Below are 57671 nucleotides of genomic sequence, written 5' to 3'. Positions count from 1 at the left end.
GCACAGTTGCAAATATAATTTCATTCCGCTGGCTTAAAGTCCAATCTGAGATAAAATTTCCAAATTGAATAAAGACTAGGCCAGCATCATTCAATTTTGATTCCTGATCTAATATATTTGGGCTTTCAAAGAATAATCTATGGTTTACGATATTGCGATTGTCGGAGGTGGAATTGTCGGATTGGCTACAGGGCTTAAACTTATCAAATCAAAGCCTGAGCTGAAAATCGTTATTCTCGAAAAAGAAGAGCAGCTAGCAAAGCATCAAACCGGAAATAATTCCGGAGTAATTCACTCTGGACTCTACTATAAACCAGGATCTTTAAAAGCCATCAACTGTATCAACGGATACCATGAATTGGTGAGCTTTTGCCAGGAGGAAAAAATCCCTTATGAAATAACCGGAAAAGTGGTTGTCGCTACCCGGGAGGAGCAAAAGCCTTTATTGGAAAATCTTTGGAAAAGAGGGTTGGAAAATGGCTTGACCGGCACACGCAAAATCAGCTTGGATGAATTGAAAGAATACGAACCACATTGTGCCGGAGTGGCGGCTATTCATGTCCCGCAAACCGGAATAGTAGATTATTACCAAGTTGCCCTAGCTTATGGAAGAAAATTCATGCAGCTCGGCGGAAGTATTTTATTGAAACATAAAGTATTGAAAATAAGCACTTCAAATAACATCAATACAATTGAAACTTCAATAAAATCCATAGAATCTAAGTTGGTCATCAACTGTGCAGGCTTATATTCAGATAAGATTGCCAGAATGAATAGCGATGAGGCAGATGATGTAAAAATCATTCCTTTCAGAGGCGAATATTACAAGCTTAAAAAAGAAAAGGAATATCTGGTCAAGAACTTAATTTATCCCGTTCCAGATCCTAACTTCCCATTTTTAGGGGTGCATTTTACAAGAATGATGAAAGGCGGCGTGGAAGCAGGACCCAATGCAATTTTGGCTTTTAAAAGAGAGGGCTATAAAAAGTCTCAGATTAATTTTTCAGAATTAGCGGAAACTTTAGCTTGGCCTGGATTCCAAAAAGTTGCTGCAAAATATTGGAAAACCGGTTTTGGAGAATTATATCGCTCATTTTCCAAAGCTGCCTTCACGAAAGCACTACAGGAATTGATACCGGAAATTCAGGAATCAGATTTGGTAGATGGTGGAGCAGGTGTGAGAGCTCAAGCTTGTGATCGAAGCGGTGGATTGTTGGATGATTTTGCTATCAGAGAGAGTGCTACAGTCATCAATGTATTAAATGCTCCATCTCCAGCTGCCACCAGTTCCCTATCCATTGGAGGTACTGTAGCCTCTATGGCTCTCAAGCGCTTTGAATAATTAAACCTGAGTATTGACAGTATCGGGGAAATATCTATTGGCTAACTTTATCATTTCATCGCCTTTGACCAGGTCATGAACACTCAGTTCAGAAGTATGATAGTGCCCTGAAGCTCCCAATAATTCCATTACAGCGTGAACTGTGTTTTTATGGAAATTGTATACGCGCTCAGCTTTATCTGGAACCACCAAACCTTTTACCAAACCTCTTCTTTGAGTTGCCACTCCAGTTGGGCAATCGTTGGTATTACACCTTAAAGCTTGAATACAACCCAAGCTAAACATAAAGCCTCTGGCTGAATTACATATATCGGCTCCCAAGGCTATATTTTTTAAAATCGAAAAAGCACTCAATGCTTTTCCTGATGCAATTATGGTAATCTTATCCCTGAGATTGAATTTTTCCAATGCAGCTCTCACAAAGATCAAGGCTGGCTCCAGCGGTAAGCCAACACTATCTGAAAATTCTAAAGGAGCCGCACCAGTTCCTCCTTCTGCTCCATCTATTGTGATGAAATCAGGTAAACATTCCTGACTGATCATCTCCTTGCAGATTTCTATAAATTCTTCTGTGCGACCAATGCAAAGTTTAATTCCGACCGGTTTACCGCCTGACAACTCTCTCAATTGCTGTACAAAAGCTATCATTCCTTTAGGATCGGAAAATGCCTTGTGTGATGGAGGGGATAATACAGTAGTTCCGGGTTCTAGTCCCCTGATTTTAGCAATTTCAGGAGTGTTTTTAATGCCCGGTAAAACTCCCCCATGCCCGGGTTTTGCGCCTTGGGATATTTTCAACTCTATTAATTTCACTTCAGGTAATTGAGCTTTTTCTTTAAAGCTTTCAGGGTCAAAATTTCCATCCTTATCCCTGCATCCGAAATAACCAGTTCCAATTTGCCAGCATAAATCTCCTCCTGACAAATGATAACTGGAAATCCCTCCTTCTCCCGTATTATGATAGAAATTACCTTTTTGAGCTCCTAGATTTAATGCTTTGATAGCGTTGGAACTAAGAGAGCCAAAACTCATTGCTGAAATATTAAAAATTGAGGCTGAATATGGTTGAGCGCAAGAATGAGTACCGATCGTGACGCGAAGATCTTCCTCTTTGGGACTTACCGCGTATATACTGTGTCTTAAAGCTATATAGTCTTCTCCATCAATATCTTTTTGAGTTCCAAATGGATGTGTGTCATTGACTCCTTTGGCTCTTCTATAAGCCAAAGCTCTTAAATTTCTAGAAAATGGTCTTCCATCGGTATTGCTTTCAATGAAATATTGTTGGATTTCAGGGCTGATTGATTCTAAAATGTATCTAAAATGCCCGACAACGGGAAAATTTCTGAGGATCGCATGTTTCTTTTGAATAGAATCATAAATACCCAATGCAGTCAAAGAGCCCAAAACAATCAGGAAAAAATATCCAAAGCTAAATTCCCGAAGTTCACTGAACCACATGAGAAATAAAGTGAGGAGGAAAATGAGGAGAATAGATAGAAAGAAAAGCTTCCGCATTCCAAAGGTGGGTTTGATGGAATACTAATATAGTAAAGCTAAATCAGTTTCCTTTAAGCGAGCAAAAATTCTAAAAATCGATATTCTGCCCAAGTAAATTCGTCACCTTTTAGGGTAAATCCTGTGTGCCCACCCCTCTTAGGCATTTCTAAAATAATCTCTTTCTTCTTTCTCGCTAAATCTACCGGATAGCAAGCCTGACCCAGCAAAGGATCATTGAGAGCATTGATAATCAATGTAGGAATCTGAATATCCTGCATCCAATTATCAGCACTAACTGATTGATAAAAGTCTTCTGCATTTTTGAACCCATGCAATTTGGCCGTAAAATGGGTGTCAAAGGTGTCAAAGTCTTTGACTTTACCCAGTAGCTCCAAGTCGATCAATTCCGGATACTGGGTTGCCTTAAGCATCATCTTTTTTTTGAGTTTACCCAAAAACCGATTTTTGTAAAAACTATTAGAAGGGTATTTTAAAGTGGCTGCACTTGATGGCAAATTGCATGGCGTGGAATATACCGCAGCTTTGACAATTTCTAATGGGATATTCTTACCTTTTTCACCTAGGTATTTTAAAGTTTGGGCCCCTCCCATGCTGATTCCACAGAGATATATTTCTTTATAATTCTCTGTCCTTCTAATATGTTCGATTACCGTATCCAAATCATAGCTCGCTCCATGATGATAAAGGATAGGTTGCAGATTCATTTCTCCACCACAGCTTCTATTGTTCCAAGCAAGAACATCCACATGATGTTGATTAAATAATTTCGCCAAACCCATGGCATAATGCCTATAAGAATCTCCTTCCAAGCCATGAGAAATAATCAAAAGCTTATCACTTCCAACCTTCGACCAATCAAGATTTAAAAAATCATCATCAGGAGTATGAATCTTTTCTCTTTCATAGGTTAGCCCTTTGATTTTTCGAAATAAACTCGGGACTATAGTTTCAAAATGACCATTGATTAAATAACTGGGACCCTGGTACGAAGAGGAATCAATAATTGGCATATCCTAAAAATGGAAAATGGGATTGAATTTTAAGTACAGCAGAGTGTTGAAACCCTCTCTGAACAGATATCAATTTCAAAAAAAATACTTTTTGATCAATTATTTAAGAGTTTGGCTGTTTCTTCGATAGCTGTATCCAGTTTTTCCTGAAGTAAATGAAAATGTCCTCCGAATGCCTGATTAAAGCCCTCGGATTCTAAAATATCTTTTCCTTCTTGCAGGATAATTGATAAATCTTCAAACTCAAACATACCCAAGGTAGGTTTGACCTTATGTCTGATTTGTTGGATTTTAACTTCGTCTTTTTCATGAAAACCTTCAGCATATTTGGTTTTCAATTCAAGTAATCCTGCATGGATAGCAGTAGTTAATTCCATTCTAAATTCCTCATCACCTTCGGCCATTTCTAGGATCCGTTGGTTCAGTTCAGGATAAGCTAAACTCATATCGCGCTATTGATAATAGTTTTTCCCGCCAGAAAACCCGTCGACCAAGCAGCCTGAAAGTTAAAGCCTCCAGTAATGCCGTCCACGTTAAGTACTTCTCCAGCAAAGTATAAATTTGGGTGAAACTTACTTGCCATTGTTTCAGGATCCACCTCATTCAATTGAACACCTCCTGCAGTTACGAATTCTTCCTTGAAAGTGGTTTTACCTTTGACAGACAAAATATAGCAAAAAAGATGCTGAACCAATTTATTAATTTGCTTTTTGCCCAAGTTTCCGTAGATCTGTTCCTCTTCAACAAGGGATTTTTCAAGAATATGCTCCCATAATCTGCCTGGAATGTCAAAAAGTGGGTAATTTTTAACTTTTCTGGATGAATGGGCTTGAATATAATTTCTTATCTGATTTTGATAATCCTCTTCACCAAAATCCTGATTCCAGTTAATTATCGCTTTTGCCTGATATTCTTTTTCATGAAGCCAAGCTGCTCCAAAAGCTGAAAGCTTTAAAACTGCCGGACCACTCACTCCCCAATGAGTGATCAAAACTGGGCCTTGATAAGAAAGTTTGGTACCCTCCAATCTCACATAGGCATGCGGTACTGATAAACCCATTAATTCACGGATGGATTCTTGTGGAGTATTAAAAGTGAAAAGGGAAGGTATAGGTGATGCAATAGTGTGCTTAAGACCCTTTAAAAATTGATAGCCTTCAGTTTTAGGATGACCTCCACTACAAATTACCACTTTATCAAATTTCCAGGAACCAGAATCAAAATGAAGAGTCCAGGTATTCCCATTGGCCTCCATACGCTTTAGATTCATTCCAGTTTCGATTCGAATATTTTTCGCTTTGGCTTCTTTCAGTAAAGCATCAATAATAGATGAAGATTGATCACTAACAGGAAAAACCCTACCATCTGATTCAATTTTTAACTGAACACCTCGGGACTCAAACCACTGAAAAGTATCTTCCTGCTTGAAATGCCTAAAAACCTTTTTTAAGAACTTTTCTCCTCTTGGGTAATTCTTTACCAACTTGGCTATTTCCATAGGACGGTGAGTGACATTGCATCTTCCTCCACCGGATATTTTTACTTTGGAAAGTAGCTTTGGAGTTTTCTCAAAAATGAATACTTCATTGTGAGGTGAAGCAGCATGAATCGCAGCAAAGAACCCGGCTGCCCCTCCCCCAATAATTGCAGTTTTCACTTTAATTTATTGATTTGTAGAAAGTTAAATACTTTATCTTTTACGGGTAAATGAACCTAAAATACCACGGGTTAATTCTCGGAAAATAGTTCTTCCCAATTGCCTAACCATGGTATTTTTACTCAACTCCTCAATTAGAGATTCGTCTTCTTTGGTACGACTTGCTGTTTTGGATCTTGAAGATGGACCGGGCAAAACAGCTTTTTCCTGTTCTTTTTCAATTTGGTTCATCTTCTTTTCCAGCAACTCAAATGCACTTTCTCTATCTATATCTTCATTGTATTTTGAGGTCAAAGAAGATTTATTAACCAAATCATCTATTTCTGAATTGGTTAAAATGTCCATTCTTGAAATTGGCGCTCTGACAAGGGTATGAGCCAAAGGTGTAGGAATACCTTTTTCATTCAACGCAGTAATTAAAGCCTCACCTATACCCATGGAGGTCAATACCTTGGAAGTATCATAAAACGGAGAGTCCGGGTAATTTTCAGCAGTTTTAGTGATGGCTTTCCTGTCCTTTGCTGTAAAGGCTCTTAAAGCATGCTGGACCTTTAAACCTAATTGTCCTAGGACAGAATCTGGAACGTCTGTGGGAGTTTGAGTACAAAAATACACCCCAACACCTTTTGAACGAATCAACTTGATAATCGCTTCAATCTTTTCTAAAAGATCTTTGGAAGCAGTAGAAAAAACTAAGTGTGCTTCGTCTATAAACAAACAAAGCTTAGGTTGATCAGCATCTCCTTGCTCTGGAAAGGTTTCATAAATCTCAGAAAGAATGCTGAGCATGAAGGTAGAAAAGAGTTTGGGCGTAGATTGAATGTCAGTCAATCGAATCACAGAAATGACTCCCTTCCCATTTTTGGTTCTTACGAAGTCCTCCACGTCAAAGGATTTCTCACCGAAAAACCTTTCAGCACCTTGTTGCTCAAGTTCTATGATCTTTCGCATGATGGTATTCACCGATGCTGAGGATACACTTCCGAATTCCTTTGTAATAGCCGCTTTTCCTTCGTTGACGATAAACTGAAGCACCCTTTTCAGGTCTTTCAAATCTACCAACGGAAGATGATGTGTATCACAATATCTAAATACCAAAGAGATGACTCCTCCTTGCGTATCATTCAAATCCAATATTTGAGAAATCAGGATGGGACCAAACTCAGAAACTGTAGCCTTTAATTTGACACCTTTCTCCTTAGAGATAGACATTAATTCTACGGGTAAGCCCATCGGTTCATAGTCTACCCCTATTTTTTGAGATCTTTTTAAAATGAAGTCTGAAGCTTCTCCAGGTTGAGCCAAGCCAGATAGATCTCCCTTCAAATCCATCAAAACCGATGGAACACCTTTTAATGAGAGCTGTTCTGCAATTACCTGAAGAGTTTTGGTTTTACCTGTTCCTGTGGCACCTGCTATCAAGCCGTGTCTGTTCATGGTTTTAAGAGGTACCTTGATTTGGGCTCCTGAAACTGCCTCTCCATTTAGGATACCAGTTCCCATGATGATATAGTCTTTTTTATAAACCTGACCTTCAGCCAGATGGGAGATAAACTTTTCTTCTTGACTCATCTTCTTTACTGATTTGAATGACAAACTACAAAAAAAACCTTGATGCAAGTCGCAAAAAGGTTTTTTTGAAATTAGATAAAAGGGAAACTTAATGAGTTACAACAGGATCCAATGCTTTTGCCTGGGCTACAAAATCCTCTACTCTGGATAATGCAGGAATAGCTCTTGTGAGTTTCTTTTCAGCATTGGTTTTTACCAAAGCAGCATGAAGATTTTCTGCATTACGATTTCTTAATTCTTTTACAGTATCAACTCCGGCCGCTTTGAGTAATTCTGCGAATTGACTGGCAATGCCATTGATTCTGAAAAGATCTGCCATATTGACCCAATCCAAAATTTTTCCTTCATCTATACCCGAAGCATCTGCAATTTTCTTTCTTCCAGATTTAGAAGCTCCATGTTGTAGCAAGCCTTCTACTGTTTTTACTCCAGCTTTTGCCAGTTTTTCCTTGAATACAGGTCCGATACCTTCAATAGCATCAATTGATTTTGCCATGTTATTAGTGTTTAGGTTAAAATGTTTCTTGACTCTAGTTCTTTAATCGGGTGATTAATCAAAACTATTATCCTAAAATAAAGACAATTTTTATCTTCCAAAATCCATTTTAAAGAATGTTTTAAAAAAACTCCATTTACAAACATTAACTTTCGTCTTCGAAAGCAAGTTTGTAACCTTGAAATTAAAATTGATTCAACCCGTGTTTTCAAAATTTTCTCCACTATTCATACTTATTTTCTTCCTCTTTACTTTCACCAGTATAGGGCAAGGGGTTCCAAATCTTGGTCAGACTGACCGTTGGATGAAAGGTGCCCTAGCTGCCATGGAAAGACAGGATTATACCACTGCCAATTCCATATTCAGAAACCTGATCGACTCAGGTCTACCCCTCCCGGAAGAAATGCCCTATTATTTTGCAGAGACACTTTATCAGTTAGGTCAATATGATAATAGCTCCAACTTTTTGAATAAATATTTAGAAATAAATGGTTTCAGGGGAGCTAATTATCAAGGAGCACAAGAATTACAGAAAAAACTGGAAGGACCGCTCAAAGAAATCATTCAATGTCAGCTCTGTGATAGAAAGGGATATAGACTTGAACCCTGTTCAAACTGTGGAGGAAAGCAGAAATTAGAACAAAGTTGTACCTATTGTCGAGGCAAAGGTGTTGTAGGATGCAGTAAGTGTGCAGCTACTGGAATGATTACAAAAAGGAATATTTTCAATATAGTTGAATACTTCGAATGCGACCGATGCGGAGGTGACGGAAGGTTGACTTGTCCCAACTGCCAAGGAAGCCTCAAAGAAATCAGTGAATGTAAATTATGTGGAGGCACAGGAAGTTTATCTTCTGAACTCATTTGCGATCATCAAAAAATCGAGCATAAACATTAAAAAAACAGAGGCTGTCTCATAAATCGGTTTAATGTCAGCCAGAGCGGAGTCGAAGGCTATTTCTATTGTTTTTAAGCACATTTCGACTTCGCTCAATGTGACATGATCACCTTTGAGACAGCCTCTTCTTTATTTACAGTACTTTTCTAAAGCTTCTTTAGCTCCTGGATATTCCAAGCCATTTGCTAGCTGAAAATCTTCACATCCTCCTCTTTTTTTATTGGTAGCTACTTTAAGCATTCCTCTATTAAAATAAGCCTGTGCAAAATCTTTGTCAAGCTTAATCGCATTATTATAGGCCTTCATCGCGTCTAGGGTATTTCCCAACTGATGAAGAGCTCTTCCTTTCATAAAAGAAGCTGTTGCCGGAGCCCCTGAGATCTCTTCTGCCCTATTTGCAAAAAGCAAGGACTTAGAATACTCCTTGTTGAGATAATGGATATTGGCAATGCTTAAAAGAATCTGAAAGTTGTTAGGATCGATTTGCATCGCTTTTTCAAAATCATTCAAGGCAGAATCATATTGGCCCTGCTCTTCAAATGCCCTTCCCCTATTATAAAGAGAAGTAACATCATTGGGATTGAATTTCAGGGTTTCTGAATATTCCCCCACGGCTTCTTCGTATTTGCCTTTGTTGAAATAAGCATCCCCTTTGTTTTGCTTTGAATTAGAACAAGCCAGAAATGTTGCACTTAAAAGTACAACACACCCGGCTCGGAGTAACATTTTCATAATAGTTGGTTTAGACTGCTACGTTATTTTCTCTCAATGCGTCATTCAGTGAGGTTTTCAAATCCGTAGAAGCTTTTCTTTGACCGATGACCAATGCACAAGGAACTTGGAAAGTACCAGCACTGAATTCTTTGCTGATTGATCCTGGAATAACCACTGAACGAGGAGGAACATAACCTTTATATTCTTTAGGCTCAGAACCCGTTACATCAATGATTTTTGAGCTAGCTGTCAAAGTCACACCTGCACCAATTACTGCCTCTTTTCCAATTCTGACTCCTTCTACTATGATAGCTCTAGAGCCAACAAAAGCTCCATCTTCTACAATTACCGGAGCTGCCTGAACAGGTTCTAGCACACCTCCGATACCTACACCGCCACTTAAATGAACATTTTTGCCGATTTGAGCACAAGAACCGACAGTTGCCCAGGTATCAACCATCGTGCCACTGTCCACAAAGGCACCGATATTAACATAACTTGGCATCATGACAACTCCGCTTGCTAGATGTGCACCATATCGAGCTACAGCATGAGGAACTACACGAACACCTTGCTTGGCATAATTGGTCTTAAGCGCCATTTTATCATGAAATTCAAAAGGCCCAACTTCAATAGTTTGCATTTTCTGAATTGGAAAATACAGGATTACTGCCTTCTTCACCCAGTCATTTACCTTCCATGAACCATCTTCCTGTGGTTCAGCTACACGAATTTGACCAGCGTCCAAGTCGGCAATGATAGTTTTGATGGCGATTTCAGTATCTTTTTCCTTAAGATATTCTCTTTTTTCCCAAGCTCTTTCGATGATTTCTCTGAGTTCCATTAAATTGTTTAGTTTCGTTTATGCATGTTGAATCGGCCTATAAGACTCCTGTACTGATAGCTTCAAGCTTAAAACCTATACAGGATACAAGAGCTTTTGCGAAGCTTGGCCTTTCGCTGCGTGAAACAAATAAATACAGGCTAAACTTCATAGGCTTTTCCTCTAAAAGACCTTTAAAATCCAGTGATGTTAGATATTTTTATTCTATCAGCGATATAAAATCTTTTTGGCAGAGAGCCTTTTTGCCGATCCGATTTCTATACCTAACCATCAAAACAAGGCCAAAAGTTCTCATTTGTTGTACTTGGGAATATTTATTGCCCGCTACACTCCTCAAGTTTTTCCTGAGATATAGCTTGATTTATGATGTTCAGGAAAATTATCTAGCCAATCAAAATCTTCCTAATTCAAGAAGTTCTTTGGCTAAAAGCCTCTCTAAAACAGTCATTTTTTTATCCGAAAGATTGGCCTCCATCGATCATTATCTCTTGGCTGAATCTTGCTATGCTATAGAAATGCCGGAAAAGAAACCAGCGCTAATACTCCCTAATTTATTTCAGGGAAAGATCAGAAAAACAAAGCCATTTAAGGTCGATGAAAAACCAGAGATCCATCTCTTAGTTACTGGTACCCTTAGTCCTGCATTTGGCACCTTAGACGCCATAAAATGGGTAGACATACTTATCCAAGACTTCCCACAAACTAAGCTTCATGTGATCGGGCATTGCACAATTGAGAAATTCGGGGAAGAGCTAATTGATTTTGTGAAAAACAAATCCTACATCAATCTTGAAATTTCCAGGCAGCCCATACCTCATGAGCAAATCATTCAAGCTATGGAAATGGCCGACTTTGTACTATTACCTTACAAACAAAGTCCTGAAATAGCTCCCAAAATGCCGACTAAACTGTATGAATGTGCCGGTTTAGGGAAAGCAGTTTTACATAGTCCTAATCCCAATTGGGAGAACTTTTTGTCTCAATTTGGAGGAGGTAAATCAATCGACTTTTTAGACTTGATAAATGCTAAGTCTTCTTTCAAGGTAGCATTATCCAATTATTACTTTCAAGGAGAAATACCATCAGAAATCCATTGGGATACGGTTAAGCCTGATTTCCAGAGATTAATCCAATCTCTCTCATAGGCCAATTCCCTACCTCGTGGATAAGTGGAAAACTTATCCACCAATCAACTCCTTTTTACACTCGATTTTCATAAATGGAAACTCATTTCCCAAGTACCCTATTGAGGTTATTTTATGAAAAATAGATTTTTAAAATATTGATATAAAGCATTTTAACCCATTTTTTAGATAGTATTAATTTATATTTTAGCCTAACCTAAATTACAAATCACAATAAAAATGAGCTTATCCACAGGTGATTTAGACGGTTTCAAATTATATTTTAGCTATATCTAAAAATATTTTTATCTTTGTCTTATTAAATTCCAGACGATGAACTTGACCACAGCTGAAGAGAATTATTTGAAAGCCATTTACCATCTCTCCGATGGGGGAAAAAAATCAGTATCAACCAATGATGTTGCTGGTGAAATGAATACCAAGCCGGCCTCTGTCTCTGATATGCTCCGTAAGCTTGGAGAGAAAGAAGTGATTGAGTACCGAAAATATTACGGGGTCAATATTACCGATGAAGGAAAAAAGAGAGCCTTACAAACTATCCGGAAACACAGACTATGGGAAGTTTTTTTGGTTGAGAAACTCAACTTTGCTTGGGATGAAGTTCATGAGGTTGCTGAGGAATTGGAACACATACAGTCTCCCCTACTGATCCAAAGGCTGGATGCATTTCTTAATTATCCGAAATTTGATCCTCACGGTGATCCAATACCGGATGAATTTGGGGATGTCAGAGCAAGACCTAGAATTCCATTGAATGAAATGGAGCTAAATCAATCAGGTCAGATCGTGGCGGTGAAAGATAGTTCTGCAGCCTTCTTAAGGTATCTTGACAAGGTTGGCGCTTACATCGGGGCCAGAATCAAAGTCCTGGACAAGGTTGAGTTTGATGGTTCTTTGGAAATATTGGTAGATCAAAAGAAAAATATCTTTATGTCCAAGGATGTGGCTGGTAACATTTTGGTCCTTCAGTCATGATCAGATTTTATTCGATTCTAATTTGTGTTCTTTTACTTTCATCTTGTAAGTTTCGTGAAAGTGAAGAAACTGGATTACCGGTGATTGTAACCACCACTTCCATTTTAGCGGATGGGATTAAAAAACTTGTTGGGGAAAATGCTCAGGTAATCGCTTTAATGCCTGCCGGTGTTGACCCACATTTGTATAAAGCCTCAGTGAGAGACTTGGATCTTTTGCAGGATGCAGATTTAGTAATTTACCATGGATTGTATTTGGAAGGTAAAATGACGGAGATATTTGAGAAACTAGCCTTCAGCAAAGACTTGATCAATGTCTCAGAAAAGATTCCAGAAGAATTATTGATTAGATCAGGGCCTGAAGCTCATAGTGTAGATCCACATATTTGGTTCGATGTTTCCCTTTGGAAAATGGCTATGCAATTCGCTTCTGAAGAAATTATCGTCTGGAAACCGGAATGGAAAAGTACCATTGAATCAAATTCAACTCAGTATTTTCAGGAATTAGATCAGCTACATCAAGAAGTCATAGATAAAGCCCAACTCTTGAATCAGAGTCAGCAAGCATTAATTACAGCACATGATGCATTTGCCTATTTCGGAAAAGCTTATTCAATTGAAGTAAAAGGTTTGCAGGGACTATCCACCTTAAGCGAACCGGGTCTTAGAGATCTGACTGGGCTCGTTCAATTTATTATAGATAGAAATATCAAAGCAGTATTTGCAGAGCAAACCATTTCCCCAAAAGCCATTAAAGCTGTAGTGGCGGGATGTGAAAATGCAGGCCATCCTATCCAATTAGCTGGACCATTATACACTGACAGTCTGGATGGTCCTGAAACTCCGGCCGGAACTTACATAGGTATGTTTCGCTCCAATATTGAAACCATATTCAAAAGCCTATTGCCATGATCCAACAAGTAGAAAACCCCATTTTGGAAATTCATGATCTCACGGTGAGTTATGATCAATCGCCTGTATTATGGAACGTGGATTTAAGCTTGCCTGAAGGAAAGTTGATTGGAATCTTAGGGCCTAATGGAGCTGGTAAATCAACCTTGATCAAGGCTATCATGGGTTTGGTGCAAGCAAGTGGAGGCTATGTTAAAATTTTCAATAAGGATTTAGAGCAAGTAAGAAACCGGATCAGCTATGTGCCCCAACGGGAATCTGTAGATTGGAATTTCCCAGCTTCTGTTTTGGATGTAGTGCTGATGGGTACCTATGGGAAATTGGGACTATTCAAAAGGCCTGGAAAAAAAGAAAAAGAGCTTGCTCATAATTGCTTGGAGAAGGTTGGAATGAATGCCTTTGCCTCTCGTCAAATTTCCGAACTATCAGGCGGACAACAGCAAAGAGTCTTTATTGCAAGAGCTTTAGCACAGGAAGCTGATTTGTATTTGATGGATGAGCCTTTTGCAGGAGTGGATATGGCGACTGAAACAGCCATTTTCCAGTTACTGCAGGAAATGAGCAAGGAAGGAAAAACAATCGTGGTGGTGCATCATGATATACATTCGGCAATGAGTTACTTCGAATGGATCATCATGCTCAACCTACACTTAGTAGCCTCAGGCCCGAAGCAAGAGGTAGTAAGTGAGGAACTACTCAGAAAAACATACGGAGGAAAGTTAAACCTTCTTACCAAAGTAACTGACCTCATTCGTAAGAAAGAATTCAATCCACTTAAAAACTGATATGGAGGATTTTCTCTATTTCTTTTCATTCCAAGACTCTTCCATCCTATTTATAGTGATGGGGATTACCTTATTAGGTATAGGGTCTGCCTATGTGGGTACTTTCAGTTTTTTGGATAATAAGGCCCTTCTCGGGGATGCCATCTCTCATGCAGTATTGCCAGGTATTTGTTTGGGTTTCATTTTAGCAGGTGAAAAAAATCCTTTTTTCATAGTTGGAGGAGCGATTTTCTCCGGAGCTCTTGCTACATTTTTGAGTTCATGGCTAAAGGAAAACACCAAACTGAGCGAAGATTCTATCATAGCTGTAATCCTTTCCGTTTTTTTCGGTTTTGGAATTGTGCTTTTGACCATGATCCAAAAGACAGGCAATCCAGAAATGGCCGGATTAAATCAGTTTATTTTCGGTAACGCCATTGGAATATTGGAAGAAGACCTTTGGGTTTATGGCTCACTTTCTCTGTTGATTATTCTAACGCTCAGTTTACTGCTAAAAGAATTCAGTCTTCTGGTTTTCAATGCTGAATATGGAAAAGCAATCGGCTTTCCAATGAAGGGAATTCGTGTTGTCTTCAACATTTTAATGATCCTTTCAGTGGTCATCGGCATTCAGGCGATTGGAGTTGTCTTAATGGCAGCCTTATTGATCACCCCTGGAGCAGCAGCTAGATTTTGGACAGATAGGCTCGGAACGCTTTTGATTTTGGCGGCTCTCTTTGCAATCATATCCGGAATAGTCGGAACCTATATTTCGTTTATCATCCCCCAAATGCCAACCGGTCCTTGGGTTGTGGTCAGCTTATCAACCCTAGCTTTGATTTCTTTTCTTTTCGCTCCAAAAAAGGGAGTTCTATTCCGTTTTATTTCCCGCCAATCTTATTTAAAAAAGACGCATAAGGAGCATGTGCTTAAGAGTCTTTATAAGGCAATGGAGGAGCAAAAATCCGGGCTTCAAATCCAAGAACTTCTTTCAATGTATCCAGTACATAAAACTGAAACTTTGAAATCAATTAAAACTCTAAATAAAACCAATCAATTAACTGTTAAAGAAGGTTTTATAGAATTAAATGAAAGCGGAAAGAAAGAAGCAAAAAGGATTGTAAGACTACATAGATTGTGGGAATTGTATTTGAATGAATACATGAATATCGCCCCTGATCACGTACATGATTCTGCTGAAAAATTAGAACATTTGATCACTCCTGAATTAGAGGAGCTTTTAGATAACAGATTGAATTATCCAAAGCTAGATCCGCATCAGGAAAATATCCCAAGAGACCATGATGACCATTGATACCAATGCTTTTCTGATCATTTTCACAGCATCTCTGATTGCCATTTCATGTGGACTTTTGGGAGTATTTATGATGCTTCGCAAAATGTCTATGACAGGAGATGCTATTTCACATGCAGTATTGCCTGGAATTGTCATTGGCTTTTTTATTTCTGGTACGCAAAGGGGAATAGAAGTCATAATTGGTGCAGGTTTGTTGGGGATATTAGCTACCCTCATCATTGATTGGTTGAGAAAAAAAGCCAAAGTTCAATTGGACGCTTCTATTGGTATCACCTTCACCCTTTTATTCGCGATAGGAATAATTCTAATCAATATGCTTGCCTACAAGGTAGATTTGGATCAGGAATGTGTGCTGTACGGTGAAATCGCCTATTTGCCAATTGATCTGTGGATTACCAAATCTGGTTTTAGTATGGGACCTAGAATTACATGGCTTGCTATCTTAAACCTACTGCTGGTAATCACTTTTATCTGGCTTTTATTCAAAGAGTTAAAGCTTACCAGTTTTGATGAAAGCTTCGGGATCGTTTTAGGAATTCCTGCAGGTGCCATCAATTTAGCTTTAATGTCCATGGTTTCGTATACAACAGTTAGCAGCTTTGAGGCGGTTGGTGCGATTTTGGTGGTAGCTTTATTAGTAGTGCCTCCAGCCACTGCTTTTCTTTGGACCAAGCAAATCAAGTCATTGATCAAATTGACGATAGGTATTGGAATCGGAATTTCAGTGATCGGATATTACCTCGCCTTTTGGCTAGATTCTTCGATTGCTGGCATGATGGTTAGCGTTGCAGGTTTCGTTTTCTTGACTTCAGCTGTTTTAAAAAGCAAAAAGTCTAAATTTAAATTCGGAACTCAATCTAAGGAGGAGGCGTTTAGTTCCTGAATTACAGCTTATGAAAAAATTATTTCTTCTTTTCTTCCTTTTCACTTTCACTCAATTGGTTTTTGCCCAGCAAGAGATCCAATGGATGAAATTTGAGGATGCCATAGCGGCCAACGAGAAAAATCCCAAAATGCTACTGGTAGATGTCTACACAGATTGGTGTGGCTGGTGTAAGAAAATGGATAAGGAAACATTTACAGATCCTAAGGTGGTAGAATATATCAACGCAAAATTTTATGCAGTAAAATTAAATGCCGAGGATACTAAGAGAACCTTTACTTTTGGAGGCAGAGAATTCAATGAAGCAGAAATGGCGGCAGCGATGAGAGTTCGCTCCTATCCTAATTTTGTGATAATAGAACCTACTTTACAAAATATAGCCCAACTTCCAGGTTACAGACAGCCTGAACAATTTTTAGCGGGCTTGAATGAATTAATAGAAAAAGCCTTTAGACCTAAACCATGAGCTTTTCACTCTCCGAGCGAAATGACACTATTATTGCTTTGGCCACACCTCAGGGTGTAGGTGCCATTGCGGTTATCCGACTTTCAGGACCAGATTCTATCAGATTAGTGAATGAGGTTTTTCAGGGAAAAAATCTTGAAAAGCAAGAATCGCATACCATCCATTTTGGAACAATCCGTGATGGCGACAAGATCATAGATGAAGTTCTCGTATCGCTTTTTATAGCTCCAAAATCATTTACTAAGGAAAATGTGGTTGAAATATCAACTCACGGTTCCTCATATATCATCAACCAGGTAATTCGCCTTTTCATGAAAAAAGGTGTTCGCCCGGCAAAGCCTGGAGAATTCACTCAGAGAGCCTTTCTGAATGGGCAATTTGACTTGGCTCAAGCAGAAGCCGTTGCGGATTTGATACACTCAGACTCTGAAGCTTCCCATCAGGCTGCATTGAATCAAATGAGAGGTGGATTTTCTTCCGAGATTCAGGAATTGAGATCCAAACTCATTCACTTTGCTTCTATGATTGAGTTGGAGCTTGATTTTACCGAGGAAGACGTAGAATTTGCCAGCAGGGATGACTTGAGAGACCTAGTAGAAAAGTTGTTGAGAGTGGTAGAAGAGCTGATTCTCAGCTTTGACTTAGGAAATGTTATCAAAAATGGGGTTCCAACCGTCATAGCAGGAAAACCCAATGCTGGAAAGTCTACCCTACTCAATGCCTTGCTCAATGAGGAAAAAGCAATTGTATCAGATATTGCAGGTACCACTAGGGATTTTATCGAAGATGAAATAAATATTGGCGGGGTAATCTTTCGATTCATAGATACAGCTGGCTTAAGAGAAACCACGGACACGATTGAAGCAATTGGTGTAAGTCGAACTCAGGAGAAAATGAAAACGGCTTCTCTGATTTTATACCTTTTTGATTTGGGTGACACAGACTTAGTAGAGATCAATCGGGATGTCAATAAGCTGGAAAATCTGGGAGTTCCTTTTGTGAAAGTAGCCAATAAGGTAGACAAGGCTAATAATCAATTGATCAGTGAATTAAAAGAAAAGCATCCGGACAGCATTTTTATCTCAGCTGGTCAAAAAGAAAATTTAGAAGGTCTCAAGGCAAAAATTCTGGAATTAGTCAATTTGGATAAATTCAAAACTGGAAATACCGTGGTGACCAATATTCGGCATTATGATTCATTGACTAAAACCAGGGAATCGCTTTTGGATGTTTTAAGAGGCTTGGATCAGGAAGTGACCAATGACTTTTTGGCAATGGACATCAGGAGGTCCCTGCATTATCTTGGAGAAATCACCGGTGAGATCACAACTGATGATTTATTGGCGAATATATTCTCCAAATTCTGTATCGGGAAATAAATTTTAAAAGATGATTTATGGCGAACCTGCCTGTCGGCAGACAGGTATCTTTTCGAAGTTTTGTATCGGAAAGTAAGTCATCCACATAAAATCACATTTACTCACCTATTTTGGTCGTGTATTTCAAAATACAATATTTGGACTTAGTATTCTGAAATATGCTTTGTGCATTGTAAATCGATTTTTTTCGAAATAAAATTTTGATAATCCTTTTCAATATCCTAGTTTTCAATGTTTTATGTGAGTTTTTGGAAGAAGATAATTCTTCCTTTCACCCACGATTTCTTTCATAAAACTGACAAACTCTATGAAAATTGGAATACTAGGCGGCACCTCGCTAGCCAAAACTTTAGGAAAAAAATACATTGAAGCAGGTATCAATGTTGTATTTGGAGTCCGCTCCGATTTTGAGGTTGAAGATGAGGAATGGAAGGTCCTCAATAAATTCCATCACAGAATTTGCCCTTATGAATCAGCTATTATTCAGGCAGAAATCATATTGATCTGCTCTGAAAACGGATACCTTCCAGAAATCTGGTGTGCATTGAAAAATTCAGATACTGAGGATAAAATCATCATAGATTGTACAAATGCCTCATTTATCAAGAAACTCTCCAATTCTCATACTTCTCTTTTAAAGAAAGCGGCTCCCAAGGCTCACTTATTCAAGGCCTTTAATAATCTTGGCGTGGAGTACCCTTTAAATGATGAAATGGGAATAGTCAAAGAAACCTATTACTGTGGAGATGACGTTCCGGAGAAAATCAGAGTTAAAAGATTGATAGAACTCATTGGTTTTAAAGCAATTGATGCAGGAAAAATGTCCAATGCATTTCTTTTGGAAGCCTTTTATCACCTATCCAAGGAAATCACCTGGAATAAAAATGAAAGAAATAACTACCATTTTAAACTAGTCTCCTTTTAGATGTCACCTATTTACTAAAATCTTCTATTTTCCGATTTTTCTAATATTTAAGGCAATTAGCGACACGCTTTTTGCCTTAAATTTTATAGTTTCGAATCAACATCTTTAAAAAACCAATTTTGATAAACCCCTTTGGTGGTTTTGCTTACCGAATGAAAAAATTCAACAAGAAAATCCTCGTAATCGACATAGGTGGTTCCAATGTGAAAATTCTAGCAACGGGACAGCCTGAACGTATCAAAATTCCATCTGGAGCAGACTTTACTCCTGAACAAATGATCCCCTTAGTCAGAGAACATGCCGCAAATTGGAAATATGATGTAATTACGATAGGTTTTCCCGGAGTAGTAAAGCATAATAAAATTGTCAATGAACCTGTAAATATGGGTTCGGGTTGGGCTGGATTTGACTTTCAAGAGGCTTTCGGCTGTCCATTGAAAATAATTAATGATGCAGCCATGCAAGCATTGGGAAGTTTCGAAGGAAAGAAACTCCTATTTTTGGGCCTTGGAACGGGACTCGGTACGGCTATGGTTTTAAACAAAACTATCATCCCTATCGAAGGTGGTCATTTGCCTTATAAAAAGACCACTTTTGAAAGTTATATAGGCAAGCCATATCTCTTCAAGAATGGACAAAAAAGATGGGAAAAACACGTTCACAAGGCTGTTGAAATCTTCTCAGATGCCTTCCAACCAGAGGACATTGTATTGGGAGGAGGAAATTCTAAACTTCTCAATGAAGTCCCTGAAGGTTGTCGCCTAGGAACTAACCAAAATGCCTTTAAAGGAGGCTTTAGAATCTGGGAGGAAGATTTCTTTATTTAATATTTCGAAGAGGCTGTCTCATTATTAGCTCTAGGGTCTGCCTGTCGCAGGCAGGGAGTCGAAGGCCATATTTATCGTTGTGGCCTACATTTCGATTCTGTTCAATTGTCAGGAATCTCAATGTGACAATTTGCACTTTTGAGACAGCCTCTTTTTTATTTTTCTAATTCCTCCAGCTCCTTGGCTTTTCTTTTCTCTAATCGCTTAAAATAACCCCGCAACAGAAAGTTATGCTTCAGAGCTTCCATATTCTGATTAAAGCTTTCAGTGCTACTTTCTATATTTTGAATTGTATTCAATAGAGATTCCCTTACCAAGGTATCATTCAACAAAGCTCCAGCAGCTCCTTTTCCTTCTTGGATTTCATTTAAAATAGTTTTTGCCTCTAAAAGTACTCTTTCGGCTTCTTCCCCGGTTTTTAATATTTGATCGATTGATTTTGAAAAATTTGCGCTTAAAACTGTATCAGTGAACACTTGATCGACTAGGCCCTCGCCTTCTTCTAATGTTCTCAGTAGCCTGTTTCCTGCTTGGGCCATCTCAGTGGCTTTTCTACCAGCTAAGCGGAATTCATCTACTGCCAAATTGATATTTTCCACCAACATTGTATCCCTCAACAGGCTCCAAATAGCCTGACTTTTATTCAATTTGTTAGTAATATCCGCAAGATTGACAAGGGTTTTTTGAAGGTAATCTCCACTCATATCAAGCTTTTTAAGCATATCTTCTGTGCCTACCTGTTCCATGGCAAAAAGTACATCTCCTTCCTCAATTGGGCCTGCTTCCCCATCTTGTGGAACAATGTGCAGAATTTTATTCCCCATCAATCCATCGGTAGAAATGATAGTAGCCGCATTTTTCTTAATGTGCTCCTGCATTTTTCTTTTAATCAAAAGGCTAACTTCTATGGTTGAATCGTTCGCCATATCGATTGATTTGACTGTGCCTACATCCATACCCTGAAACCTCACATTATTTCCAGGAACTAAGCCATTGACATTTTCTACCACTGTCAACAAGGTGATTGAAGTGCCGAAAATATTTTGGTTTTTGCCTATCATATAGAGCGCAAAAACCAAGAATAGCACTCCTGCAATGACTAGTGCGCCTAATTTGGTGTGTTCTATTTTCTTTTTTCCTTTCATAATCAGTCAAAGAATTCCTTGATCTTTGGATCTTCGGATTTCCTTAAATTTTCGTAAGTATCCTCTGCGTACCTTGTTCCCTCGATGAGCATAATTACTCGATTGGAAGTCATTTTGATACAATTCAAATCATGAGAAATGATCAGGGCCGCAGATTTATATTTTTTCTGAACACTCAGCATCAAATTACTGATTTCACGAGAAGTAATCGGGTCTAGCCCGGTTGTAGGTTCATCGTACATAATTACCTTGGGTCTGAGAATTAAGGCCCTAGCCAGAGCAATTCGCTTTCTCATACCACCTGAAAGTTCGGCTGGCATCATATCTATGGTGTGAGATAACCCAACATCTTCCAATGCCTCTTTTACAGCAGCATCAGCACCTTTTTTTCTTTCTTCTTTACTCCAATGTCTCCTTAGAGGAAATTCCAGATTTTCCCTGATTGTCATGGAATCATACAATGCATTACTTTGGAAAAGAAATCCCACCTCAGCCCGAAGACTGTCTAATTCATCCGAATTTAACAGCTGAATATCCTTTCCTAGCACTATCATTTCCCCTGAATCAACTTCCATGAGGCTGATAATGCACTTAATTAATACTGACTTTCCGGAACCTGATTTTCCAAGAATTGCGAGATTTTCTCCGGCGTTGATAGCCATGTTGAAATTGCGGAGAACATGATTATCACCGAATGATTTATTGAGATCTTTTATTTGAATCACTGGTTCCATCTTGTTAACTGAATTAAGTAAGTCCCAACAAGTCCGTGACTTGAACAGCAATCAAATCCAAAACAAATACCACCAAAGAAGCTACAATCACTGCAGTTGTGGCAGATTGCCCTACCCCTTCGGTTCCCTTTTTAGAATTATATCCTTTGTAACAGCCTATGATTCCAATGGCAAATCCAAAGAAAAAGGTCTTGATCAAGGATGGAATTAGATCCCCAAAACTCAAAGCTTCGAAGGCCTGATGCCAAAATAAATTCCAGCTTATATGTCCTCTAATGTTAACCCCAAGATATCCTCCACAAAGCCCAATGGCTATTCCAACACTGGAAAGAATAGGTACCATCACTGTGGAAGCAAGTACTCTGGTTACCACGAGATATTTAAAGGGATTTGTCCCGGAAACTTCCATTGCATCAATCTGCTCTGTAACTCGCATGGAACCCAGTTCAGCGCCCATTCCAGAGCCAATTTTCCCAGCGCAAATCAAGGCCGTAATGACAGGTGAAATTTCGCGAACAAGAGATACAGAGACCATGGAAGGTAAAAGAGATTCAGCTCCAAACTCAACCAAAGTCGGTCTGGATTGAATTGTTAGTACCAGCCCCATAATAAAGGCGGTGATTCCAACCAGGGTCAATGTTTTATAACCAACCCAAAAACATTGGTTGATAAATTCCTCCCATTCTTGTTTGGGCTTGGTTACAGTTTGAAAAAAGCGTGCCGTGAACTGGGCAATTTCACCCACTTCCCTAAAAAATGCATTATCAATTTGCTTCAGTAGTTTCACAGTTCCCACCTTCAGTCCTTCTCCAATTTGGCGAAAATCTGACTAAGATCAATACATTGATCTCAAGTGAAAGCATGATCTTTATCATATTTGCAAATAAAACCCTAGAGACGGAAGTCTCTGATTTTGAGAGTTTATTGAGCAAGAAAATCTATTGAACTCAATTCAATAACCGTCTCAGGTATTGCCCGTAGCCGCTTTTTCCCAATTTATCAGCAGCTTTTAAAAGCTCTTCTTTGCCGATAAACCCTTGTCTATAGGCAATCTCTTCAATACATCCGATTTTTAATCCCTGACGTTCTTCAATAACTTCCACAAATTGCGCAGCTTGAAGTAGAGATTGATGGGTCCCCGTATCCAACCAGGCCGTTCCCCTATTCAAGATGGCTACTTGAAGAGCTCCCATTTTGAGGTATTCATTATTGATATCAGTGATCTCCAACTCCCCTCTTGGGCTAGGTTTGATGTTTTTGGCAATTTCAACCACTTTGTTATCATAAAAGTATAGGCCAGGTACCGCAAATTTCGATTTAGGCTTTGCTGGTTTTTCTTCTATACTGATGGCTTTGTTATTTTCATCAAATTCCACCACTCCATATCTTTCCGGATCATTGACATGATAGGCAAAAACAACACCTCCATCAGGATTGGTATTTTCCTGTAAAGTTTTATGCAAGCCCGAGCCATAAAATATATTATCCCCCAGAATCAAGGCCACTTTTTCATTTCCAATAAACTCCTCACCAATGATAAATGCCTGCGCTAATCCATCTGGAGAAGGCTGAACTGCATATTCAAATCGGCAACCTACCTGAGAACCATCTCCTAATAATTTTTGGAAAGCCTCGGAATCATCAGGAGTGGTGATAATTAAGATTTCCCGGATACCGGCCATCATCAGAACTGACAAAGGATAGTAGATCATGGGTTTATCATAAACAGGCATCAGCTGCTTACTCACAGAGATTGTCAAAGGATAAAGTCGAGTTCCTGACCCACCGGCCAAAATAATTCCTTTCATAGCTACAAATTATTTTCAAATAGGTTGAAATCATGCTTATGGAAAAAGAGCACTTCAATTTGATTTTCCTCGAAACAGATTTCAGTTTATGAATTATGACAAATAAAAAACCTTCTGATCAAGAAGGATTATTGGAAATACAAACTAGATTGAGACATAAAGCTACAATTAGCTGTTCTGATAATAAAATTATCAATGAAAATCCTGCTGATTTCTTTAGGTACCAGGGGCGATATTGAACCATTTCTCGCCTTAGCTGAGGTTTTCTCGAAAAGAAATATCGAGGTTACCTGCCTTTTTCCAGAGCAGTTCAAATCAGAGGTTCAAGAACTTGGTTATAAATTTTTAGCATTTGATCGAAGGTTTCTTGAACTCATCGAAAGCCCGACTGGCAAAAACTTAATGGGTGGTGGAAAATCTGCTTGGTCTCAGCTAAAAAACTACTTTAAGCTTGCCAAAGAATCCATCTCGCTCCAAAAAACATTATTGAATCAACAGAAAACCAGTCTAGCTCAAGTAGCTCCAGATCTGGTTTTTTTCCATCCCAAAGCACTCTATTATTATCTCATAGCGCGCTTAGATCCCAAAAAATATATCTTGGTCTCCCCTATTCCATGTATTGTTCATCCCTCAGATGAATATCCTCATATGGGTTTAGCAAAATGGAATATCCCTAAACGATTTATCCGAATATCATACAATTGGGTCAATCAAGCCAGGTATTTTGTCATGAAGCTCACCATGAAAAACGAGCTGAAAGAATTGGGATTATCAAAATTGACTACGGGTCAGCTTCGTGAATTTGAGCTCAAGGAGCTAAAAACATTTTATGCTTTATCTCCAACCTTATTTCCAAGACCCGTTGATTGGCCAGATTCTGCTCAGATAGTTGGATATTTCAAAAGAAATCAAGAATCCGTTTATCAAGCAGATTCAAGGTTGTTGGCATGGCTAGCAAAATACCCAAAACCTGTTTTTCTGACATTTGGCTCAATGACCAACCCTAAACCTGAATTTTTTACTCAACAATTTATAGAAGCTCTTGTCAAACTTAAAATTCCAGCAATCATCAATTGTTCATGGGGAGGTTTGACCGAGCTTACAGGTACACCGGATTCCATATTTTTTGTCAACCATATCCCTTATGATTGGATCTTCCCAAAAATGTATGGGGTTATTCATCATGGTGGTTCCGGCACTACCCACCAATCCGCCATCAATGCTTGTGTTCAATTGATCATTCCGCACATCATGGATCAATTTTTTTGGAACAAGGTCATTCAAAGCAAAGGATTAGGGCCTTTAGGAATCTCAATTCATCAATTTTCTCAACAAAAACTGGAAGAAAAGCTTTTGGATTTCTACCAAAATCAAAATTACAAGTTGAATGCTAAGCATGTTGCTGAAAAAATGAAAAACGAGGCAAATGAGAATATTTTGATAGATTTGGCCTTTCCAAAATGACTTTTCTAAATGAAAATCCATCCCTTAATCCCGAGTATTCTCTTGGCAGTAAGTATACAATCTTGCGACTTCAGTTCTCCCATTACATTTGAGCCTTCCAGCTTGTCACAATATGAGCCTGAATATCATTTTGTTCCTCCATTTGGATGGATGAATGATCCCAATGGTATGGTATATCAAAATGGTACCTATCATCTATTTTATCAATATTATCCAGATAGTACTGTTTGGGGTCCTATGCATTGGGGACATGCGACTTCAGCTGATCTGCTCTCTTGGAAGGACGAGGGAATAGCTCTCTATCCTGATAGTTTGGGATATATTTTCTCAGGTAGCGCGGTGTTGGACGAATCAAATAGCTCAGGATTTGGAACTGAGTCAAATCCTCCCTTGGTAGCAATCTTTACCTACCATGATATGGAAAAAGAAAAAGCGGGGGAATTAGAATATCAATCTCAAGGGATTGCCTACTCTTTGGACAATGGGAAAACTTGGACTAAATATGAAGGAAATCCTGTGCTTCCTAATCAGGGAATTAAGGATTTTAGAGACCCAAAAGTTAGTAGAATTCAAGATTCAGCAGGCAATTGGAAGTGGTTGATGACTTTGGCTGTATTGGACAGAATCCAATTTTTTGAGTCAAGTGATTTGAAATCCTGGACGCTTTTAAGTGAATTTGGTCAAAGCCTAGGAGCTCATGGAGGTGTTTGGGAGTGTCCGGATTTGATCCCTATGAAAACCCCTTCAGGTGAAGAAAAGTACGTGCTTTTGGTAAGTATCAATCCTGGCGGGCCACAACAGGGTTCTGCAACCCAATATTTTATCGGAGATTTCAAAAATGGAGAATTCATTCCAGATGATGAATTAATTCGTTGGCTGGATTATGGGCCTGACAATTATGCGGGGGTTACCTGGTCAAATGTCCCTTCAGAAAGAAAAGATCCTTTATTTATAGGTTGGATGAGTAATTGGCTATATGCACAGGTCGTTCCAACAGAAAAATGGAGATCCTCTATGACTATCCCACGAGAGTTGAATTTATTTCAGGTTGAAGACAAGCTTTTGGTTCAATCACAACCAGCAAAAGAACTAGAGTCCTTAAGGAAAAAATCTTACTCTATTTCCTCCTCGGAATCAGCCCTTCCTTCAGTAGCAACAGAGATAACAGCAGAAATCGAAAATACTGAATCATTCAGCCTAACTCTAAGCAATGAATTGGGTGAAAAAGTGATTATCAACCAAGAAATGGGATTGATTAATATAGACCGCAGTAATTCAGGAAAAGTGAATTTCCATCCGGATTTTGCAAAGACCTTTTCAGCGCCTATGAGCTGGAAAGCAGAGTCAATCAGAGTTTTTATAGATGCGCATTCTATTGAGCTATTTATCAATAATGGGGAAATTGCAATGACTACACTGGTATTTCCTAATTCTCCCTGGAAAAGTGTGGAGAGCATCCAAGGTTTGGAAAATGTTAAAATTTATGATTTGAAAAAATAAGTATACTTAGCTATTGCAGATGCAATATTTATTGTTGAACATTTGCGAAGTATTCTAAGATATATGAACAAAAGGCTTGCAGCATCTATGATTTTCCTGAGTTGGATTTTCGGGCTGTTAGCCTTTTTTCAGTTCCAACCAGTACAAGCTGAATCTTCTCATTCAAAGCAAGAGATTTATGCTTATCCCCTTTTGGATTCCAATTTTGATAACTCTTTAGCTCAATCAATTCAAGTTGAAGTACCTAGCTTCAAAGTTGACTGGAAGCTTTATGGAAAATTGAATGCTTCAGGAGTCCATATTCAAGTCAAATCCCTGCTTTATTCTCCGTCCAAGAAAGGACTTCCAGAAAAAAGCAGCCCCCTATTTGACGTCAAAACAACCTTTCTGCATTTTTTCTACACTTGGTAGTAGATTCTGAATAATCGCCCTTTTACAAATTCAGAATTTACAAAACCAAAAAAAATCATGATCGACATAGATCCAGTGACACTTATTGTGTCCGCAATTTGCATGGGTGCATTTATAGCTCCTCTTGCCTACCAAAATTTTAAAGTAAAGTCATCAGAAAGTCTTCTTCAAAAGAGTTTTCTAGAAGTGGCTCAGCAAAACGGAATCCAGCCTGAAATTCAGGAAAGATGGAGAAATCATTACCAATTAGGCTTGGACCCTAAATGCAAAAAACTCATTTATCATAGATACGGTGCCTATCCAAGCCAAAGTATCATTGACTTGTCCGGTATTTCAAAAATTACTTTGGATGAAAAAAACCACATGGTTCAGGTGAAAAAGGAAAAGCGGGTTATCATAGATTATCTGGCACTTCAATTTCACTACAAGGATCCCAATCATCCAACAAAATCCTTGGAAATCTACGATGGGGAGTTGTTTTCAGACTTAGCTGGCGAAAGAGTATTAGCTGGTAACTGGAAAACCCTATTGGAAAAAACAATTCATTCATAATTCAATTTGGGAGGGGGATTCCCCTCCCTATTTTACGATTAATGGCTAAAGCAATTGATTCTTGGGGGTCCAGAACCGGACTGATACTTGCCATGGCAGGAAATGCAGTAGGTTTGGGTAATTTCCTGCGATTTCCCGTTCAGGCAGTACAAAATGGAGGCGGTGCCTTCATCATTCCTTACTTGGTTTGTTTTTTCCTGATGGGTATTCCGCTCCTGTTCGTGGAATGGTCTATAGGAAGATTTGGGGGAAAATCCGGTAATCACAGTACACCATACATCTTGGACTCCATGAGTTCCAAACCAATATGGAAGTACATTGGAGTATTTGGAATCTTCACCAATATCGCTGTTGTTGCCTATTACACCTATATAGAATCTTGGACCTTTATGTATGTAATCCATACAGTTATTGGTTCATTTACTGATTTGACCAAAGAACAAATCAATGATTTCTTTCTGTTGTATGTCAATTTAGAAGGTTCCGATTTCGGAATTCCCTTGCTCCCACTGTGGATTTACCTTTTAGTATTAGGAATCAACGTGTATATTCTTTCAACTGGTTTGGGTGGGATTGAAAAGGTGGCTAAGATAGGAATGCCTCTTTTGATTGCATTTGGGGCTATTTTGGCTTTCAAAGGTTGGACCATGGGAAGTAATTATGCTAGTGATGCCTTTCCGGATGCAAATGCATGGGATGGGATCAATTTCTTGTGGACACCTCAATATGGAAGCCTTTTGGATCCTAAAGTCTGGATGGCAGCAGCTGGTCAGATATTTTTCACATTATCAGTCGGAATGGGCTCCATCCAATGCTATGCTTCCTATTTGAAAGCAAATGAAGATATTGCTCTAAACTCAGTTACTGCTGGATTCACCAATGAATTTGTAGAAGTAGTTTTAGGCAGTGCTATCGTAATTCCTATTGCAGCTGGTTTCTTGGGTTTGGATTGGGTTTTGGAAAATGCAGGCTTTGGTATGGCATTTCAAACCATGCCTTACTTATTTCAGCAATGGGGTGAATTATTTGGAGTTTTAGCTGGGCTTTGTTGGTTTGGCTTATTGTTCTTTGCAGGAATAACCTCTTCCCTAGCCATGGGTACACCTTGGATGGGTTTTATGCAGGATGAATTTGGATGGAGTAAGTTAAAAGGAGCTTTATCTTTTGGACTCATGGTCATGATAATGGGAATTCCTACAGTACTATTTTATAAATATGGTTATTTCGACGAATTCGATTACTGGGCCGGAACAGTCAGTTTGGTAGTCTTTGCCTTACTGGAAACCATTTTGTTTGTATGGGTCTTTGGAATGGATAAGGGATGGAAAGAACTAACCACAGGTGCGGATATCAAAATTCCCTCTGTCTACAAGTTTATCATGAAGTATATTACTCCTGCTTTGCTTTTAATAGTGTTTGTAGGGGCCTTATTTACACCGGAAAACAATGATTGGACTACCGCACTTCAAAATTTGTTTTCAGGAAATTCATGGAATCTTGATCCAAGCTCAATTATCAGTAAGCTTTCTCATGAAAACTTGGATATAGAACTACAAGCCCATCCTGAAAATCTGGAAAAGATTGAAAAAATCAAGCTATTCTCAAATACAGCGAGAATTCAGTTGGTTCTTTTATTCTTGACAATAGTTGGTTTTGTCTATGTTTCTCACCGTAAAAGATTAAAAAAATGAATCCTGAAGCACTAATTCTAGCCATTTTGACCCAGGGAAGTATTCTTTTTGTGACAGGACTTTGCTTTTACCTGATACTAAAAAAACCTAATAGTAAATAAGTCAAAATCAAAATTTACTTTGGTTACTAGCTGAATTTTCAGTTCTTTTTGGTAATATGATATTCGTATTACCAAATTGATTTTTCCATGTCTGAGAAGCAACTCAAAAAAGAATATTCCAATGGAGAGGTAACCATCACTTGGGAGCCCCATAAATGTATCCATTCTGCCAACTGTGTGAATGGCTTACCTTCAGTTTTTGACAATACCAAAAAACCCTGGATAGATCCTGAAGGATCCAGTACAGAGAAAATTGTGGAACAAGTTCAAAAGTGTCCCTCGGGTGCTCTGGGTTACTATTTTGAAAATGAATCTTCCAAAGAAAATGTGGAATTAGACAAAGAGCAAATTGTTGAAGTCATGAAAGACGGTCCACTGATGGTGTATGGAAATATGACCGTAAAAATGACGGATGGGACGACCAAAAAACAGCATAAAGTCTCGGCTTTTTGCAGGTGCGGCGGAAGTCAGAATAAACCTTTTTGTGACGGGACTCATAAGAAAATTGATTTCAAAGGCTGAGGAAATCCATGCGAAAGGTATTAATCATTTTTGCTCATCCTAAGTTTGAGCACTCAGATGTTAACTTTCAGTTAATCAATGCAGTAAAGGATCTTGAAAATGTCACAATCAGGGATTTGTACGAGTTATATCCTGATTTTAACATCAACATTCAAGAGGAGCAAGAAATACTGTTTGAACATGAAGTAGTGATTTTTCAGCATCCTTTTTATTGGTATTCCTGCCCTCCTTTGTTGAAGCAATGGATTGATCTTGTATTAGAGTTTGGATGGGCTTATGGACCAGGTGGTGTTTATTTGAAAAATAAATATTTACTGAATGCCATCACATCCGGAGGGTCTCAGGAAGTGTATAGTCATGAGGGTAGAAACAGGTTTACGTTAGAGGAGTTTTTGAGACCTTTTGAGCAAACCGCCTATTTATGTTGGATGCGATATTTGCCCCCTTTCCACATAGGAGGTACACATCAAATCCAAGTCGATGAATTGCAGAGGAAGGCAAGAGCCTATAGAGAGCTCGTGCTACAATTAAGAGATGAGAAAGAAATAAGCATTCCTTATTTACAAAAAACCTAGGCTATGAATGGATTTTTGATCAATGCTATCATTTTTATCGTAGCTGCTATAATCTGCGTTCCTATTGCCAAAAGATTGGGAATGGGCTCAGTTCTGGGCTATCTGATCGCAGGAATTTTAATTGGCCCCTACTTATTGGGCTTTATTGAAGATGGAAATCAAGGTCAGGACATCATGCATACCACCGAGTTTGGGGTAGTAATGATGCTATTTTTGATTGGGTTAGAGCTGGAGCCAAAAAACCTTTGGAAAATGAAAGACCTGATTCTGAAAGTTGGTCTTTCTCAGGTATTAATCACTGCAGCCCTAATTTTTGGAATCTCGATCCTGATTGGAGTCAATTGGCGGGTTGGTTTGGCAGTTGGACTTTCTATGGCACTTTCATCCACTGCTATTGTTTTGCAGTCTTTGAAAGAAAAACATCAGATGGACAGTAATTCCGGAAGAATGTCTTTTGGAGTTTTGCTCATGCAAGACATTGCTGTTATCCCAATTTTAGCCGTATTGCCCTTATTGGTAGTGGCAGGAGCCGAAATGAGCGCAGACTCGGGGCATGGAGGATTCTTGGAACATCAACCGGGCTGGGTTCAAACCTTGATGATTTTTGCAGCTATAGGTTTAGTGATACTGATGGGAAGATATGGCTTTGGCCCCATTCTAAACTGGGTATCCAAAACCAAGCTTCGGGAATTATTTACAGCATCTGCATTGCTCATTGTTGTGGGAATTGCATTTTTGATGGAGTTAGTAGGGCTTTCTCCTGCACTCGGGACATTCCTGGCAGGTGTAATCTTAGCCAATTCACCTTATAAACATGCATTGGAATCTGATTTAGACCCATTTAAAGGACTACTTTTGGGATTATTTTTTATGGCTGTAGGGGCAACTATCAATTTTGAATTGATTTCAAGTAATGCCTCAGTCATTATTTCTTTGACTTTGGGTGTGATGCTGTTGAAAGCCTTAGTGCTATTGATCATCGGAAAAGTTAGAGGTTTGAGTATTCCTGAAAATCTCAGCTTTGCGTTTGGATTGGCTCAAGTTTCCGAGTTTTCTTTCGTAACCTATGCATTTGCCTTGCAATTGGGGATTTTTGCAGCTTCTACATCAGATTTTTTGATAGCGGTTACGGCATTGACCATGACTCTCACTCCCATTTTGATGCTGGTGATTGATAAATTAATCATCCCTAAGCTTCAAGAAAAAGAAAATAAAAATGAAAGGGAAGCCGATACCTTCTCGGAAAAAAATAAGGTCATCCTTGTAGGGTTTGCTCATTTCGGATCAACACTCGGAAGATTTCTTAGGGCAAATGGCATAGAAGCGACTGTTTTGGATTTTAATCCGGATCAAGTGGACTTGTTGAGAAAAATGGGCTTTAAGGTATTTTATGGAGATGCTACAAGACTAGATCTTCTCCATTCAGCAGGTGCAGAAGAAGCGCAAATTCTGATTTCAGCGATTAATTCCAGTGAAACCAACAGGAAGTTAGTGGAGCTTTGCCAGGAGCATTTTCCTCATTTGGAAGTCATGATTCGGACTAAAAACAGAAATGATGCTTATGAAATGATGGAAATGGGCGTTGAGCATATCTATAGAGAGCATTTGGATACTTCCATTCGAATGGGTGAAGATGTCTTAAAAAAGCTTGGGTTTAGAGCTCATACCATACATCGCTTGGCTAGCCAATTCCGAAAATACGATGAGGATGCCTTGAAAGTATTATTCCAGTATAAAAACGACCGGGAAGAATACATATCCAAAGTAAAGAAGCAAATCGAGCAACAGGAACTTTTATTATCAGGGGAATTGAGCAAAAAATTCTCCCTGAATGATCAGGCTTGGGATAGCGAACCTATGAAAGAGAGTGTGAAAAAATCCTGATTGGAAAAATTATTTCAATAATTTCTTGCTTTTTTAAACACTGTTTAATTAAATTTGGTTGTTCAATAAAAAAGTATGGGAATTTCAGATAGAAAAGAAAGAGAAAAAGAAGAACTCAAGTCATTAATTCTTTCTGCTGCAAAAAAACTATTTCTTCAAAAAGGAATTGAAAAAACTTCCATTAGAAATATTGCAGATCAAATCGAATACAGCCCTGGGATAATCTACCATTACTTTAGGGATAAAAATGAGATTTTTCATGCATTACATCAAGGAGGATTTCAGGCTTTGATGAACAAAATGATGGTCTTGGAAAATGTAAGACATCCTTTAGAAAGGCTTAAAGCAATGGGAAGTATTTATATAAGGTTTGCTATTGAAAACCCTGATATGTACGACCTTATGTTTATAAAAGAAGCTCCGATAGATCATGTCTATGACAGTGAACATGATGATTGGAAGGAAGGATCCGGCACATTTGATTATTTAAGATTAACTGTGAAGGAATGCTTGGAAAAAGGTTATTTTCAGGGACACCAAGCAGAACCTCTCTCCTTCCTGATATGGTCAACAGTTCACGGGATGGTATCTCTTCATATTCGCAAGAGGTGCGAAGTAATTCAGCTTGAGGATCGAGCTACTATTGTAGATCAATCTTTAGAAGCATTCTTTAAAATATTGGATAAGATCTGATATTTTTTTACCCTTTTGTTAAACAGTGTTTAATTAATTGACAGTGTATTAAAATGAAAACAAAATTGCTCATTGCACTAAGCTTTTTAGGAATTTACTTCCAAGCTAGCGGACAAAATTTTCTGGATAAGTATATCCAAGAAGGACTGGAGAACAATCTGACTTTGCAGGAAAAAAATATTTCCTTACAGCAAAGTTTACTCGCATTACAAACAGCAAAAAGCTATTATCTCCCGGCTGTTGATTTTGGGGTTCTTTATAACCTTGCATCTGGTGGCAGAACGATCAATGTTCCAATAGGAGATTTGCTCAACGGGGTATATGCAACTCTGAATCAACTCACTGAGTCTAATCAATTTCCTCAATTGAATAATATTTCAGAGCAATTTCTGCCAAATAACTTCTATGATGCAAGGATCAGAGTAAGCATGCCTTTAATCAATCCGGATTTGAAATTCCAAAAGCAAATTCGGACGCAACAAATTCTTGTCAATGAATATGACTTAGCTATTTACAAAGCGAGCCTTATTCAGGACATTAAAACCGCTTATTTTCAATTTTGCACGGCACACAAAGCAATTGAGGTTTTTGAAAGCTCAAAGGAATTGGTTGAAAGAAATTTAAAAGACAATCAATCGCTTCTAAAAAATGGGAAAGGATTGCCAGCATCTGTACTTCGTGCAGAAGCAGAGGTAGAAAATATCAATGCACTTTTAATAGAGGCATACAATAAGAAAAAGAATGCAAGCTATTATCTGAATTTCCTTTTAAATAAAAACTTGGAAGCGAATGTAGAGTTTGAAGAACCGAGAATCGACCTTGATGATTTACATCAAGCACTTCAGGAAGAACCGAGTCAGCAGAGACCGGAACAAAAGCAAGTTCAAACATTTAAATCCATAAAAGAAACCCAATTAGTTCAAAGCAAAAATTATTGGGTTCCACGTTTAAGCACATTCGCAGATTTTGGAAGTCAAGCTTTTGACTTTGAATTTAACAACCAAAGCAGGTATGCATTTTTTGGATTAAATCTGGCTTTCCCACTTTTCCAAGGAGGTCGTAGTCGTCACCAAATTCAACAGAGTCAATTCGAAATCGAGAAAATTCAATTTCAGGAAAACCTATTAGATCAAAAATTGGCCATGGATCTCAAAATGGCTAAAAATGAGGTACTCAGCAAACAGGCCGCCTTAAAATCTTCCGAAATAAAACTCAACTCATCACTAGCATATTTAAGACTGGTGGACAGAGGATTTAAAGAAGGGTCGAATTCTCTGATTGAATTCATAGATGCCAGAAATCAATATACTCAAGCTTCTCTTCAACAAACCATAAATACTTATGGCCTTTTAATCTCACAGGCCAATTTAGAGCGTCAACTTTCCTTTGAAACTTATTAAGCAATGAAATCTACAACATTAACCTCTCTCCTTTTAATGCTTGCTTTGATCTCAGCATGCACTAAAGAAACAGAAAAGACAGCTATTCCGAAGAAAGGAATGGCTATTCCAGTCACTGTTTTAGAATTACAAAAAAACAGTTTTTCAAGCCCAATATCGGGCAGTGGCAATACCACAACCAATAATGAAACCCTACTCTCTTTCAAACAGGGTGGCATCATTGATCAAATATTCGTTCAGGAAGGTGATCCTGTAAAAAAAGGGCAGTTATTAGCCAGATTAAACTTGACTGAGATTCAAACAGGTCTAAATCAAGCCAAGATAGGGTTGGAAAAAGCAAATAGAGACTTCGAAAGAGTTCAAAGATTATATCTGGATAGTGTCGCTACCCTAGAACAATTTCAAAATTTCCAAACAGCCCTACAAATAGCTAAAGAACAATTCAAGGCTGCTGAATTCAATCTTACTTATTCCCAAATAAAAGCAAACCAAAATGGTTTCGTTTTAAGAAAGTTTGCAAATCCAGGTCAGCAAATATCCTCAGGAGCTCCGGTGCTCCAAATCAATGGAGCTAAAGACGGAAAGTGGTTATTTAAAGCCACAGTGAATGATCAAAACTGGTCTAAAATAGAATTGGGAGATTTAGCTAAGGTCTTCTTGGAAGGGGATAATTCCCAAGGAATTGAAGGGAAGGTTGCTAGGAAAAGTATGGCCTCTGATCCAATTACTGGAGCTTGGTGGGTTGAAATAGAATTAAATGAGAAAAGCCCAAGCCTTGCATCAGGCTTATTTGGAAGAGCTGAAATTTATCCTTCTGCACAAACTGTTGGTTGGGAATTGCCCTATGAGGCACTTTTGGATGCTCAAGGTGACACAGGTTTTGTTTTTGTAGTCAAAAATGACAGTCTGGCCCAAAAAATCCCTGTGAAATTGGGAAAACTATCTGCAAAAAATATCCAAGTTACTGCTGGACTGGAAGGGTATTCACATTTGATAGTAACTGGTTCAGCATATTTAACTGACGGCTCAATCATTCAAGTTAATAGACCATGAAAATCTCAGATTTCTCAGTTAAAAACTATCAGTTTACGCTGATTATATTCTTGATGATTGTGGCAGTTGGAATCACAACATTTTTGAATATGCCTAGATCGGAAGATCCTGTGATCGAGTCCCCTCAGTTCCCCATTATCGTAATTTACCCTGGTGCATCTCCGGAAGACATAGAAGAACTGGTCGTAGACCCTATGGAGAAAGTTATCTATGAACTTGAAGACATCAAGCGAATCAAAACTGAAATAAAAGACGGTGTTGCAGTTTTATTTGTCGAATACAATTACGAAGAAGATGTCACCGAAAAATATCAGGAATTAGTCCGGGAAGTGAATGCCTTAAGGCCTGAACTTCCTGAAGATATCTTTTCCATAAAAACCAACAAGGTTAGACCTTCAGATGTAAACATCCTTCAGATAGCCTTATTGAGTGAAAATGCATCCCAAGAATCCCTACTTCAAGAAGCAGAACGGCTTCAAGACGAATTGGAGAAAGTAGGAGCATTAAAAAAAGTGGAGATACATGGTATTCCAGAACAAATCGTCCGAATATCTCTTCGTTTGGATAAAATCGCTGAAATGAATATTCCACTCAATGCAATCACAGGAAACATTCAAAGTGAACTTGCGAATATTCCTGGTGGAAGCATCGATGCTGGAAATAAAACCTTTAATATCAAAACGAGTGGAAATTACAGTTCTGCAGAAGAAATAGCTAACACTGTAATATTTAGCAGAGATGGACAAAATATTGCCCTGAAAGATGTTGCTGAGATTTTTGATGACTTTGAAGATACAAAGCACATTACCAGAGTTAATGGTTATCGGGCAGTATTTGTGACTGCAGCCATGAAAGAAGGCAATAATATTAGCTCAGTGCAGGAAGAATATAGCTCAGTTTTACAATCATTCGAACTAACCCTACCCTCCAATATAGATTTTATCAAATCTTTTGACCAAGCAGATTACGTCAATAGAAGATTAAATGGATTAGGAATTGATTTCCTAATTGCCATTGGATTGGTTTTCATCACTTTATTACCTCTGGGAAATAGGGCTTCCTTAATCGTTATGGTTTCTATTCCCCTTTCTTTAGCTATTGGCCTTGTGCTTTTAAATGCATTGGGTTATGGATTAAACCAACTCTCTATTGTGGGTTTGGTAGTAGCACTGGGACTATTAGTCGATGATAGTATTGTAGTGGTTGAAAATATAGAAAGATGGATACGGGATGGGCATAGCAGATTGGATGCGGCCCTTAAAGCAACTAAGCAAATTTCAGTCTCTGTTGTAGGCTGCACTGTTACTTTGATCATCGCCTTCCTTCCTTTAGTTTTCCTACCTGAAGGTTCTGGGGATTTCATCCGAAGTCTACCTATGGCAGTAATTATGAGCGTATTGGCATCTATGCTGGTTTCACTTACGATCATCCCATTCCTTTCTTCCAGAATTTTAAAAGAAAACCATGGTCAAGGCAATAGATTTTTAGATTTATTTCAAAAAGGAATTCACAAAACTTATGCTCCATTATTGGAAAAGGCTTTGCAATTACCTAAAAGGACTCTGTTGATCGCAGGTGCTATATTTCTTGCTTCATTGAGTTTGTTTCCAATTATAGGTTTCAGCTTATTTCCGCCATCAGAGAAGCCTCAATTTCTGGTGAATATCACCACTCCTCTTCAGTCTAATCTTGAAACCACCGACTTGGTGACCAAGGAAGTAGAAAAGGATCTTTTAGAGCTGCCTGAACTCATGAATTTTACCACCAACGTGGGAAAAGGAAATCCTAGGATTTATTACAATGAAATCCCTGAAAATGAGCGTTCAGACTACGCACAGATTTATGTTCAATTGGACCCAGATACTTCTCCACCTGAAAAAAATAAAGTCATTGAAGGTCTGCAGCAAAAATTCAGAGACTATGTAGGAGCCAAAATTGAAATTAAAAATTTTGAACAAGGTCCTCCTGTAACAGCCCCAATCGAGGTTAGGCTAAGTGGTGAAAACTTGGACAGTCTCAGAATTTTGGCATTTCGAGTAGAGAACCTACTTAAAGAAATTCCCGGAACAATTTACGTCAACAATCCTGTAGCCAACTTAAAAACAGATATAAAAGTAGCTATTCAAAAACCTAAGGCAAGACAATTAGGAATATCCATTGCAGAAATTGATAAGACTGTTCGAATGGCCATTGCAGGACTAAATCTGGGAAAATTCACAGATCAAAGTGGAGAAGAAAGAAATATCCTACTCAGCACTCCTAAGGTGAAAAAAGCTAGTCTGGAAAATTTTGAAGGGTTGTATGTCAACAATATCCAAGGAGTGGGAATTCCATTAAATCAAGTCGCTGAATTAAAAATGGAAAGTTCCACTTTAGCGATTGACCACTTTAACAAACAAAGATCCGTTTCAGTCACAGCATTTGTAGATCAAAACTATTTGGTCGATGATGTATTAAACAATGTGATTAGTAGGATGGAACAAGAAGAACTTCCTTTAGATTATTCCTATGTCATGGGTGGAGAATATGAAACCCGTCAGGAATCTTTTGCAGGATTTAATACAGTAATTATTGTCACTGTATTTCTTTTTATTGCAGTTTTAATTTTGCTCTTCAAAACATTCAAAAGCACATTCATTGTTCTTTCGGTAATACCATTAGGAATGGTCGGTGCTTTGACAGCCCTTTGGATCACAGGAAATTCACTGAGCTTTGTAGCGATCATAGGTTTGATTGCGTTAGCAGGAATTGAAGTGAAGACCTCCATTTTATTGGTTGATTTTACCAATCAACTACGAAAAGAAGGTAAAGAACTCAATGAAGCAATACGAGAGGCTGGAGAAATTCGTTTTCTACCCATAGTATTGACAACTATTACGGCAATTGGTGGTTTAATTCCTATTGCTTTAAGTACCAACCCGCTGATCTCCCCTTTAGCGATCGTTTTGATCGGAGGATTGATCAGTTCAACTTTACTATCACGAATTGTAACACCGGTAATGTATCAACTATTACCGCCCAAAATTTGAACAGATGAACCAACAATTTAAAATTCTAAAAAAAGCTGCGGAGGTATTTCATTCTTATGGCATCAGTCTCCACGGCTCAAGAAAGAATGATCATTTCATTCAAAAGCTAAACATGGACCCTATTTTTATTAATGGGTTGATTTTTGAATTGGAGTATCAGCTTCAAGTTTACATTCAGGAAGAAAAATTGAGAACTGCATGTACACCCAAAGAATTGATTCGGCTATTTTTGGAAATACCACAAGAAAACTAACAGGCTTCGGCCTGTTTTTTTATTTCGATTTATACTAAATCCACTTTTTAAGCGTGAATAAATCAGCCCTGATAAGTATTCTAATTCATGCCTAAATATTTTCTTCTCTCCTGTTGCTTTTACCTTTCCTTGATTTCTACTATCGCTCAAAGCTGGTCCTCAGCAGATTACTCAAAATTTGATTGGAAATCATTTTACAAGCTATCAAGCGCTCATCAAGAGCTAAATCTTTCCGATATAGATTACCCTTTATTACATGCAGCTATTTTTTATGTGAGCAATGAATTTAGGGAGAGAAATCGCTTGAAGCCTTTTATTTACTCAGATAGAATAGAAAGACTTTCAGCCGATCATGCAGCAGATATGGTGAAGTATAATTTCTATGGCCATTTTAGTAAAATCAGAAATAAGCGGACTCTGAGGGACAGATTTCAGATTGTTGGATTAAATCCATCAGGAATTGCAGAGAATATCAGTAGCACGGCTGCTATCCAATATGAATATGGAAGAAAAGTCAATCGGCCACAAAGTCCCGGAATCTTCACTTACATGTCCAATAAAAGAGAAGTAATTCCTAACCATACTTACCTGAGTTATGCCAAAGCTATTGTGCAACTTTGGATGGATTCTCCGGGACATCGAGCCAATATTTTAAATCCAGGATTTATATACATGGCAGCAGGATCAGCACTTTATCCTGAAAAGAGTTTTTACAACATGCCTTACTTCATGAATGTCCAATGCTTTAGCGGACGCTAGGCAAAGATACGCCAAATGTCGTATGGCGTTTATATTAGGAAAGAATGAGCTTTGAATACACATTTAAACTTTCAAGCTATGAAATTCAAAGCCTTTTCTTTTATCATCCTAGTAGCAGGAATATCGTTTTTTTCTTCCTGCGACGGAAACTCAGAAAATCCAATAGAACAACAGCAAAGCAATCCTGTACCTCAGCCTGGTGATGCGGACGGAGTAATGGCAGCTATCAAAGCTAAATCCAATACCCCTTCAGGCACTCCCTCTGTTCCTGGTATGCCTGATATTTTATTGGATGTTGCATCGGCTAACTTTTACAGTACTTCAGGAGGCGGCTCTTTGGTGAATGTTGGCGAAGTCATATTGAACGATTTCAAACTTCAAAATATCAGCGGAAACACTTATATCAACAATTTCACAGATATCACTTTGGGAATAAACTCAGGTCAAGCCAATGGCTGGAAAGTAGCTGGAGCAAATGGCTTTGATGGCTTTACGTACACGACCACCAAGGTAATGCCGGGGGTGGTAAAGTTTGCGAGTAATCAAAGCGAAACAATTAGTATCTCTAGCTCAGTCACCCTTTCCATCCAATCAGTTCCTTCAGGAGTTGACAACATACTTTGGGTGATTTCAGATGGCACCAAGGTGGTAACCAAAGAAAGCAGGGCTACTTCAATTACCTTTTCCGCTTCAGAATTATCAGGTATGAAAACTACCAGCCAAGGAATCATTCAAGTAGCTGCTTATAATAGTGAAAGCAGAACTATAGGAGGTAAAAAAATCTACTTCATCAACGAAACTGTTGATAGCAAGTTTGTATCCTTAAATTAAGTAATAAAAGACCTGTCGGGGCAATAAGTTCTGGCAGGTCTTTAAACTGCCACTTTTTTCCAATTTCCCTTTTTAAATAAATACCATGAAACCACTGCATGGAAGGAATGGGCAAATGCGATTGCAATAAATATCCCCAAATATTCTAGTCCCATCGGGAAGGCTAAAAACCAGGCTAAGGGAATTTCCAAAAACCAGAGCACTCCAATATTGATATATGCGGGAGTTTTGGTGTCACCTGCTCCATTGAAAGCCTGAGTTAATACCATCCCAACTGCAAAAAACACATAACCCAGAACAATCACCCATAAACCTTGTGCTGCTATGCTTTGAACTTCCGGTATATCCGTAAAAAGACCTGCCAGTTCCTTTGAAAAAATTAAATAGATTCCAGTCACTGAAGCCATGAATATTACGCAATATCGAGTTGTCAACCATACTGCTTGTTCAGCTCTTCCAATTTCTTTGGCACCTAAATTTTGACCTACTAAAGTAGCTGCTGCTCCGGAAAGTCCCCATGCAGGTAAGATGGTAAAAATCAATACTCTCATGGCTATGGTATACCCTGCCAAGGCCGTTGACCCAAATTCAGCATTCATTCTGGTCAAAGCCAACCAAGATACTGAGTCAATCAAAAATTGACCCATCCCTCCTGCTGCGATATCCAGAATTTTTCGGATAGTCTTCCATTTAATTTTAATATTTCTGGAAAGAATGTGAAGCCTGTGTTTCCCGTTGAAGAGGTGATATAATTGGTAAAGCACGCCAAAACTTCTTCCCATCGTAGTCGCTATTGCAGCTCCGTCAAGTCCTAACCCATCCCATGAACCAATTCCAAAAATAAATAAGGGATCCAGGATGATATTAAAACCATTGGCAATCCACAAAGATCTCATGGCATGGTGAGCTTGTCCAGCACCACGAAAAGCTCCATTGATCAAGAACAAAAGCATGATGGCACTATTTCCGATAAAAATTATTCGGGCATAATTGGCTCCAGTCCGAATGACTTCTTCTTCAGCTCCCATGAGCATCAGTACTTCTTTGGCAAAGATCCAGCCCAGAATCCCCAAAATCAAAGAAATCATTATTCCAACAACCAGTAACTGAAAAGCCGCATCCCCTGCTTTTTCATACTCCTTTTCTCCAAATCTGCGTGAAATAAGTGCCGTAGCAGCCATGCTGATTCCAAACCCTACAGCATAAATCAAAACGATAACAGACTCAGTCAATCCTACTGTTGCAATGGCACTTTCACCCAGTTTGGCAACAAAAAAGATATCCACTACCGCAAACAAGGACTCCATCATCATTTCCAAGATCATAGGAATAGCTAGAACCATTATTGCGGTTTTGAGAGGCAAAACGGTAAAATCTTGCTCTTTACCCAAAATTGCGTCTTTGATCAACTGAAAATTCATGGAAATCTGCCTCGTGAAATTGAAAGAAAAGCAAAAATAGAGGATTCGATTCAAAGCAGATTCATGTTAGGACACCTTCAATCAAATTTTCAAAAGTTCGACTTCACTTCTTTATGGGGAAAACAAAGTATTTTTGTTTGAAAATGAACTGAACATACAATGCATCAGTTTATTTGTCACTTGTAATCGAATGGACCTTGAATCCATTAATTGATGCAGCTATGAATAAAAAACCAAGAGTAGTCGTCGGCTTATCCGGAGGTGTGGATAGTTCAGTGGCGGCCCACCTGCTGCTTGAGCAGGGTTATGAAGTCATCGGCATGTTTATGAAAAACTGGCACGATGAATCAGTCACCATCTCCAATGAATGTCCTTGGATGGAAGATTCCACAGATGCAATGCTTGTTGCTGAAAAGTTAGGAATCCCATTTCAAGCCATTGACCTCAGCGAAGAATATCGGGAAAGAATTGTGGACTACATGTTTGCCGAATACGAAGCAGGCCGAACTCCCAATCCAGACATCCTTTGTAACCGAGAGATAAAGTTTGACATTTTTCTAAAAGCAGCTCAAAAACTGAAAGCAGACTTCGTTGCCACTGGACATTATTGTCAAAAAGGAAGTGTTGAAGTTGATGGAAAACCTGTTTATCAACTATTAGCGGGTGCAGACCCCAATAAAGATCAAAGTTATTTTCTTTGTCAGCTTTCTCAGGAGCAGTTAGCAAAGGCATTATTCCCAATAGGACATCTCCAAAAATCCGAAGTAAGGGCCATCGCTAAAAATTTGGATCTTATCACAGCCGAAAAGAAAGACTCACAAGGCTTATGCTTTATCGGAAAAGTGAGACTTCCCGAATTTCTTCAGCAACAATTGAAACCCAAAAAAGGAAAAATCATTCAAATCCCTGATAATCTAGCGGTATTCAATCGTTTAAAAATTCCTGCAGGAGTAGCTTTGGAGGATTTAGATACTGATGAATTGGATGCTTTAGCCCTTCCTGTTCACTATCAGGCTAATCAAGGAAAAGTCTTGGGAGAGCATAATGGAGCTCATTATTTCACTGTTGGGCAAAGAAAAGGCTTGCAAGTAGGCGGAACCGGCAAACCCTTATTTGTAATCGCCACAGATACTAAAGAGAATAACATCTATACAGGACTAGGCGATGATCATCAGGGATTATTGAGAAATGCACTTTTCGTAAAAGAAAAGGATATTCACTGGATTAGGGAAGATCTTGAATTGAACCCGGGTCAAAATGCAAAATATCAAGCAAGGATCAGGTACAGACAGCCTTTGACAGAAGCAACCTTGATCAGAAGAGAGAAAGGACTTTATGTCATTTTTGATCAAGCTCAGAAAGGAATAGCTTCAGGACAATTTGTTGCCTGGTACAATGCGGATGAATGCATAGGTTCAGGTACAATTTTCTAACTTCACGGCCGGTTTTATAGCCGGCTTTTTTTATGCATTTAGAAATTCTATTCGAGGACGATGACATCATCGCAATCAATAAACCATCTGGGCTTTTGGTTCATAGAACGGCATTAGCCGCGTCCGAGAAAAAAGAGTTTGCGGTACAAATCTTAAGAGATCAAATAGGTCAACGAGTTTATCCGGCCCATAGGCTGGACCGACCTACCAGCGGCATCTTATTATTTTCAAAAAAAGAAGAAGTATTGCCTTTGCTGAAAAAGCAATTTGAAAATAAGACAGTTCATAAATCTTACCTCGCTATAGTTAGAGGTATTCCGGCTGAAAAAACTTTTACGGTTGATCAAGGTTTGAAAAATGAAAGATCAGGCAAGATTCAGGATGCTGTAACCCATTTTCAAGTATTAGATAGCTCGGAAATTCCTTATGACACTACTGGACGATATCCAACCAGTCGATATTCTTTACTTTTTGCCAAACCAGAAACAGGTAGAACCCATCAGATACGGAGGCACCTAGCCCATAAAAGGCATTATATTTTAGGAGATAAAAAGCATGGAAACAATAAGCAAAACAGCTTTTTTGAAAAGCAGTTTGGGCTTCAAAATTTATTGCTTCATGCACACAAGCTTGAGTTCAATCACCCAATCAGCAATGAAAAAATTACTCTGAAAGCTGAAATACCTGTACACTTTCGAACTATTTTGAAAGAATTGAATCTGAGTGATCAAGTATTGTAGCTTTCTCAGATATCTTTTCTCCGATTTCCCTTATTTTGGAAGAATAAAATTACACCCTATGAATAAAAAACTCTTGGGATTTGGTTTAGCCTTTCTGCTGGCCAATCCTCTTTTTTCCCAAAAAGTAGCTATTGAAAAAGCATTTAATAATCAATCTGCATTAGAAGACTTTAGATATTTAGCTTCAGATGAATTAATGGGGCGAGATCCTGTAAGGCCTGAAATTGAGCTTGCCTATAATTACATAGCTTCGGAACTTAAAAAAGCAGGAGCCAAAATGATCCCTGGGGCCGATGGCTATTTCCAGAATATTCCATTTAGAATGTCCTCTCCTCCAAGTACCGGACAGATCAAATTGGACAAGAATACATTTGAGCAAGGTAAAGATTTATTGGTCCTTGATGGTAAGTCCATTTCTGGATCCTATGAATTGGTTGATGTGGGTTTTGGTCTAGAAGAGGATTTTCAAGGAAAAGATTTAAAAGGAAAAATAGCAGTTTCCAATGTTGGCGCGCCAGATAGATTCGGACCTGCTGATTTATTCGCTTTGGGTAGAGAAAAAACTGCCCGAGCTCAAGAAAGTGGTGCAATCGCCTTGATTGAAAGATTTAATGTGCCGAGCGTACCATGGCAACTAGTTTCCAATTTCTTAAATAGACCAACTCTGGGAGTAGATCAAGGCGAAAGCTCTGAGCTCACCTATATCTGGATAAAGGACATGGACAATGGAGTTCGTTCAGCTATGGCAGATCAGAGCATCTCTAAAGCTGACTTGATGATATCTGGTAAAACCAATAAAAATATTGACGGGAAAAATGTTGTAGCTTGGATTGAAGGTACAGATCCTCAATTAAAAAATGAATATGTAATGCTTTCCGCTCATTATGATCATGTAGGTGTGGGAAGACCTGATGCTGAAGGTGATTCAATTTATAATGGAGCAAGAGACAATGCTGTTGGAACTGTAGCTGTAATGAATGCCGCAAGATTCTTTGCAAAAAATCCTCCAAAACGGTCCATTCTCCTAGCCCTTTGGACAGCTGAGGAAAAAGGCCTGCTCGGCTCCGCTTATTTTGCAGAAAATCCATTAATCCCACTTAATCAGGTGATTTTCAATCTGAATATCGATAATGGAGGTTATAATGATACTTCAGTCATAACTGTAATTGGCTTAGGGAGAACTACAGGAGATGATCAAATTTCAAAAGCAGTCAGTGAATTTGGATTAAAAGCAATACCTGATCCTGCTCCAGAGCAAGGACTTTATGACCGTTCCGATAATGTGAACTTTGCAAGAAAGGGTATCCCTGCTCCTACTTTCTCTTTGGGTTTTCAAGCCTTTGATGATGAAATTCAAAAGTACTATCACAAGCCTGGAGATCATGTGGAGAATTTTGATTTGGATTATGCCATCAATTATTGGAAGTCCTACATTTTGGCAGCACAGTTAATTGCCAATGATTCTTCTAAGCCAGTTTGGGTGGCTGGTGATAAATATGAAAAAGCAGGAAAAGACTTATATGGAAATTGATCCTTTAATTATTCAATCTGATTATCCGCAATCATACCAATTGCCTTATTTTCTTTGCTTGACCGTTTGGAAGACCGATGACCGAAGACCGAAGCTTCCGGATTCTGATCCTTATAGCAGACAATAAGCCGTATTTTTGTCAATACTGGTAAGAAAGCGGATATCCTTATTATTCAATATTTTAATTAAAATGTAATTCTAAAAAAAAGCCCGAATTCAAGTTGAATTCGGGCTTTTTTATGTCTTTGTAGTAAAGAGCTTTTATATTTCTAGAATAACATGCCGGCGATTGTGGCAGTCATCAAACAGGCAAGTGAAGCTGCCATTAAGGATTTCAATCCTAATCGGCTTAAATTTCCTTGCTGATTTGGAGCTATGATGGAAATACCTCCCAATTGAATTGCGATTGAACTAAAGTTGGAAAAACCACAAAGGGCATAAGTCGCTATAACAATTGATTTCGAGGAAAGAGAACCCATTTCCTTCATTTCTGAGAGAGAAAGGTAAGCTACAAATTCATTGATCACCGTTTTTTGTCCAAGCAAACTTCCCACTTGGAGGGTATCAGACCATTCCACACCTATCACCCAAGCAAATACCCGGAAGATTTGACCAAAGATATATTCCAAAGAAAAACCTTGAAACTGTCCACCAGTTGAACTTGCCACGAAGGAATTCAGACCTGTATACTCTCCCAGTAAGCCAGTTAATAAATAGTTGACTGCTGCAATCACCGCAATAAAAGCCAATAGCATGGCACCTACATTTAAGGCAAGCTTTAATCCCTCTGATGCTCCAATAGACATGGCATCTATCAAGTTAACTCCCATACTTTCCTCATTCACTTCCAATTTGTCCTGAACCAGCTCCTTTTCTGTTTCAGGAATAAAGATCTTGGACAATACAATGGCTGCAGGCGCATTCATGATACTAGCTCCTAAAAGGTAAGCAGCAAACTTACTTTGCTCTTCCAAGCTATCTCCTCCTAAAAAGGCTACATAACCTGCCAAAACCCCTCCGGCAATTGTTGCCATACCTCCTGTCATCAAGCACATCAGCTCAGATTTACTCATATGAGGAATAAAAGGTCTGACCAGTAATGGTGCCTCTGTTTGTCCCAGGAAAATATTCCCGGCAGCTGACAAACTCTCTGGGCCCGAAAGCCTCATAGTGCGGGCCATCACCCAAGCAATTCCGAAAACGATCTTCTGTAAAATCCCAAGATAATAAAGCCCAGCTGATACTGTGGAAAAGAAAATGATGGTAGGGAGTACTTTGAAGGCAAAAATAAACCCAAAGCTATCTCCTGCAAGATCGCCGAAAATAAACCTAGCCCCATCTTCTGAGAAACTAAGAAACTTTACGAAACCTTCCGAAAGCAAGGCAAAGCCACTAGCAACGATTGGTACTTTGGTAATCAAAAAACCAAAAATCAACTGAAGGATGATACCTATACCGACTAACCTCCAGTCTATTTTCTTCTTATTATTTGAAAAAATAAAGGCCACCAATACAATGACCAATAGTCCGAAGACTCCTCTGATGTAATCCATGCGATCTAATTATCAAATCAAGGGCTAAAAATAGGTAAGTCAGGGGCAAGAAAAAAGTCCTGATTTCTCAGGACTTTCAATTTGCTTAATTTCTTTTATTTATTTCATCCCTGATTCTGGCTGCTTTTTCATAATCTTCATTATTAATAGCTTTTTCCAGCATCTGATTCAACTTATCCAAACTGAAATCCTTCAAAGAAGGCTCTTTTTTGGAGGTGAATTTTTGGGTTGGTTTTTTTTGCGGAGAACTGCTTTCCTTTTCCTCAACTTCAAAATGCTCCACTGCGCCTTCAGACATGGCCTTTTCACTACAGTAAATAGGGCTTCCAAATCGAATAGCAATGGCAATAGCATCTGATGGTCGGGCATCAATTTCGGCATCTATCAAGTCACTTTTACACTGAATTTTGGCATAAAATACGCCTTCTTTCATGTCAGTAATGACTATTCTGTCAATGTCAAAATTAAAACCATGAGCAAAAGACTTGAAAAGATCATGAGTCATTGGCCTGTTGGGAATGATTTTTTCGATTTCCAAGGCTATGGCCTGAGCTTCAAACATACCAATCACAATAGGAAGCCTTCTTATACCCCCTACTTCTCCCAGTACCAGGGTAAAGGAGCCTGATTGGGAATGATTGGACGAAAGGCCCAAAATCTCAAGTTCTATGAGTTTCTCCACAAAAATTTAAAGTTCTGCTTTAAGTGCTTCGTTTAATTTAGGAACGACCTCAAATGCATCTCCAACTATCCCATAATCCGCAGCTTTAAAGAAAGGAGCTTCTGGATCTTTATTGATAACTACAATACACTTAGAGGAATTTACTCCTGCAAGATGTTGAATCGCTCCTGAAATTCCTATTGCAACGTATAAAGAAGGTGCAACTTTTACTCCTGTTTGCCCTACGTGCTCATGGTGAGGTCTCCAACCGATATCAGAAACTGGCTTGGAACAACCTGTAGCAGCACCAAGGGTTTTTGCCAAATCTTCGATCATACCCCAGTTTTCAGGACCTTTCATTCCTCTTCCACCGGAAACCACGATGTCAGCTTCAGGAAGTAATACCTCACCCGTAGCTCTTTCAGTCGCAGTAATTTTGGAACCAAAATCAGAATCAGGAATATTCACCTCCAAAGACTCGACTGCAGCATCTGCTCCATCAGTTTTAAGGTCAATGGCGTTTTTCTTGATAGCCAAAATTTTGTTTTCAGTAGTTAAACTAGTTTCAGCAAATGCTTTACCTGTATAAATACTTCTTTTAACTATATAACCAGAATCGGTATTTGGCAATTCTACTACATTGGAAACCAATCCTGCATTGACCTTAATGGCCAACCTAGCAGCAACAGCGTCTCCTAATGATGATTTCGCCAAAACCACAGTTTTAGACCCTGTTTTCTCAAATGCCTGGGCCACAGCAGTAGCATGAGCCTGAATCACCCCTGCATCCAATCTGCTATCCGATGCATGAAGTAATTTGGTTGCACCTGCTTTCCCAACTGAAGCCAATTCAGCCTGATCGACTGAACCTAATGCCACAGCGATTACATCTCCTTCCCCTGTTTTGGCAGCTAAGGCGCTTGCAAATGAAACAGCCTCAAGACTGGTTTTTTTGATTTTACCTTCTGCCTGCTCTATATATACTAATACTGACATAATTTACTGATTTAATGTAAGTTAAAAATAATTACTTAAAGTACCTTGGCATCATTTTTCAACAATTTCACCAACTCGGCTACATTGTCTTTGTCAACCAATTTTACAGCACCTTTAGCAGGTGGTAATTGATACTTTTGAGTTTCAGCCTGAGTTTCTTCAGTTACTGGATCCACCACATTCAATGGTTTTGTTCTCGCAGACATGATTCCTCTCATATTAGGGATTTTCCATTCTGCTATTGGCTCCTGACATCCTGCAATAAGTGGCAATTGAGCTTCAAGCATTTCTTTCCCGCCCTCAATTTCTCTAGCCATTTTTACAGTGGTTCCTTCCACATCTAATTTCATGACTGGAGAGAAAGAAGGCATTCCCAAAAGCTCTCCTACCATACCGTGAACCATTCCACCATTAAAATCGATTGATTCTCTGCCCATCAAAATCAGGTCATATCCACCTTCTTTTGCATAATGAGCTATTTGTTTGGCTACAAAAAAGGAGTCCTTTGGATTTGAATTGACACGAATGGCATCATCGGCACCAATTGCCAAAGCCTTTCTCAAAGTTGGCTCAGTTTCAGCCTCCCCTACATTCAAAACTGTTAACTTACCTCCGGTTTGATCTCTTAATTCAACCGCTCGCGCTAAAGCATAGTCATCATAGGGTCCGATGATGAACTGAACTCCTGTGATGTCAAACTTGGTATTTTCGGCAGTAAACTGAATCTTGGAAGTCGTATCCGGCACATGAGTGATACAAACAAGAATCTTCATTGGTTTAGGATTAGATTATTTTAGATTTATTTGCCGTGAAAATAACAGTCAGACCTTAATTAAAAAAACAATTCATGCCCTATTTAGACAGGAAAAGCCTTTTAAAACAATATATTTCCGAAGAACCTAAAAATCCCTTCAATTGGTATGCATTGGCCTTGGAGCTACAACAAAATGAGCCAGAAGAAGCAAAATTGATTTTTGAAAAATTATTGAAGGAATTTCCTGACTATTTACCTACCTATTACCAGGCAGCTTTTCTTTTCGATTCGCTTGGTATGCTAGATCAGGCTAAAAAAACTTTTGAAGAAGGCATAAACTTGGCGACTCGTCAAGAAGATCAAAAGGCAATCAAAGAGCTGAAAAATGCTTACCAAAATTTCTTGTTCGAAAATGATTTGGATGAGGAGATTTAAAAAAATTGATGCAGGGAAAGATTTTTTAAAGTTTAAAAAACCAACCAAGACTGACTAAAATCATATTTCCAAATTTGTATTAATAACTTATCAATCAGATATTTATACAAAGCAATCTGACGGTGCAATGGCTGTTTCTCATGAAAAAATATACGACTACTTTTTTCCCCTCTTGAAAGAGTCAGGAAAAAAATATCGAAAGACAAGTCTGGTCAAAGCCAAATTAGCCGAACCAGGACAAGAAGTAATTACAAAGACTTCAGATGGAGTTGAAATTAAATGCAAAGCAACCAAAGGGGATTTATTGATTGAAAATCAAACAAGCACCGGAGAAGTTTACTTGATGAAAGGGGATAAATTTGAGAAGCGTTATCAAATGAAACAAGCCCTAGATAAGGGCTGGGCTGTATACCAGTCCAACTTTCCAATACAGGCTATCCAACTTGAAACCAAGCATTTAACTGATTTAGGGATAGATTCTGAATTTGAATTTGAAACTCCATGGCAAGACACTATGAAAGCCCTCATAGGTGATTTCATAGTTCTCTCCAGTGATGATTCTGGCTTTTATAGAATTGCTCAGAAGGAGTTCTTGGAGACCTACAAGGAGGTTTAGGGCTTTAACACAATTTTTCCCATTTGCTTACCGGCCTTCATTCGATCAAAAGCTTCGACTGCTTTTTCAAAAGAGAAAACTTGGTCTACAATTGGTTCAATGGATTTTTCATTTACAAATGCCAACATTTGCTCAAAATCCTGATCTGAACCCATGGTACTACCCATGATTTTCAGTTGATTCCAAAAAATCCTTCTGGCTTCCAGTTTTGCGGGATTTCCCAAAGTCGCACCATAAAAAACTATTCTCCCGCCAGGATTAGCCACTTTAATCAGATCATTCAAACTATCACCAGCGGCACCATCAATGATTAAATCAAATCCACCAGCCTTTTCTAAGGCCTGATCAGTCCAGTTTTCATTTTTGTAATTGAAACCTGCCTTTACACCTAAACCCAAAGCTTTTTGAATCTTATCCTCACTACTACTACTCACATACACCTCTGCTTGAAGACCTATCGCAAACTGTGCCGCAAACTGTGCTACCCCTCCTCCAAAACCGGTAATCAAAACTTTTTCACTGGCGTGGCAGTTTCCTTGATAAGTCAATGCCCTATAGGCTGTTAATCCTGCCAAAGGCAAGGCCGCAGCTGATTCAAAAGTCAGGTGAGAAGGCTTTGAATGTACTCTATCTGCCGCTACAAGCAATTCTTCGGCAAGTGTTCCATTCCCGGGCATTCCCAAGATTTGAAAGTCTTTGGATTGAACTTTTTGATTTTGACCCCAGTTCAAAGCTGGATTAATGATCACCTCCTGCCCTACTTCAAGACCCGAAACTCCAGCTCCCAATTCCGAAATAACTCCGGCTCCATCAGAACCTAAGACTACTCCGTTTTTTAAATTAGGATAAAGTCCTTGTCTACACCATTCATCCCGATGATTCAAAGCAGCTGCCTTAATCTGGATTTTTACCTCTCCTGGTCCAGGACTTAGGGAGTTCAGACTTTTAAATTCAATTTTATCCTCTAATTCTCTATTGAGTACAATTCCTTTCATTATTAAAAATCAGTGGGTTTAGAATCCTTATTCAGCAAATCGTCAATATCATCATTTGCTTTACTCTGAAGCTTGATGGTTCTACCCGAATCAAATTCTCCCGCTCCTGTTGATTGAGAAGAGAATTTATTACCATACATCGGTTCTGCCGGCATTTGCCCAGGATCAAAATTTCCAAAATTCTCCAAGTCTGTGAACTTGGTGTATTTGCCGATGAATCTGAGTTTCACTGTATCCAAAGAACCATTTCTGTGCTTGGCAATAATTACCTCACCTACCCCTTGGGTTGACATTCCTTCATCTTCAGTGATGCCATAATATTCCGGTCGGTAAAGGAACATTACCATATCCGCATCCTGCTCGATAGCTCCAGATTCCCTCAAATCTGATAATTGTGGTCGTTTATCTCCACCACGTGTTTCTACCGCTCTAGACAACTGGGAAAGTGCAATTACAGGGATAGCGAGCTCTTTAGCGATCTTCTTCAAGGCTCGGGAAATACTCGCAATCTCCTGTTCACGGTTTCCTCCATTTCCGCCTCCTTTGGAGTCACCTGACATCAATTGCAAGTAATCAATTACAATCATTTGAATGTCATGTTGTGCTTTCAGCTTTCGGCATTTTGCTCTTAATTCCAAGATGGAAAGAGCCGGAGTGTCGTCTACAAATAAGGGAGCTTTTGAGAGCTTGGCTGTTTTGTGAACCAACTGAGCCCATTCATGCTCAGCCAATGATCCTTTTTTGATTTTTTCGGAGTCCAATTCGGCTTCAGAAGCTATCAGACGATTTACTAATTGAACGGATGACATTTCCAGAGAGAAAATGGCTACCGGACGACTATGGTCTACTGCGGCATTTCTTAGAACAGATAGAACGAAAGCTGTTTTACCCATTGCTGGACGAGCCGCGATAATTACCAAATCAGATTTTTGCCATCCTGAAGTAACTCTGTCTAATGCTGTAAATCCGGAAGGAACTCCCGTCAAACCATCTTTTTGATGTTTCTTAGACTCCATTTCAGCGATTGCTTCCCGCATGATGGACTTCATATCCGAATAGTTTTTTCGGATATTTTTCTCTGAAATTTCGAAAAGAGATTGCTCCATTTTATCCAGCAATTCAAAGACATCGGTGGTATCTTCGAAAGCATCTTTTTGGATCTCTGAAGCTATACTGATCAATTCACGCTTGATAGCCTGCTCAGTAATAATCCTCGCATGGTATTCAATATTGGCAGCTGAGGCTACTTTTGAGGTTAATTCTGTTACATAAAATGCACCTCCTGCTATTTCCAGAGCACCATTTTTTCTCAATTGAGACGTGACAGTCAATAAGTCGATCGGCTGAGAATCGGTGAATAGGTCCAAAATCGCCTGAAAAATAACCTTATGAGCATCCTTGTAAAAAGATTCAACTTTCAGGATGTCAATCACATTGGTTAAGGCATCCTTTTCCAACATCAAGGCTCCCAAAACAGCTTCTTCCAAATCCACAGCCTGAGGAGGTACTTTTCCTAGGTTATTTGGATTATCGAAACTTGGCTTTTTTCGGGTGATTCTAGGGTTATTCGGCTTTTCGGTCATAGAACAAATGTATTCGCTTTAGTTCAAGAGTTTTGAACAAGTTTTCCAATACTTATCAACAAAAATCAATCCGATTGAATATCAGCGCTCTTTAAAATGAACACCATTTCTATATCCCCGGAACATACTGCAGAGCAAGGCCCAGGAAAAATGCCAAAGCATTTCGGAAAGTGGAATATTAAAGATTCGGAAACCTAAAATAGGTTCATTCAGCATCCCATAAGTATCCCAGAAATGAGGAAATAATAATTTGAAATTGATCAAATAAATTAAAAATGAAATACCCAAAGTGGCAAAAGCTGAAATGATGGATATTCTAATCAAATCTGGTCTTTGAGTCCAAATATAGACAGACAGACAAAAGAAGGTCAAGAAGGTCACATAGCCTGAATGAATTCCAAGTCCAATGCTGAAAAAGGTTAAACTGGAGCAACCGAGAATAAAAAGGATAAACAAGTCCCTGTTTTTAGGTGGGCTAAATTTTTCCGTATCTACTTCTCTCTTGGTAAAGGCTGAATGTATATAACCTCCAACTCCAAATAGGGCAAAGCCAATGATGAAGTCTTCTATGCTCGCTATCCCTTCACCCATGAGTGTTGGAGGTCTCCAATAATCCCTGAAATACCAAACTTCAGCGATCACACCCATGATTCCGCCGATAAATCCAACTTGAATCATCCCTCTTTTCCAGGGACTTTTCCAATAAACGAAAGCCCATGCAAGCATATACAGCAATGACATTGACAAATAGGCAAATCGGTCCTCGAGCATTTTCACAATCTTATTGAGGCGCGAAATTAACCAAAAACTTAATAGCTCAAAAAAATCAAGGATGCATTAACTTTATAAAGCTTTTCCTTTCAAAATCCTTTAAGTTTGAATTTTTAACACTAAACCAACAGCATGAAGAACTATCATTTTATAGCCATTGGAGGAGCTGTAATGCACAACTTGGCTTTAGCTCTAGTAAAGAAGGGATACCAAGTAACGGGTTCAGATGATGAAATTTATGAGCCTTCCAAAAGCAGATTAGCAAAGGCCGGGATTTTACCCCAAGAATATGGTTGGTTCCCTGAAAAAATTCATTCTGGCCTAGATGGAATCATTCTTGGAATGCATGCCAGAATAGATAACCCTGAATTGGTTAAGGCGAAAGAATTGGGCATTCCAGTTTTTTCTTTCCCTGAGTTTATATACAATCAAAGCAAAGATAAAAAACGGGTAGTGATTGCAGGGTCTCACGGCAAAACCTCTATCACCTCCATCATCTTGCATGTACTCAAAGATCAGCGAGTAGAATTTGATTATTTGGTCGGTGCACAAATTGAGGGTTTCGACCTAATGGTTCAACTCTCTGATGCTCCAATCATCATCATTGAAGGCGATGAATATCTTACCTCACCATTGGATAGAAGACCAAAGTTTTTCCATTACAAGCATGATATAGCCTTGCTTTCTGGTATTGCTTGGGATCATTTCAATGTCTTCCCCGATTTTGAAGAATATAAAGACCAGTTTAAACAGCTCATTAATCTCACTCCGGCAGATGGTGAATTGATCTATTGTATTGCTGATCCATTGGTCAATGAAGCAGTAGAAAGCAGTTCAATTATGGGAAAGAAAACCACATACGCTGCGCATCCAGCTAAAATTGAGCTGGGAAAAACCTATTTAGAGACCCTGGGAGGACCTGTTCCTGTTCAGATTTTCGGTGAGCACAATCTTCAAAATCTCCATGGTGCAAAAAAGGTATGCGAGTCATTAGGAATCAGTGAGCTGCAGTTTTATCAATCCATTCCTCTCTTCAAAGGAGCAGCCAAAAGAATGGAATTGGTCAAAGAGAAAGAAGACAGAGCCATGTACAGAGATTTTGCTCATGCTCCATCTAAATTAAAAGCAACTGCCAGCGCAGTAAAGAATCAATTTCCTGATAGAAGATTAGTTGCAGTTCAGGAATTACACACCTATTCTTCTTTAAATCAGGACTTTTTACCGAATTATGCTCATACAATGGATACAGCTGATGAGGCAATTATCTATTTAAATCCACATGCGGTAACCCTCAAAAAGCTCAAGTTGATGGATGAGGAAACCCTAAGAAATGGATTTAAAAGGCAGGATTTACGATTATTTACCGATAGTCAGGAGTTAAAATCGTACCTTTTGGGTCTTGATTATAAGAATACCAACCTGCTTTTGATGAGTTCGGGAAATTATGACAACATGGACTTGGAAGGAATCAAGGCAAAATTTGATTAAAATGAATTTAAACTTAAAAAACTCAATTGCTTTTTTTGATCTGGAAGCTACGGGAACCAATGTAGGAACCGATCGTATCGTTGAAATCTCAATTGTTAAAGTACACCCCAACGGTGGTCAGGATATATACACTAAAATCGTTAATCCAGGAATTCCAATTCCTTTGGAATCTTCTCTCATTCATGGGATTTATGACAAAGATGTCAAAGGGGAACCTTCTTTTAAGGAATTAGCCAAAGACATACATCAGTTTATAGGGCATTCAGACTTAGCTGGCTTCAATGTTCTGAAGTATGACATTCCTTTGTTAGTTGAAGAGTTTCTGAGAGCAGGTATAGATTTCGATTTGGATAAAAGGAATCTTTTGGATGCGCAGAAGATTTTTCACCTGATGGAAAAGCGTAACCTGACTGCTGCTTATAAATTCTATTGTGGAAGAAAGCTGGAAAATGCGCATAGTGCGGAGGCAGATACACTTGCTACTCTGGACGTATTCCGAGCTCAAGTAGAAAGATATGCTGGTGAAGAAGTAGAAGACTTACAAGGAAATAAGTTGGGAGTCTTTGAAAATGATATGAAAAAAATTCACGACTTAGTGAATGAAAAAATGGTAGATCTTGCCGGAAGGTTTATTTTTAATTCCGAAGGAGTTGAAATATTCAATTTCGGAAAGCACAAAGGCAAAACAATTGAGCAAGTGCTGAAAGAAGAGCCTGGCTATTATGATTGGATGATGCGAGGAGATTTTCCATTAGACACCAAACGAAAACTTACTCAGGTGAAATTGAGGGGTTTTGGTGCAAAATAAGTATCAAAAAAGGTAGTGAGTTTCCTTAGGGAAGGCTCACTACCAGATTAATCTATTTTTTGTAGTACTCCAATGCCTTGGGCATATTAGCGTTTAATCGCTCTATTCTTCTATCTGGTCCAGGGTGAGTTGATAGAAATTCTGGTGGAGCTTCTCCTCCGGCAGCTGCCATTCTTTCCCAGAATACCGGCGCTTCTCGAGGATCATATCCCGCCATTGCCATGAATATCAAGCCCAATTCATCTGCTTCCAATTCATGTTTTCTGGAGAATTTCAACATTCCCAATTGACTTCCAATACCTACAGACTGTAAAAAGATCTGTTGCATCAAAGTAGGATTCTGTCCCATAGCTGCTGAAAAGACACTCAAACCCAAATTGGCAACCATTGCATTGGACATACGCTCTCGCGCATGAGAAGCAACAGCATGTGCCACTTCATGTCCCATAACTACGGCAATTCCTAATTCGTCTTGAGTGATAGGTAAAATCCCTGTGTAGTAAGCTACTTTTCCTCCAGGCATACACCAAGCATTTACTTGATCAGATTCGATCAGATTGAATTCCCATTCAAAATCATCAACCAAATCTTGATACCCCTCCTGAATTAAAAAGGTTTCTACCGCGTTAGCGACTCTATTTCCAACCTTCACTATCAACTGACCATCCTTGGTATTTGTAAGGAGCTTACTCTCTTTTTTAACTTGATCGTATTGTTCATTGACCAAAGGCATAATTTCCTCATGAGAAACCGCAGCCAATTGCCTTCTGCCTGTAATTGGAACTTTGGCACAGGAGTACACTAATAACCCTGCAAGAAAAATGACTAGTAGTTTTTTCATAAGTTTTTGTTTAAGCTATAGATTAAAATTCAAAAAGGATACCAAGGTTTAAATCAATGGTAAAAATTAGTACTTTAAGTGAAAATTTACATCATGGGAACTGTGAGTACTACTACTAATCTACGCAAAGAGGCATTGGAATACCAAAGAAAAATGACCAACCCTATCATCTTTTGGTTTGCAATGCTGGTCAAACTGCCTTCAGCCGTTTTTTGGAGATTAAAAATCAAGTCATTGACAATTGAAAAATGTGAAGTTACTATTCCTTTTTTCTGGAGAAGTCAGAATCCTTTTCGATCCATTTATTTTGCAGCCTTGGCTGGAGCAGCTGAACTAAGTACAGGTGCTTTGTGTCAATTAGCCCTTGCAGGGAAAGGTAAATTCAGTATGCTCGTAGTGGATTTTAGAGCTGAATACAGTAAAAAAGCAGATACAAAGATCACTTTTACATGTGATCAAGGATTAGAGTTGTTTGATTTGATAGAAAAAATGGGCGTAGGTGAAACCGATCAATTGACCATGATCTCCAAAGGTAAAAACCAAAATGGGGATGAGGTTGCCAGGTTTTATGTCACTTGGTCTTTCAAGCGAAAAGCTTAATAAGAAAGCATAGACTCCACCTCAAAAAATTCAAAAAGGCTTCTTTGCACCCGATCTTTGGACCAGTCTAAAAATTCATGGGCTTGATGAAACTGGTTGAATTTGATAATCATTTGATCCCATGAAGCCGAATCCAAATTATATTTGATTTTCAATTCCTGCTTAATTGAATCAGATTCAATAATTTCATAATACCCTGCCCTTCTGGCATGCCATATTTTTTTTTGCTCATATTCCCTTGCCAACCGCGCCTTTTTGGTAAAATATGAAATTGGTCCACTGATGGTAATTCCACCATTTGGATCATCGCTTTTTGTTCCCACGAGAACCTCTCCTTTTCTAGAAGGCAATTCCTCTTCATTTTCATCTCTTAATACCAACCTTCCATCTTTG

At 38.7% G+C, this 57671-nt stretch carries 57 protein-coding genes (1 of these 57 only partly in view); 35 read left to right on the top strand and 22 right to left on the bottom strand.

Translation table 11 applies throughout. From position 1 onward, the window contains the following. Window positions 1–139: 139 nt before the first annotated feature. Window positions 140–1342 carry an L-2-hydroxyglutarate dehydrogenase gene (gene lhgO / locus BM073_RS03950; protein WP_091650662.1) on the top strand — a complete coding sequence of 401 codons (1203 nt, stop codon included), beginning with the start codon at window positions 140–142 and terminating at the stop codon, window positions 1340–1342. On the opposite strand, the gene BM073_RS03945 is transcribed toward lhgO, so the two are convergent. The 6 genes from BM073_RS03945 to BM073_RS03920 form a co-directional block, all read right to left on the bottom strand. Then, entirely contained in the window at window positions 1343–2860 is a 1518-nt protein-coding gene (locus tag BM073_RS03945; RefSeq protein WP_091650660.1) for an FMN-binding glutamate synthase family protein, read from the bottom strand. A gap of 53 nt (window positions 2861–2913) precedes the next feature. Then, the gene (locus BM073_RS03940) at window positions 2914–3873 is read right to left on the bottom strand and encodes a YheT family hydrolase (protein ID WP_091650657.1); all 960 of its coding nucleotides are present in this window, start codon (window positions 3871–3873) and stop codon (window positions 2914–2916) included. Between the two features lie 95 nt (window positions 3874–3968). Continuing rightward, complete coding sequence (locus BM073_RS03935) at window positions 3969–4319, bottom strand: hypothetical protein (RefSeq protein ID WP_091650652.1); 351 nt, start codon at window positions 4317–4319, stop codon at window positions 3969–3971. Then, entirely contained in the window at window positions 4316–5530 is a 1215-nt protein-coding gene (locus BM073_RS03930; protein ID WP_091650649.1) for a BaiN/RdsA family NAD(P)/FAD-dependent oxidoreductase, read from the bottom strand. The genes BM073_RS03935 and BM073_RS03930 overlap by 4 nt, the downstream gene beginning before the upstream one ends. Window positions 5531–5563: 33 nt before the next feature. Then, window positions 5564–7102, bottom strand: a complete 1539-nt coding sequence (locus tag BM073_RS03925; RefSeq protein WP_091650646.1) for a helicase HerA-like domain-containing protein — start codon at window positions 7100–7102, stop codon at window positions 5564–5566. An 88-nt stretch (window positions 7103–7190) separates the two neighbouring features. Next, window positions 7191–7598: a DUF4332 domain-containing protein gene (locus tag BM073_RS03920; protein WP_091650644.1), complete on the bottom strand. Its 408-nt coding sequence runs from the start codon at window positions 7596–7598 to the stop codon at window positions 7191–7193. 202 nt (window positions 7599–7800) lie between these two features. Between BM073_RS03920 and BM073_RS03915 the strand changes: the two genes are divergently transcribed. Then, a complete protein-coding gene (locus BM073_RS03915) occupies window positions 7801–8496 on the top strand; it encodes an outer membrane protein assembly factor BamD (RefSeq protein ID WP_091650951.1) in 696 nt (231 codons plus the stop codon). Between the two features lie 129 nt (window positions 8497–8625). Here BM073_RS03915 and BM073_RS03910 read toward each other — a convergent pair whose 3' ends face one another. Next, entirely contained in the window at window positions 8626–9228 is a 603-nt protein-coding gene (locus tag BM073_RS03910; RefSeq protein WP_091650642.1) for a tetratricopeptide repeat protein, read from the bottom strand. A 10-nt stretch (window positions 9229–9238) separates the two neighbouring features. Beyond that, complete coding sequence (locus BM073_RS03905; RefSeq protein ID WP_091650639.1) at window positions 9239–10054, bottom strand: 2,3,4,5-tetrahydropyridine-2,6-dicarboxylate N-succinyltransferase; 816 nt, start codon at window positions 10052–10054, stop codon at window positions 9239–9241. A gap of 20 nt (window positions 10055–10074) precedes the next feature. On the opposite strand from BM073_RS03905, the gene BM073_RS03900 reads away from it, so the two are divergent. The 10 genes from BM073_RS03900 to BM073_RS03855 all read left to right on the top strand — a co-directional run bounded on the left by BM073_RS03900 (window position 10075) and on the right by BM073_RS03855 (window position 19647). Then, a complete protein-coding gene (locus tag BM073_RS03900) occupies window positions 10075–11199 on the top strand; it encodes a glycosyltransferase family protein (protein ID WP_091650638.1) in 1125 nt (374 codons plus the stop codon). 312 nt (window positions 11200–11511) lie between these two features. Further along, window positions 11512–12174, top strand: a complete 663-nt coding sequence (locus BM073_RS03895; protein ID WP_091650635.1) for a metal-dependent transcriptional regulator — start codon at window positions 11512–11514, stop codon at window positions 12172–12174. Continuing rightward, window positions 12171–13085 carry a metal ABC transporter solute-binding protein, Zn/Mn family gene (locus BM073_RS03890; protein ID WP_091650633.1) on the top strand — a complete coding sequence of 305 codons (915 nt, stop codon included), beginning with the start codon at window positions 12171–12173 and terminating at the stop codon, window positions 13083–13085. The genes BM073_RS03895 and BM073_RS03890 overlap by 4 nt, the downstream gene beginning before the upstream one ends. Then, a complete protein-coding gene (locus BM073_RS03885; RefSeq protein WP_091650630.1) occupies window positions 13082–13870 on the top strand; it encodes a metal ABC transporter ATP-binding protein in 789 nt (262 codons plus the stop codon). The genes BM073_RS03890 and BM073_RS03885 overlap by 4 nt, the downstream gene beginning before the upstream one ends. A gap of 1 nt (window position 13871) precedes the next feature. Then, entirely contained in the window at window positions 13872–15164 is a 1293-nt protein-coding gene (locus BM073_RS03880; RefSeq protein WP_091650628.1) for a metal ABC transporter permease, read from the top strand. Continuing rightward, on the top strand, window positions 15151–16050 hold the full coding sequence (locus tag BM073_RS03875) for a metal ABC transporter permease (protein WP_317042643.1): 900 nt from the start codon (window positions 15151–15153) through the stop codon (window positions 16048–16050). The genes BM073_RS03880 and BM073_RS03875 overlap by 14 nt, the downstream gene beginning before the upstream one ends. 10 nt (window positions 16051–16060) lie before the next feature. Next, window positions 16061–16516 carry a thioredoxin family protein gene (locus tag BM073_RS03870; RefSeq protein ID WP_091650624.1) on the top strand — a complete coding sequence of 152 codons (456 nt, stop codon included), beginning with the start codon at window positions 16061–16063 and terminating at the stop codon, window positions 16514–16516. Next, entirely contained in the window at window positions 16513–17895 is a 1383-nt protein-coding gene (gene mnmE / locus BM073_RS03865; RefSeq protein ID WP_091650621.1) for a tRNA uridine-5-carboxymethylaminomethyl(34) synthesis GTPase MnmE, read from the top strand. Before BM073_RS03870 ends, mnmE begins: the two co-directional genes overlap by 4 nt. 307 nt (window positions 17896–18202) lie before the next feature. Then, window positions 18203–18820 (top strand): NADPH-dependent F420 reductase, encoded by a 618-nt coding sequence (locus BM073_RS03860; protein WP_091650619.1) that lies wholly within the window; start codon window positions 18203–18205, stop codon window positions 18818–18820. A 152-nt stretch (window positions 18821–18972) separates the two neighbouring features. Continuing rightward, complete coding sequence (locus BM073_RS03855; protein ID WP_091650616.1) at window positions 18973–19647, top strand: ROK family protein; 675 nt, start codon at window positions 18973–18975, stop codon at window positions 19645–19647. A gap of 155 nt (window positions 19648–19802) precedes the next feature. Here the strand turns inward: BM073_RS03855 and BM073_RS03850 are convergent, their stop codons facing one another. The 4 genes from BM073_RS03850 to rfbA form a co-directional block, all read right to left on the bottom strand. Beyond that, window positions 19803–20792 carry an MlaD family protein gene (locus tag BM073_RS03850; protein ID WP_091650614.1) on the bottom strand — a complete coding sequence of 330 codons (990 nt, stop codon included), beginning with the start codon at window positions 20790–20792 and terminating at the stop codon, window positions 19803–19805. A 2-nt stretch (window positions 20793–20794) separates the two neighbouring features. Further along, window positions 20795–21526 carry an ABC transporter ATP-binding protein gene (locus BM073_RS03845; protein WP_091650613.1) on the bottom strand — a complete coding sequence of 244 codons (732 nt, stop codon included), beginning with the start codon at window positions 21524–21526 and terminating at the stop codon, window positions 20795–20797. A 13-nt stretch (window positions 21527–21539) separates the two neighbouring features. Further along, window positions 21540–22313 carry an MlaE family ABC transporter permease gene (locus BM073_RS03840; RefSeq protein WP_091650948.1) on the bottom strand — a complete coding sequence of 258 codons (774 nt, stop codon included), beginning with the start codon at window positions 22311–22313 and terminating at the stop codon, window positions 21540–21542. A 160-nt stretch (window positions 22314–22473) separates the two neighbouring features. Then, entirely contained in the window at window positions 22474–23334 is an 861-nt protein-coding gene (rfbA, locus tag BM073_RS03835) for a glucose-1-phosphate thymidylyltransferase RfbA (protein WP_091650610.1), read from the bottom strand. A gap of 195 nt (window positions 23335–23529) precedes the next feature. On the opposite strand from rfbA, the gene BM073_RS03830 reads away from it, so the two are divergent. From BM073_RS03830 to BM073_RS03760, 15 genes are all read left to right on the top strand, one after another. After that, entirely contained in the window at window positions 23530–24798 is a 1269-nt protein-coding gene (locus BM073_RS03830; protein ID WP_091650608.1) for a glycosyltransferase, read from the top strand. Between the two features lie 9 nt (window positions 24799–24807). Next, on the top strand, window positions 24808–26298 hold the full coding sequence (locus BM073_RS03825; protein ID WP_091650605.1) for a glycoside hydrolase family 32 protein: 1491 nt from the start codon (window positions 24808–24810) through the stop codon (window positions 26296–26298). A 63-nt stretch (window positions 26299–26361) separates the two neighbouring features. After that, window positions 26362–26709, top strand: coding sequence for a hypothetical protein (locus tag BM073_RS03820; RefSeq protein WP_091650602.1), 348 nt, complete (start codon window positions 26362–26364; stop codon window positions 26707–26709). A 57-nt stretch (window positions 26710–26766) separates the two neighbouring features. Then, complete coding sequence (locus tag BM073_RS03815) at window positions 26767–27261, top strand: hypothetical protein (protein WP_139217436.1); 495 nt, start codon at window positions 26767–26769, stop codon at window positions 27259–27261. A gap of 41 nt (window positions 27262–27302) precedes the next feature. Continuing rightward, window positions 27303–28952 carry an SLC5/6 family protein gene (locus BM073_RS03810; RefSeq protein ID WP_091650597.1) on the top strand — a complete coding sequence of 550 codons (1650 nt, stop codon included), beginning with the start codon at window positions 27303–27305 and terminating at the stop codon, window positions 28950–28952. 188 nt (window positions 28953–29140) lie between these two features. Beyond that, window positions 29141–29575 carry a (4Fe-4S)-binding protein gene (locus BM073_RS03805; protein ID WP_091650594.1) on the top strand — a complete coding sequence of 145 codons (435 nt, stop codon included), beginning with the start codon at window positions 29141–29143 and terminating at the stop codon, window positions 29573–29575. An 8-nt stretch (window positions 29576–29583) separates the two neighbouring features. Next, complete coding sequence (locus BM073_RS03800; protein WP_091650591.1) at window positions 29584–30150, top strand: NAD(P)H-dependent oxidoreductase; 567 nt, start codon at window positions 29584–29586, stop codon at window positions 30148–30150. A 3-nt stretch (window positions 30151–30153) separates the two neighbouring features. Further along, complete coding sequence (locus BM073_RS03795) at window positions 30154–32034, top strand: monovalent cation:proton antiporter-2 (CPA2) family protein (RefSeq protein WP_091650588.1); 1881 nt, start codon at window positions 30154–30156, stop codon at window positions 32032–32034. 75 nt (window positions 32035–32109) lie between these two features. Further along, the gene (locus BM073_RS03790) at window positions 32110–32727 is read left to right on the top strand and encodes a TetR/AcrR family transcriptional regulator (RefSeq protein WP_091650586.1); all 618 of its coding nucleotides are present in this window, start codon (window positions 32110–32112) and stop codon (window positions 32725–32727) included. A 53-nt stretch (window positions 32728–32780) separates the two neighbouring features. Further along, a complete protein-coding gene (locus tag BM073_RS03785) occupies window positions 32781–34127 on the top strand; it encodes a TolC family protein (RefSeq protein ID WP_091650582.1) in 1347 nt (448 codons plus the stop codon). A gap of 3 nt (window positions 34128–34130) precedes the next feature. Next, the gene (locus BM073_RS03780; protein WP_091650579.1) at window positions 34131–35180 is read left to right on the top strand and encodes an efflux RND transporter periplasmic adaptor subunit; all 1050 of its coding nucleotides are present in this window, start codon (window positions 34131–34133) and stop codon (window positions 35178–35180) included. Further along, window positions 35177–38209 (top strand): efflux RND transporter permease subunit, encoded by a 3033-nt coding sequence (locus BM073_RS03775; RefSeq protein ID WP_091650577.1) that lies wholly within the window; start codon window positions 35177–35179, stop codon window positions 38207–38209. The genes BM073_RS03780 and BM073_RS03775 overlap by 4 nt, the downstream gene beginning before the upstream one ends. A gap of 4 nt (window positions 38210–38213) precedes the next feature. Then, window positions 38214–38462 (top strand): acyl carrier protein, encoded by a 249-nt coding sequence (locus tag BM073_RS03770; RefSeq protein WP_091650574.1) that lies wholly within the window; start codon window positions 38214–38216, stop codon window positions 38460–38462. Between the two features lie 87 nt (window positions 38463–38549). Beyond that, complete coding sequence (locus BM073_RS03765; RefSeq protein WP_091650571.1) at window positions 38550–39221, top strand: CAP domain-containing protein; 672 nt, start codon at window positions 38550–38552, stop codon at window positions 39219–39221. 78 nt (window positions 39222–39299) lie between these two features. Next, complete coding sequence (locus BM073_RS03760; protein WP_091650568.1) at window positions 39300–40052, top strand: hypothetical protein; 753 nt, start codon at window positions 39300–39302, stop codon at window positions 40050–40052. A gap of 41 nt (window positions 40053–40093) precedes the next feature. On the opposite strand, the gene BM073_RS03755 is transcribed toward BM073_RS03760, so the two are convergent. Continuing rightward, a complete protein-coding gene (locus BM073_RS03755; RefSeq protein ID WP_091650565.1) occupies window positions 40094–41473 on the bottom strand; it encodes an MATE family efflux transporter in 1380 nt (459 codons plus the stop codon). Between the two features lie 221 nt (window positions 41474–41694). On the opposite strand from BM073_RS03755, the gene mnmA reads away from it, so the two are divergent. Genes mnmA through BM073_RS03740 form a run of 3 tightly spaced genes read left to right on the top strand, consistent with a single transcriptional unit; the run spans window position 41695 to window position 45177 of the window. Next, window positions 41695–42906 carry a tRNA 2-thiouridine(34) synthase MnmA gene (gene mnmA / locus BM073_RS03750; protein WP_091650946.1) on the top strand — a complete coding sequence of 404 codons (1212 nt, stop codon included), beginning with the start codon at window positions 41695–41697 and terminating at the stop codon, window positions 42904–42906. 32 nt (window positions 42907–42938) lie between these two features. Continuing rightward, window positions 42939–43646, top strand: coding sequence for a pseudouridine synthase (locus tag BM073_RS03745; RefSeq protein ID WP_091650562.1), 708 nt, complete (start codon window positions 42939–42941; stop codon window positions 43644–43646). A gap of 58 nt (window positions 43647–43704) precedes the next feature. After that, on the top strand, window positions 43705–45177 hold the full coding sequence (locus BM073_RS03740) for a M28 family peptidase (protein ID WP_091650559.1): 1473 nt from the start codon (window positions 43705–43707) through the stop codon (window positions 45175–45177). Window positions 45178–45446: 269 nt separating this feature from the next. Here BM073_RS03740 and BM073_RS03735 read toward each other — a convergent pair whose 3' ends face one another. The 4 genes from BM073_RS03735 to BM073_RS03720 all read right to left on the bottom strand — a co-directional run bounded on the left by BM073_RS03735 (window position 45447) and on the right by BM073_RS03720 (window position 49160). After that, window positions 45447–46730, bottom strand: a complete 1284-nt coding sequence (locus tag BM073_RS03735) for a NupC/NupG family nucleoside CNT transporter (protein ID WP_091650557.1) — start codon at window positions 46728–46730, stop codon at window positions 45447–45449. A gap of 85 nt (window positions 46731–46815) precedes the next feature. Next, window positions 46816–47412: a bifunctional nuclease family protein gene (locus BM073_RS03730; protein WP_091650554.1), complete on the bottom strand. Its 597-nt coding sequence runs from the start codon at window positions 47410–47412 to the stop codon at window positions 46816–46818. Between the two features lie 6 nt (window positions 47413–47418). After that, a complete protein-coding gene (locus BM073_RS03725; protein WP_091650553.1) occupies window positions 47419–48387 on the bottom strand; it encodes an electron transfer flavoprotein subunit alpha/FixB family protein in 969 nt (322 codons plus the stop codon). A 35-nt stretch (window positions 48388–48422) separates the two neighbouring features. Continuing rightward, the gene (locus BM073_RS03720) at window positions 48423–49160 is read right to left on the bottom strand and encodes an electron transfer flavoprotein subunit beta/FixA family protein (RefSeq protein ID WP_091650551.1); all 738 of its coding nucleotides are present in this window, start codon (window positions 49158–49160) and stop codon (window positions 48423–48425) included. 74 nt (window positions 49161–49234) lie between these two features. On the opposite strand from BM073_RS03720, the gene BM073_RS03715 reads away from it, so the two are divergent. Continuing rightward, entirely contained in the window at window positions 49235–49576 is a 342-nt protein-coding gene (locus BM073_RS03715) for a tetratricopeptide repeat protein (RefSeq protein WP_091650548.1), read from the top strand. Between the two features lie 127 nt (window positions 49577–49703). Beyond that, entirely contained in the window at window positions 49704–50192 is a 489-nt protein-coding gene (locus BM073_RS03710; protein ID WP_091650547.1) for a hypothetical protein, read from the top strand. Here BM073_RS03710 and BM073_RS03705 read toward each other — a convergent pair. The 3 genes from BM073_RS03705 to BM073_RS03695 form a co-directional block, all read right to left on the bottom strand. Continuing rightward, complete coding sequence (locus tag BM073_RS03705) at window positions 50189–51187, bottom strand: quinone oxidoreductase family protein (protein ID WP_091650544.1); 999 nt, start codon at window positions 51185–51187, stop codon at window positions 50189–50191. The genes BM073_RS03710 and BM073_RS03705 overlap by 4 nt on opposite strands. Window positions 51188–51189: 2 nt before the next feature. Beyond that, window positions 51190–52770 (bottom strand): replicative DNA helicase, encoded by a 1581-nt coding sequence (gene dnaB / locus BM073_RS03700; RefSeq protein ID WP_091650541.1) that lies wholly within the window; start codon window positions 52768–52770, stop codon window positions 51190–51192. 81 nt (window positions 52771–52851) lie between these two features. Next, window positions 52852–53541: a lycopene cyclase domain-containing protein gene (locus BM073_RS03695; RefSeq protein WP_139217435.1), complete on the bottom strand. Its 690-nt coding sequence runs from the start codon at window positions 53539–53541 to the stop codon at window positions 52852–52854. A gap of 132 nt (window positions 53542–53673) precedes the next feature. Here BM073_RS03695 and BM073_RS03690 point away from each other — a divergent pair, with 132 nt between their 5' ends. Both BM073_RS03690 and BM073_RS03685 read left to right on the top strand, forming a co-directional pair. Continuing rightward, the gene (locus BM073_RS03690) at window positions 53674–55029 is read left to right on the top strand and encodes a UDP-N-acetylmuramate--L-alanine ligase (RefSeq protein WP_091650535.1); all 1356 of its coding nucleotides are present in this window, start codon (window positions 53674–53676) and stop codon (window positions 55027–55029) included. A 1-nt stretch (window position 55030) separates the two neighbouring features. Continuing rightward, entirely contained in the window at window positions 55031–55837 is an 807-nt protein-coding gene (locus BM073_RS03685) for a 3'-5' exonuclease (protein ID WP_091650943.1), read from the top strand. A gap of 52 nt (window positions 55838–55889) precedes the next feature. On the opposite strand, the gene BM073_RS03680 is transcribed toward BM073_RS03685, so the two are convergent. Beyond that, on the bottom strand, window positions 55890–56678 hold the full coding sequence (locus tag BM073_RS03680; protein WP_091650533.1) for a M48 family metallopeptidase: 789 nt from the start codon (window positions 56676–56678) through the stop codon (window positions 55890–55892). Window positions 56679–56756: 78 nt separating this feature from the next. Between BM073_RS03680 and BM073_RS03675 the strand changes: the two genes are divergently transcribed. Further along, window positions 56757–57278, top strand: a complete 522-nt coding sequence (locus BM073_RS03675) for a DUF4442 domain-containing protein (protein ID WP_407639967.1) — start codon at window positions 56757–56759, stop codon at window positions 57276–57278. On the opposite strand, the gene BM073_RS03670 is transcribed toward BM073_RS03675, so the two are convergent. Further along, window positions 57275–57671, bottom strand: the 3' portion of a protein-coding gene (locus tag BM073_RS03670) for a hypothetical protein (protein ID WP_091650528.1). 335 nt of this gene lie beyond the right edge of the window; only the last 397 of its 732 coding nucleotides appear in the window; its start codon lies off the right edge, out of view — the gene reads right to left on this strand; the stop codon is at window positions 57275–57277. The two genes, BM073_RS03675 and BM073_RS03670, sit on opposite strands and share 4 nt — an antisense overlap.

Source organism: Algoriphagus ornithinivorans, from assembly GCF_900115305.1.
Lineage (GTDB): Bacteria > Bacteroidota > Bacteroidia > Cytophagales > Cyclobacteriaceae > Algoriphagus > Algoriphagus ornithinivorans.
Note: the sequence above shows the minus strand (reverse complement) of the source record. Positions and strands in the feature narration are given on the sequence as shown.

Excerpts from the sequence above, each read along its gene's own strand:
- lhgO (WP_091650662.1), top strand. The coding sequence starts at position 140 with ATGGTTTACGATATTGCGATTGTCGGAGGTGGAATTGTCGGATTGGCT.
- BM073_RS03945 (WP_091650660.1), bottom strand. The coding sequence starts at position 2,860 with ATGCGGAAGCTTTTCTTTCTATCTATTCTCCTCATTTTCCTCCTCACT.
- BM073_RS03940 (WP_091650657.1), bottom strand. The coding sequence starts at position 3,873 with ATGCCAATTATTGATTCCTCTTCGTACCAGGGTCCCAGTTATTTAATC.
- BM073_RS03935 (WP_091650652.1), bottom strand. The coding sequence starts at position 4,319 with ATGAGTTTAGCTTATCCTGAACTGAACCAACGGATCCTAGAAATGGCC.
- BM073_RS03925 (WP_091650646.1), bottom strand. The coding sequence starts at position 7,102 with ATGAGTCAAGAAGAAAAGTTTATCTCCCATCTGGCTGAAGGTCAGGTT.
- BM073_RS03920 (WP_091650644.1), bottom strand. The coding sequence starts at position 7,598 with ATGGCAAAATCAATTGATGCTATTGAAGGTATCGGACCTGTATTCAAG.
- BM073_RS03910 (WP_091650642.1), bottom strand. The coding sequence starts at position 9,228 with ATGAAAATGTTACTCCGAGCCGGGTGTGTTGTACTTTTAAGTGCAACA.
- BM073_RS03905 (WP_091650639.1), bottom strand. The coding sequence starts at position 10,054 with ATGGAACTCAGAGAAATCATCGAAAGAGCTTGGGAAAAAAGAGAATAT.
- BM073_RS03900 (WP_091650638.1), top strand. The coding sequence starts at position 10,075 with ATGCATGTTGAATCGGCCTATAAGACTCCTGTACTGATAGCTTCAAGC.
- BM073_RS03895 (WP_091650635.1), top strand. The coding sequence starts at position 11,512 with ATGAACTTGACCACAGCTGAAGAGAATTATTTGAAAGCCATTTACCAT.
- BM073_RS03890 (WP_091650633.1), top strand. The coding sequence starts at position 12,171 with ATGATCAGATTTTATTCGATTCTAATTTGTGTTCTTTTACTTTCATCT.
- BM073_RS03885 (WP_091650630.1), top strand. The coding sequence starts at position 13,082 with ATGATCCAACAAGTAGAAAACCCCATTTTGGAAATTCATGATCTCACG.
- BM073_RS03880 (WP_091650628.1), top strand. The coding sequence starts at position 13,872 with ATGGAGGATTTTCTCTATTTCTTTTCATTCCAAGACTCTTCCATCCTA.
- BM073_RS03875 (WP_317042643.1), top strand. The coding sequence starts at position 15,151 with ATGATGACCATTGATACCAATGCTTTTCTGATCATTTTCACAGCATCT.
- BM073_RS03870 (WP_091650624.1), top strand. The coding sequence starts at position 16,061 with ATGAAAAAATTATTTCTTCTTTTCTTCCTTTTCACTTTCACTCAATTG.
- mnmE (WP_091650621.1), top strand. The coding sequence starts at position 16,513 with ATGAGCTTTTCACTCTCCGAGCGAAATGACACTATTATTGCTTTGGCC.
- BM073_RS03860 (WP_091650619.1), top strand. The coding sequence starts at position 18,203 with ATGAAAATTGGAATACTAGGCGGCACCTCGCTAGCCAAAACTTTAGGA.
- BM073_RS03855 (WP_091650616.1), top strand. The coding sequence starts at position 18,973 with ATGAAAAAATTCAACAAGAAAATCCTCGTAATCGACATAGGTGGTTCC.
- BM073_RS03850 (WP_091650614.1), bottom strand. The coding sequence starts at position 20,792 with ATGAAAGGAAAAAAGAAAATAGAACACACCAAATTAGGCGCACTAGTC.
- BM073_RS03845 (WP_091650613.1), bottom strand. The coding sequence starts at position 21,526 with ATGGAACCAGTGATTCAAATAAAAGATCTCAATAAATCATTCGGTGAT.
- rfbA (WP_091650610.1), bottom strand. The coding sequence starts at position 23,334 with ATGAAAGGAATTATTTTGGCCGGTGGGTCAGGAACTCGACTTTATCCT.
- BM073_RS03830 (WP_091650608.1), top strand. The coding sequence starts at position 23,530 with ATGAAAATCCTGCTGATTTCTTTAGGTACCAGGGGCGATATTGAACCA.
- BM073_RS03825 (WP_091650605.1), top strand. The coding sequence starts at position 24,808 with ATGAAAATCCATCCCTTAATCCCGAGTATTCTCTTGGCAGTAAGTATA.
- BM073_RS03820 (WP_091650602.1), top strand. The coding sequence starts at position 26,362 with ATGAACAAAAGGCTTGCAGCATCTATGATTTTCCTGAGTTGGATTTTC.
- BM073_RS03815 (WP_139217436.1), top strand. The coding sequence starts at position 26,767 with ATGATCGACATAGATCCAGTGACACTTATTGTGTCCGCAATTTGCATG.
- BM073_RS03810 (WP_091650597.1), top strand. The coding sequence starts at position 27,303 with ATGGCTAAAGCAATTGATTCTTGGGGGTCCAGAACCGGACTGATACTT.
- BM073_RS03805 (WP_091650594.1), top strand. The coding sequence starts at position 29,141 with ATGTCTGAGAAGCAACTCAAAAAAGAATATTCCAATGGAGAGGTAACC.
- BM073_RS03800 (WP_091650591.1), top strand. The coding sequence starts at position 29,584 with ATGCGAAAGGTATTAATCATTTTTGCTCATCCTAAGTTTGAGCACTCA.
- BM073_RS03795 (WP_091650588.1), top strand. The coding sequence starts at position 30,154 with ATGAATGGATTTTTGATCAATGCTATCATTTTTATCGTAGCTGCTATA.
- BM073_RS03790 (WP_091650586.1), top strand. The coding sequence starts at position 32,110 with ATGGGAATTTCAGATAGAAAAGAAAGAGAAAAAGAAGAACTCAAGTCA.
- BM073_RS03785 (WP_091650582.1), top strand. The coding sequence starts at position 32,781 with ATGAAAACAAAATTGCTCATTGCACTAAGCTTTTTAGGAATTTACTTC.
- BM073_RS03780 (WP_091650579.1), top strand. The coding sequence starts at position 34,131 with ATGAAATCTACAACATTAACCTCTCTCCTTTTAATGCTTGCTTTGATC.
- BM073_RS03775 (WP_091650577.1), top strand. The coding sequence starts at position 35,177 with ATGAAAATCTCAGATTTCTCAGTTAAAAACTATCAGTTTACGCTGATT.
- BM073_RS03770 (WP_091650574.1), top strand. The coding sequence starts at position 38,214 with ATGAACCAACAATTTAAAATTCTAAAAAAAGCTGCGGAGGTATTTCAT.
- BM073_RS03765 (WP_091650571.1), top strand. The coding sequence starts at position 38,550 with ATGCCTAAATATTTTCTTCTCTCCTGTTGCTTTTACCTTTCCTTGATT.
- BM073_RS03760 (WP_091650568.1), top strand. The coding sequence starts at position 39,300 with ATGAAATTCAAAGCCTTTTCTTTTATCATCCTAGTAGCAGGAATATCG.
- BM073_RS03755 (WP_091650565.1), bottom strand. The coding sequence starts at position 41,473 with ATGAATTTTCAGTTGATCAAAGACGCAATTTTGGGTAAAGAGCAAGAT.
- mnmA (WP_091650946.1), top strand. The coding sequence starts at position 41,695 with ATGAATAAAAAACCAAGAGTAGTCGTCGGCTTATCCGGAGGTGTGGAT.
- BM073_RS03745 (WP_091650562.1), top strand. The coding sequence starts at position 42,939 with ATGCATTTAGAAATTCTATTCGAGGACGATGACATCATCGCAATCAAT.
- BM073_RS03740 (WP_091650559.1), top strand. The coding sequence starts at position 43,705 with ATGAATAAAAAACTCTTGGGATTTGGTTTAGCCTTTCTGCTGGCCAAT.
- BM073_RS03735 (WP_091650557.1), bottom strand. The coding sequence starts at position 46,730 with ATGGATTACATCAGAGGAGTCTTCGGACTATTGGTCATTGTATTGGTG.
- BM073_RS03725 (WP_091650553.1), bottom strand. The coding sequence starts at position 48,387 with ATGTCAGTATTAGTATATATAGAGCAGGCAGAAGGTAAAATCAAAAAA.
- BM073_RS03720 (WP_091650551.1), bottom strand. The coding sequence starts at position 49,160 with ATGAAGATTCTTGTTTGTATCACTCATGTGCCGGATACGACTTCCAAG.
- BM073_RS03715 (WP_091650548.1), top strand. The coding sequence starts at position 49,235 with ATGCCCTATTTAGACAGGAAAAGCCTTTTAAAACAATATATTTCCGAA.
- BM073_RS03710 (WP_091650547.1), top strand. The coding sequence starts at position 49,704 with ATGGCTGTTTCTCATGAAAAAATATACGACTACTTTTTTCCCCTCTTG.
- BM073_RS03705 (WP_091650544.1), bottom strand. The coding sequence starts at position 51,187 with ATGAAAGGAATTGTACTCAATAGAGAATTAGAGGATAAAATTGAATTT.
- dnaB (WP_091650541.1), bottom strand. The coding sequence starts at position 52,770 with ATGACCGAAAAGCCGAATAACCCTAGAATCACCCGAAAAAAGCCAAGT.
- BM073_RS03695 (WP_139217435.1), bottom strand. The coding sequence starts at position 53,541 with ATGCTCGAGGACCGATTTGCCTATTTGTCAATGTCATTGCTGTATATG.
- BM073_RS03690 (WP_091650535.1), top strand. The coding sequence starts at position 53,674 with ATGAAGAACTATCATTTTATAGCCATTGGAGGAGCTGTAATGCACAAC.
- BM073_RS03685 (WP_091650943.1), top strand. The coding sequence starts at position 55,031 with ATGAATTTAAACTTAAAAAACTCAATTGCTTTTTTTGATCTGGAAGCT.
- BM073_RS03680 (WP_091650533.1), bottom strand. The coding sequence starts at position 56,678 with ATGAAAAAACTACTAGTCATTTTTCTTGCAGGGTTATTAGTGTACTCC.